56 protein-coding genes (1 of these 56 only partly in view) are annotated in these 57671 nt (G+C 33.8%); 19 read left to right on the top strand and 37 right to left on the bottom strand.

The window, feature by feature from the left end:
• The 8 genes from bioA to B0A68_RS13540 all read right to left on the bottom strand — a co-directional run.
• Positions 1-201 carry the 5' end (the start) of an adenosylmethionine--8-amino-7-oxononanoate transaminase gene (gene bioA, locus B0A68_RS13575; protein ID WP_035687547.1) on the bottom strand. 1071 nt of this gene lie to the left of the window's left edge, so 201 of the gene's 1272 nt are visible here — the first part of the coding sequence; its start codon is at positions 199-201; its stop codon lies off the left edge, out of view.
• 183 nt (positions 202-384) lie between these two features.
• Positions 385-1002 carry a dethiobiotin synthase gene (gene bioD, locus B0A68_RS13570; protein WP_035687545.1) on the bottom strand — a complete coding sequence of 206 codons (618 nt, stop codon included), beginning with the start codon at positions 1000-1002 and terminating at the stop codon, positions 385-387.
• Between the two features lie 175 nt (positions 1003-1177).
• Positions 1178-1795, bottom strand: a complete 618-nt coding sequence (locus tag B0A68_RS13565) for a hypothetical protein (RefSeq protein ID WP_035687543.1) — start codon at positions 1793-1795, stop codon at positions 1178-1180.
• A complete protein-coding gene (locus B0A68_RS13560; RefSeq protein WP_394332269.1) occupies positions 1785-2216 on the bottom strand; it encodes an RNA polymerase sigma factor in 432 nt (143 codons plus the stop codon). Before B0A68_RS13560 ends, B0A68_RS13565 begins: the two co-directional genes overlap by 11 nt.
• 79 nt (positions 2217-2295) lie before the next feature.
• Complete coding sequence (locus B0A68_RS13555) at positions 2296-3153, bottom strand: TraB/GumN family protein (protein WP_035687538.1); 858 nt, start codon at positions 3151-3153, stop codon at positions 2296-2298.
• Between the two features lie 110 nt (positions 3154-3263).
• Positions 3264-3458: a hypothetical protein gene (locus tag B0A68_RS13550; RefSeq protein ID WP_035687535.1), complete on the bottom strand. Its 195-nt coding sequence runs from the start codon at positions 3456-3458 to the stop codon at positions 3264-3266.
• Between the two features lie 44 nt (positions 3459-3502).
• Complete coding sequence (locus B0A68_RS13545) at positions 3503-3685, bottom strand: hypothetical protein (protein WP_035687532.1); 183 nt, start codon at positions 3683-3685, stop codon at positions 3503-3505.
• Positions 3686-3895: 210 nt separating this feature from the next.
• Positions 3896-5032 (bottom strand): aminotransferase class I/II-fold pyridoxal phosphate-dependent enzyme, encoded by a 1137-nt coding sequence (locus B0A68_RS13540; RefSeq protein WP_035687529.1) that lies wholly within the window; start codon positions 5030-5032, stop codon positions 3896-3898.
• A 184-nt stretch (positions 5033-5216) separates the two neighbouring features.
• On the opposite strand from B0A68_RS13540, the gene B0A68_RS13535 reads away from it, so the two are divergent.
• Positions 5217-6053: a DUF2975 domain-containing protein gene (locus B0A68_RS13535; protein ID WP_035687525.1), complete on the top strand. Its 837-nt coding sequence runs from the start codon at positions 5217-5219 to the stop codon at positions 6051-6053.
• 2 nt (positions 6054-6055) lie between these two features.
• Positions 6056-6265, top strand: a complete 210-nt coding sequence (locus tag B0A68_RS13530; RefSeq protein WP_035687524.1) for a helix-turn-helix domain-containing protein — start codon at positions 6056-6058, stop codon at positions 6263-6265.
• 137 nt (positions 6266-6402) lie between these two features.
• Here B0A68_RS13530 and B0A68_RS13525 read toward each other — a convergent pair whose 3' ends face one another.
• From B0A68_RS13525 to B0A68_RS13490, 8 genes are all read right to left on the bottom strand, one after another.
• Positions 6403-7041, bottom strand: coding sequence for an NAD(P)-dependent oxidoreductase (locus B0A68_RS13525; RefSeq protein WP_035687522.1), 639 nt, complete (start codon positions 7039-7041; stop codon positions 6403-6405).
• 193 nt (positions 7042-7234) lie between these two features.
• The gene (locus B0A68_RS13520) at positions 7235-7516 is read right to left on the bottom strand and encodes a F0F1 ATP synthase subunit epsilon (RefSeq protein ID WP_035687521.1); all 282 of its coding nucleotides are present in this window, start codon (positions 7514-7516) and stop codon (positions 7235-7237) included.
• A 51-nt stretch (positions 7517-7567) separates the two neighbouring features.
• Positions 7568-9079: a F0F1 ATP synthase subunit beta gene (atpD, locus tag B0A68_RS13515; protein WP_035687520.1), complete on the bottom strand. Its 1512-nt coding sequence runs from the start codon at positions 9077-9079 to the stop codon at positions 7568-7570.
• A gap of 234 nt (positions 9080-9313) precedes the next feature.
• The gene (locus B0A68_RS13510) at positions 9314-10783 is read right to left on the bottom strand and encodes an SGNH/GDSL hydrolase family protein (protein ID WP_035687517.1); all 1470 of its coding nucleotides are present in this window, start codon (positions 10781-10783) and stop codon (positions 9314-9316) included.
• An 86-nt stretch (positions 10784-10869) separates the two neighbouring features.
• On the bottom strand, positions 10870-13680 hold the full coding sequence (locus B0A68_RS13505) for a TonB-dependent receptor (RefSeq protein WP_035687514.1): 2811 nt from the start codon (positions 13678-13680) through the stop codon (positions 10870-10872).
• A gap of 364 nt (positions 13681-14044) precedes the next feature.
• Complete coding sequence (gene glmS, locus B0A68_RS13500) at positions 14045-15895, bottom strand: glutamine--fructose-6-phosphate transaminase (isomerizing) (RefSeq protein WP_035687512.1); 1851 nt, start codon at positions 15893-15895, stop codon at positions 14045-14047.
• Positions 15896-15904: 9 nt separating this feature from the next.
• A complete protein-coding gene (locus B0A68_RS13495; RefSeq protein WP_035687510.1) occupies positions 15905-17509 on the bottom strand; it encodes a DUF4270 domain-containing protein in 1605 nt (534 codons plus the stop codon).
• A 20-nt stretch (positions 17510-17529) separates the two neighbouring features.
• The gene (locus B0A68_RS13490; protein WP_035687508.1) at positions 17530-18336 is read right to left on the bottom strand and encodes a glycogen/starch synthase; all 807 of its coding nucleotides are present in this window, start codon (positions 18334-18336) and stop codon (positions 17530-17532) included.
• A gap of 78 nt (positions 18337-18414) precedes the next feature.
• On the opposite strand from B0A68_RS13490, the gene panC reads away from it, so the two are divergent.
• The 5 genes from panC (at position 18415) to B0A68_RS13465 (ending at position 24494) form a co-directional block, all read left to right on the top strand.
• On the top strand, positions 18415-19293 hold the full coding sequence (panC, locus tag B0A68_RS13485; protein WP_035687505.1) for a pantoate--beta-alanine ligase: 879 nt from the start codon (positions 18415-18417) through the stop codon (positions 19291-19293).
• 14 nt (positions 19294-19307) lie between these two features.
• The gene (gene panD / locus B0A68_RS13480) at positions 19308-19658 is read left to right on the top strand and encodes an aspartate 1-decarboxylase (RefSeq protein WP_026727479.1); all 351 of its coding nucleotides are present in this window, start codon (positions 19308-19310) and stop codon (positions 19656-19658) included.
• A gap of 201 nt (positions 19659-19859) precedes the next feature.
• Positions 19860-21014 carry an alpha/beta hydrolase gene (locus B0A68_RS13475; protein WP_035687502.1) on the top strand — a complete coding sequence of 385 codons (1155 nt, stop codon included), beginning with the start codon at positions 19860-19862 and terminating at the stop codon, positions 21012-21014.
• Positions 21014-22375: a DNA repair protein RadA gene (gene radA / locus B0A68_RS13470; protein ID WP_035687499.1), complete on the top strand. Its 1362-nt coding sequence runs from the start codon at positions 21014-21016 to the stop codon at positions 22373-22375. The genes B0A68_RS13475 and radA overlap by 1 nt, the downstream gene beginning before the upstream one ends.
• Positions 22376-22529: 154 nt before the next feature.
• Positions 22530-24494, top strand: coding sequence for a transglycosylase domain-containing protein (locus B0A68_RS13465; protein WP_035687495.1), 1965 nt, complete (start codon positions 22530-22532; stop codon positions 24492-24494).
• Positions 24495-24701: 207 nt separating this feature from the next.
• On the opposite strand, the gene B0A68_RS13460 is transcribed toward B0A68_RS13465, so the two are convergent.
• A complete protein-coding gene (locus B0A68_RS13460; RefSeq protein WP_035687493.1) occupies positions 24702-25451 on the bottom strand; it encodes a LytR/AlgR family response regulator transcription factor in 750 nt (249 codons plus the stop codon).
• Positions 25448-27271, bottom strand: coding sequence for a tetratricopeptide repeat-containing sensor histidine kinase (locus B0A68_RS13455; RefSeq protein WP_051892737.1), 1824 nt, complete (start codon positions 27269-27271; stop codon positions 25448-25450). Before B0A68_RS13455 ends, B0A68_RS13460 begins: the two co-directional genes overlap by 4 nt.
• 149 nt (positions 27272-27420) lie before the next feature.
• Here B0A68_RS13455 and B0A68_RS13450 point away from each other — a divergent pair, with 149 nt between their 5' ends.
• The 4 genes from B0A68_RS13450 to B0A68_RS13435 all read left to right on the top strand — a co-directional run bounded on the left by B0A68_RS13450 (position 27421) and on the right by B0A68_RS13435 (position 32000).
• Entirely contained in the window at positions 27421-28383 is a 963-nt protein-coding gene (locus B0A68_RS13450) for an SIMPL domain-containing protein (RefSeq protein ID WP_035687490.1), read from the top strand.
• 110 nt (positions 28384-28493) lie between these two features.
• Positions 28494-29648 (top strand): vWA domain-containing protein, encoded by a 1155-nt coding sequence (locus B0A68_RS13445; RefSeq protein WP_035687488.1) that lies wholly within the window; start codon positions 28494-28496, stop codon positions 29646-29648.
• A 26-nt stretch (positions 29649-29674) separates the two neighbouring features.
• Complete coding sequence (locus B0A68_RS13440; protein ID WP_035687486.1) at positions 29675-30298, top strand: murein L,D-transpeptidase catalytic domain-containing protein; 624 nt, start codon at positions 29675-29677, stop codon at positions 30296-30298.
• A gap of 67 nt (positions 30299-30365) precedes the next feature.
• On the top strand, positions 30366-32000 hold the full coding sequence (locus B0A68_RS13435) for a DUF4139 domain-containing protein (protein ID WP_051892736.1): 1635 nt from the start codon (positions 30366-30368) through the stop codon (positions 31998-32000).
• 120 nt (positions 32001-32120) lie between these two features.
• Here B0A68_RS13435 and B0A68_RS13430 read toward each other — a convergent pair whose 3' ends face one another.
• From B0A68_RS13430 to B0A68_RS13410, 5 genes are all read right to left on the bottom strand, one after another.
• Entirely contained in the window at positions 32121-33158 is a 1038-nt protein-coding gene (locus tag B0A68_RS13430) for an aldo/keto reductase (protein WP_035687482.1), read from the bottom strand.
• Positions 33159-33465: 307 nt separating this feature from the next.
• Positions 33466-33759 (bottom strand): type II toxin-antitoxin system RelE/ParE family toxin, encoded by a 294-nt coding sequence (locus B0A68_RS24855; protein ID WP_035687478.1) that lies wholly within the window; start codon positions 33757-33759, stop codon positions 33466-33468.
• Positions 33752-34003, bottom strand: a complete 252-nt coding sequence (locus B0A68_RS13420) for a hypothetical protein (RefSeq protein WP_035687475.1) — start codon at positions 34001-34003, stop codon at positions 33752-33754. The genes B0A68_RS24855 and B0A68_RS13420 overlap by 8 nt, the downstream gene beginning before the upstream one ends.
• A 150-nt stretch (positions 34004-34153) precedes the next feature.
• Positions 34154-35098: an OmpA/MotB family protein gene (locus tag B0A68_RS13415; protein ID WP_035687473.1), complete on the bottom strand. Its 945-nt coding sequence runs from the start codon at positions 35096-35098 to the stop codon at positions 34154-34156.
• Between the two features lie 95 nt (positions 35099-35193).
• Positions 35194-35955: an exodeoxyribonuclease III gene (locus tag B0A68_RS13410; RefSeq protein WP_035687470.1), complete on the bottom strand. Its 762-nt coding sequence runs from the start codon at positions 35953-35955 to the stop codon at positions 35194-35196.
• A 119-nt stretch (positions 35956-36074) separates the two neighbouring features.
• Here B0A68_RS13410 and B0A68_RS13405 point away from each other — a divergent pair, with 119 nt between their 5' ends.
• Complete coding sequence (locus tag B0A68_RS13405) at positions 36075-37877, top strand: GNAT family N-acyltransferase (protein WP_035687468.1); 1803 nt, start codon at positions 36075-36077, stop codon at positions 37875-37877.
• A gap of 54 nt (positions 37878-37931) precedes the next feature.
• Here B0A68_RS13405 and B0A68_RS13400 read toward each other — a convergent pair whose 3' ends face one another.
• The 4 genes from B0A68_RS13400 to B0A68_RS13385 form a co-directional block, all read right to left on the bottom strand.
• Complete coding sequence (locus tag B0A68_RS13400; RefSeq protein ID WP_035687466.1) at positions 37932-38396, bottom strand: DUF2752 domain-containing protein; 465 nt, start codon at positions 38394-38396, stop codon at positions 37932-37934.
• Positions 38371-38748: a DUF4234 domain-containing protein gene (locus B0A68_RS13395; protein WP_035687464.1), complete on the bottom strand. Its 378-nt coding sequence runs from the start codon at positions 38746-38748 to the stop codon at positions 38371-38373. The genes B0A68_RS13400 and B0A68_RS13395 overlap by 26 nt, the downstream gene beginning before the upstream one ends.
• A 392-nt stretch (positions 38749-39140) precedes the next feature.
• A complete protein-coding gene (locus tag B0A68_RS13390; protein ID WP_035687461.1) occupies positions 39141-40088 on the bottom strand; it encodes a 2-hydroxyacid dehydrogenase in 948 nt (315 codons plus the stop codon).
• A gap of 97 nt (positions 40089-40185) precedes the next feature.
• Complete coding sequence (locus tag B0A68_RS13385; RefSeq protein WP_123947512.1) at positions 40186-41733, bottom strand: hypothetical protein; 1548 nt, start codon at positions 41731-41733, stop codon at positions 40186-40188.
• A gap of 318 nt (positions 41734-42051) precedes the next feature.
• Between B0A68_RS13385 and nhaA the strand changes: the two genes are divergently transcribed.
• Both nhaA and B0A68_RS13375 read left to right on the top strand, forming a co-directional pair.
• Entirely contained in the window at positions 42052-43200 is a 1149-nt protein-coding gene (nhaA, locus tag B0A68_RS13380; RefSeq protein ID WP_035687455.1) for a Na+/H+ antiporter NhaA, read from the top strand.
• Positions 43201-43202: 2 nt separating this feature from the next.
• The gene (locus B0A68_RS13375; RefSeq protein WP_035687454.1) at positions 43203-43712 is read left to right on the top strand and encodes a hypothetical protein; all 510 of its coding nucleotides are present in this window, start codon (positions 43203-43205) and stop codon (positions 43710-43712) included.
• Between the two features lie 60 nt (positions 43713-43772).
• Here the strand turns inward: B0A68_RS13375 and proC are convergent, their stop codons facing one another.
• The 9 genes from proC to B0A68_RS24480 form a co-directional block, all read right to left on the bottom strand.
• Positions 43773-44549: a pyrroline-5-carboxylate reductase gene (gene proC / locus B0A68_RS13370; protein ID WP_035687452.1), complete on the bottom strand. Its 777-nt coding sequence runs from the start codon at positions 44547-44549 to the stop codon at positions 43773-43775.
• A gap of 112 nt (positions 44550-44661) precedes the next feature.
• Entirely contained in the window at positions 44662-46011 is a 1350-nt protein-coding gene (gene mgtE, locus B0A68_RS13365) for a magnesium transporter (protein ID WP_035687449.1), read from the bottom strand.
• Entirely contained in the window at positions 45995-46780 is a 786-nt protein-coding gene (rsmA, locus tag B0A68_RS13360; RefSeq protein ID WP_035687447.1) for a 16S rRNA (adenine(1518)-N(6)/adenine(1519)-N(6))-dimethyltransferase RsmA, read from the bottom strand. The genes mgtE and rsmA overlap by 17 nt, the downstream gene beginning before the upstream one ends.
• 94 nt (positions 46781-46874) lie before the next feature.
• Positions 46875-47186: a DUF4286 family protein gene (locus B0A68_RS13355; protein WP_035687443.1), complete on the bottom strand. Its 312-nt coding sequence runs from the start codon at positions 47184-47186 to the stop codon at positions 46875-46877.
• A gap of 93 nt (positions 47187-47279) precedes the next feature.
• On the bottom strand, positions 47280-49061 hold the full coding sequence (locus tag B0A68_RS13350) for a tetratricopeptide repeat protein (RefSeq protein ID WP_035687441.1): 1782 nt from the start codon (positions 49059-49061) through the stop codon (positions 47280-47282).
• A 31-nt stretch (positions 49062-49092) separates the two neighbouring features.
• Entirely contained in the window at positions 49093-50028 is a 936-nt protein-coding gene (locus B0A68_RS13345) for a TonB family protein (protein ID WP_035687438.1), read from the bottom strand.
• Between the two features lie 71 nt (positions 50029-50099).
• Positions 50100-51371: a serine--tRNA ligase gene (serS, locus tag B0A68_RS13340; protein WP_035687435.1), complete on the bottom strand. Its 1272-nt coding sequence runs from the start codon at positions 51369-51371 to the stop codon at positions 50100-50102.
• A gap of 194 nt (positions 51372-51565) precedes the next feature.
• Positions 51566-52108, bottom strand: coding sequence for a DMP19 family protein (locus B0A68_RS13335; protein WP_035687432.1), 543 nt, complete (start codon positions 52106-52108; stop codon positions 51566-51568).
• A 67-nt stretch (positions 52109-52175) separates the two neighbouring features.
• Positions 52176-52346 carry a hypothetical protein gene (locus B0A68_RS24480; RefSeq protein WP_165571353.1) on the bottom strand — a complete coding sequence of 57 codons (171 nt, stop codon included), beginning with the start codon at positions 52344-52346 and terminating at the stop codon, positions 52176-52178.
• A 316-nt stretch (positions 52347-52662) separates the two neighbouring features.
• Here B0A68_RS24480 and B0A68_RS13330 point away from each other — a divergent pair, with 316 nt between their 5' ends.
• The 4 genes from B0A68_RS13330 to B0A68_RS13310 all read left to right on the top strand — a co-directional run bounded on the left by B0A68_RS13330 (position 52663) and on the right by B0A68_RS13310 (position 54873).
• On the top strand, positions 52663-52944 hold the full coding sequence (locus B0A68_RS13330) for a hypothetical protein (protein WP_035687429.1): 282 nt from the start codon (positions 52663-52665) through the stop codon (positions 52942-52944).
• A gap of 286 nt (positions 52945-53230) precedes the next feature.
• The gene (locus tag B0A68_RS13320) at positions 53231-53422 is read left to right on the top strand and encodes a hypothetical protein (protein ID WP_123947511.1); all 192 of its coding nucleotides are present in this window, start codon (positions 53231-53233) and stop codon (positions 53420-53422) included.
• A gap of 42 nt (positions 53423-53464) precedes the next feature.
• Entirely contained in the window at positions 53465-54370 is a 906-nt protein-coding gene (locus B0A68_RS13315) for a PhzF family phenazine biosynthesis protein (protein ID WP_240475271.1), read from the top strand.
• Positions 54371-54378: 8 nt separating this feature from the next.
• Positions 54379-54873 carry a YrhB domain-containing protein gene (locus tag B0A68_RS13310; protein ID WP_051892734.1) on the top strand — a complete coding sequence of 165 codons (495 nt, stop codon included), beginning with the start codon at positions 54379-54381 and terminating at the stop codon, positions 54871-54873.
• Between the two features lie 71 nt (positions 54874-54944).
• Here B0A68_RS13310 and B0A68_RS13305 read toward each other — a convergent pair whose 3' ends face one another.
• Complete coding sequence (locus B0A68_RS13305; RefSeq protein ID WP_035687419.1) at positions 54945-55172, bottom strand: CDGSH iron-sulfur domain-containing protein; 228 nt, start codon at positions 55170-55172, stop codon at positions 54945-54947.
• 355 nt (positions 55173-55527) lie between these two features.
• Here B0A68_RS13305 and metG point away from each other — a divergent pair, with 355 nt between their 5' ends.
• On the top strand, positions 55528-57591 hold the full coding sequence (gene metG, locus B0A68_RS13300; protein WP_035687416.1) for a methionine--tRNA ligase: 2064 nt from the start codon (positions 55528-55530) through the stop codon (positions 57589-57591).
• Positions 57592-57671 lie beyond the last annotated feature (80 nt).

Raw genomic sequence — 57671 nt, 5'->3', positions numbered from 1 at the left:
GTAAATCGCATCGGCAATAAATTTATTGCTATGCCCAAACGGATTTACCCACCAAGAGGCAATTGCATCTATATATTCTTTATTGTTTTCATCCCAAAGTAATGCGCCTTCTCCTCTGGAAATTGCAATTGGGGTCTGAGAAGTTTTATGCTGGGTATAAGGATGCCAAAGATATTGGCTGTCTTTTTCTGTTAATGTCATTTTTTAGAGAATAGATTATAGAGTCAAGATGTAAGAAGAAAGACGCTATAGTTTCCGCAAAGATAAGAAAGTCTATTTGCTTACCCTCAATTCCCACCTCTATTCTATCGTTTCTTTACTCTATTTTTTACCAACAATTAGTGAGTTCAATCCTCTTTCTTCTTGACTCTTGCCTCTACATTTTCATAACCCAAGAAGGTTTTCTCGAAACAAATCGGCGTATTCTTTAATTACATTCTGATCAAAATACGGTTCTTCATCAATTCTTCCTATGCATTTTATTCCGGTTTTATTCAGAATCAAGCTTTCAGTCGATTTGTTTTCGCTTCCGCTAAAGATAATTCCCGCTACTTGAAAACCTCTATGCTGAATCGCTTCAATGGTCAGCAACGTATGATTAATACTTCCTAAATAATGTCTTGAAACCACAATTATTTTATAATCAGGCTGAATCAAATCTACAATTGTATCTTTCTCGTTTAACGGAACAAAAATGCCTCCAGCGCCTTCAATAACCAAATGATTTTCTGTTTTGGGTTCCTGAATTTCTTTTAAATCAATTGAAATTCCGTCAATTTCTGCAGCCAAATGCGGACTTGCAGGCGTATTTAATTCATACGCGTTTGGGAAAAATTGAGATTTTGAATTGGAAATTTTAGACTTTACTTTGTGAGTATCGCTAAGATCTAAATCTCCCGCTTGTATTGGTTTCCAATAGTCAGCTTCTAAAGCTTCAACCACAATTGTCGAAGCTACCGTTTTACCAACATCAGTAGAAATTCCTGTAATAAATATTTTCATAGTTTCTGTTTCTCAAGAATATTATTTCGCAGAGGATTCACGGAGAAAACGCAGAGATTCGCAAAATTATTTATTCTTTGTGTTGCTTTGTATCTTTGCGAACCTCTGCGAAATAATATTCGTTGCAAAAATACCAATAAAAACAACAAACCCATCAATTACGATGGGTTCTGTTTTATTCTTCTTTTAGTTCGTCGATTACTTTTCTGATTTCTTTGGCATATTTTCCGTAAAATAATTTTGTATGTCCTTCAGTCATAAACCACATCAAAATGACAAATACAAATACAATCAAAATAACTATTACTAACACATATTCTTGATTTGTATTTGAAATAAGATTTAATAGTTTTCCTGATTTTTTACCTAAAGGCAATAAAAACATATAAAACAATCCAAAAGGAAAAAAGGTATAACTAGCAGATTTATAGGTCTCAATAAACAATCTTATATTATAGTATATTTCGTATAAATTATCTTTAGTTGATGTCGCAACATTTGCAAAATTTTTATAATAGATATATAATCTTATTGCAAATGCAATTGAGATTATTATTGAAACTGCATACAGCAAATAGTAGGCAAGAAAAAAACTATATTTCAAATCGATAAATAACGGAATTATCGGGACTAAAATCAACGAAATTACCTGAACGATCAATTCTTTTTTCAAATTTTTTCTAATTTTATCCAAAGGCATATTCACCGATTGTATTTTTTCTAAATTATTTGGAAGAACGATATTTTCAGTCTTTTCGTTATTCCATGCGTTTTGTATATCGTTAAAATCCATATCCTTGATTTTTAATTATTTCTTTTAATTTTTCTTTTGCTCTGTTTAATTTTACTCGGGCATTTCCTTCAGAGATCCCGAGATTTTCTCCTATTTCTTTATGAGAGAAACCTTCCAATTGATAAAAAATAATGGCTTTATCAATCTTCTCGAGTTTTTGCACTGCTTTATAAAAATGATCCAGCTGGTTTTCTTTTATATGCGAATCGCCTTCATCGTCTTTAATATTTTCCGAAGCAATTTCATATTTGTCAACCTTTCGCTTTTCTTTCCTGAGGAAAACGATAGCGGTATTTACCGCTACCCGATACATCCAGGTAGAAAACTGGCTTTCATTTCTAAAAGTGTCATACGATTTCCAAAGCTGGCAGACAATTTCCTGAAACAAATCCTGCTGATCGTCATAGTTGTCCATGTACATCTTAGAGACTTTGTACAGAATCCCTTTGTGACTTTCTATCCGATTTAAAAACTCTTGTTCTTTCTCTTTCAAAATAGTTCTAATTCGTTACTGGTTTTACACTATATCCTGCTTTTCTTAACAAATTAATCACTCCTTCATCACCAGCCAAATGTCCTGAACCCACTGCTACAAATAAACTTTCTTTTTTCATCATTCCAGGCATTTTTTGAATCCAATTTTTATTTCTATCGTCAAGTATCCATTTTTTGGCGTTTTTGCTCATTATATTCTCATTAGCATTATAAAGATTCATTACATTTTCAGATTTATAATCCTCAACCATCTTCTTCGTTTCTGCTTTGCTAAAACTTTCAACAGTTTCAATCAATTCAGAATCTGTATAAGCATTTGCCAGCATGCTTGACTGCACTTTTACTGTTTCTAAACCTTCAATAGTTTTATTTTCTTTTTTAGCTAAATCTATAAAATCAGATTCATATGATTTTAAAGTTTCACAATCAAAAGTTTTTATAGAAATAAAACCCATAATTGCCGCCAATGTAAAGCTATCCAATTGTTTAACTTTAATACCTGTATTCTTTTGTAAAATAGCATCTACTTTTGACAATTGCTCGGGTGTTAATTTCTTGCTTAACGGTTCTGAACCCATACCGGCTTTTTGAGCTTCTGCAAGTTCATTAGGATCTGATATATTAACCTCCAGTATTAACTTGTCTGACTTCTGGAATGCGCTCTTCGTTTTCTCTGCCATAAAATAATCTGATGGACAAATTCCATGAATTGTTCCATAAACATAAGAAGGTTTTGTTAATCCGTTTCCAGAAACTTCCCACAAAAGAGAATTTTCAAGTTTTGGCGATTTTGTTTGTGCTTGAGCCGTTCCGTTAAAAACTAATACAATTACTGCGATTGCTGATGTAAATAAATTTTTCATTTGTTGATTGATTTTGATTGATGATTTTGATTGATTTGATTTGATTGATTTGATTTGATTGATTTGATTTGATTTGATTGATTTGATTGATGATTTAAAAAAGCCTCTTATTATTTGCTGTATTTTTTTCGCTGCGAAAAAGCCAAAGAAGCAAAAAACAAACAAAGCATAATCAGAAGTAGATCTTTATTTGGTTTGTCTAAAATAAATTGGTTTACAAGAGAATATGCTAGTCCTGCAGAAGCTAATTGAACAAACAAGAAATTGAATATTTTTTCGCCTATTGATGTTGATGTAGTTTTCATAATTATTTTGGTTTATTTAATTTGATTGATGATTGAAACGTATTTTAGTATTTAGTGTGTTTATTTCTCTGCAAAGAAGCTGCTACTCCTATTACTAAACAGACAGCGATAATAATACCGATAATTTTTATTAAAAAGTAACTTACTAAACCTACTAAAAATCCTATTGAAGCATATAGAATACTTTTTGAAAAATTTTCTTTTGACGAAGTTGATTTTGATTTCATAACATTTCATTTTTTGATTACGACTCGTAAGTGACCAAACAATCAAAACGTTACAAAAAAATTTAAACTTTTTTTTAAAACCCAGTAAATACAGGAGATTACAACAGTTATTTTTTTCATTCCGCAGAAATACACAAAGAAAAAACACAAAGATTCACAAAATTTTCTTTGTGTGTCTTTGTGTTACTTTGTGTATCTCTGTGAAATAACTTAAAACAAAAAATCTCGTAATAATTCTAAAACCTGAATAATTTCTTCTTCAGAATTATAGCTGTGAATGCAAAAACGAAGTCGTTCCTGTCCTTCTGGAACAGTCGGTGACAATATAGCTTTTATATCAAAACCTTTATCCTGAAGTTCCTGAGCTAAATTTTTAGCATTTTGATTTCCGGGAATAATAGCAGACTGAATCGAAGATTTACTTCTAACAAACATTGGCTTTAAGCCTAATAAGTTTTTCTGCTGATTAAAGAAAACGATATTCTGACGGAGTTTGTCAATCGATTCTTTTTCAATTTCTAATTGCTGGTAAGCTGTCAAAATTGTAGACACAGAATGTGGAGAAAGTCCGGTAGTATAAATAAAACTTCGGGCAAAGTTTACTAAATATTCTTTGAGTTCAAGACTTCCTAAAACAGCTGCGCCATGACATCCTAAACCTTTTCCAAAAGTCATAATTCGAGCAAAAATGCGGTTGTGCAATTGCAGATACTGCATTAGTCCTTCGCCCATTTCGCCAAAAACACCCAAAGTATGCGCTTCATCAACAACCAGATAACAATTGTACTTTTCAGAAAGTACCACAAGTTCTTCTAAATTTGGACTATCTCCATCCATAGAAAAAACAGTTTCAGTAACAATGTAAATATTTGTATCAGGGAATTTTAAAATCAGGCGCTCTAAATCTTCAAAATCATTATGGCTGAATTTATAAGATTTAGCATTTGACATTGAAATGCCGTCACGAATTGAGGCATGACTTAACTCATCATATAAAATAACATCATTTCTTTGCGGTACAGCGCTAAAAAAACCAACATTGGCATCGTAACCCGAATTAAAAATTAAAGCAGATTCTGCCTCATGAAATACCGCGATAAACGATTCTGCAATTTGATAAAGAGAATGATTTCCAGAAATTAATCTCGAGCCTGTTGCCCCGTTCTGGATAATATCATTTTCGATCAAATAATGATGCGACTGTTTAAAGATAGTTTCCGATTTTGAAAAGCCAATATAATCATTCGAAGAAAAATCAACCAGATTATTAAAACTTGGCAATTGTCTTAATGAATTATTATGTCTTCGAGCTTCAAGTTTCTGATTTAGATTTTCTGGTAATTTCATAAAAACAAAGTTAAAAAAAAATAAAGGGATGTAATACTATTTTACTAAACAGAACTACGCCTACTACATTCTAAAGAATAGAACTACGAATTCTACTAACCAAATAAATTATTGTTTATTGATTTTTTATTATTGTTTATCGATAATTTTAATATATTTACGCCGAATAAAAATCTAAAGAGTTATGAAAAACAACAACAGATTAGTTACCGTACTTTATATTATCTCGCGATTAAGTTTTCGCGCTTTTCAACTTTTCTTATTATTTGCCCTAATTTTTGAATGCATTCCAGATGGCAGTTTAGGAAGCTACAATTCTAATAGTCATCATTCTAAGGGATATCAAATAAATACTCACATTCAATTGAATATTCCGGACACACTAATTTTTTACAACAATAAAGAAGCAAGAACAGCTGGATCCATATTAAAAACCGGGGATAAAGAATTCGATAAAGATTTTAGTGAAATAAAAAACGATAAAAAAATAAACAAAACTTATCAAATCAATAATTTTGACGTTTATAGTATTAGTGATCACGATTTTAATACCAAAAAGGAATTTAACAATGTAGAACCACAGAATAACTTTTCGGATTTAAGTGTTATAGTTAATCCCAAAAATTACTTTTTAAAAGGTGCTTTATTAGTAAAAAACTATCTATCATTGGTTTTAGGATTATTTGTCAGCTATCAGCTTATGAGATTGTTTAAACAGTTAAGAACTGACTTTGCATTTGATCAATTACTGAATAAAAGAATTAGAAATATAGGATATTCGTTGGTATCATTTCAAATTATAAACATGACAATTAGCATTATAACAACGCAATATTTATCAACTATAAATTATTATCATTATATTCCAACAGTTGAAAACTCAAAATTTCAGTTTATGAATCTCAGTACTTATGTTGAATATAACTGGCAAACGCTTTTTATGGGATTGTGTTTGGTAGTTTTAGCAAAATTATTAAGCTATGGATATGACCTTCAAAACGAAAATGAATTAACAATATAATTATGCCAATCATCGTAAATCTTGATGTAATGCTTGCGAAAAGAAAAATGCGTTCGAACGAATTAGCAGAACGAATTGGCATTACTACAGCAAATCTTTCTATTTTGAAAACAGGAAAAGCAAAGGCAATCCGGTTTTCAACTTTAGAACTTATCTGCGAAATTCTTGAATGTCAGCCAGGAGATATTATGGAATTTGTAAAGGAAGAATAATTCTCATCTACACTACAGCTCTATTTTATATAAGAAGTATTTTTAAACTAAAAGCAACGAAATCATAAAAGCCGAACATTACTGTTCGGCTTTTTAATTTATTTAAAAATTGTCTCAGTGAACTAATACAATAATTTTTAAACTGCACTTATAAAAGGTGATTGTCTGCTAAATTTTGATTCAGCCATTTCCCTAATCATAAAACTTGCAATATCATATGCACTGATTTTATCGCCCAAACAGTCCTCAAGACTTACTCCTAATTCAGAACTAACATCTGTAAACTCAATAAACGGAACCCGAACTTGTGTCCAATTTATGTTACTTGCTTCCAATAAATCATACGCTTTTTGTCGGTCTTCCTGAATAACCGGAAAATTAGATTTCATCCATTCCGTAGCCATTTGGGTTTTGGTACTTTTTTTATCAAATGGAGTATCGATATTCAATCCTGCTAATAAAACATAACGTTTAATTCCGTAATCATTCATGATCTGCAAAATGTTATTTGTTGCCAAACTCGCCACAAGAGGTTCGTCTTTTCGCTGTCCGATTGTTGTAATTACAGCATCACAATCCTGAAGTAATAATTTTATAGCTTCGAGATCAAGCGCATCGCCTTTGATAATTTTGATTTGTGAACTTTGAATGGAGAAATTCTGCAGATTTCTAAGTAAAAGTTTAATAGTAAATCCTTCTTTTAATAACTGGTTTACAAGATAATTTCCAGTTCTTCCGCCACCGCCTAAAACGGCAACCTTATTTATATTTTTCATATATTCTTTATAAAATTTGACATAAATATTTTACACTTTATCAAGCCGATAAAGCGAGATAATAAAAGCTTACTGAGCTTTTATCGAATCAATATTTTATAAAGAGATTTTAATACTTCAAATATAGAAGAATTATATCAAACAAAAAAGCCGAACATTACTGTTCGGCTTTTTAATTTATTTAAAAATTGTCTTAGTCAACTAAAACAATAATTTTATTGTCTTTCATTTCGATAGTACCTGACGTAATTTCTAATGTATAAGTCTGGTCATTTACTCTCGTGAATTTACTCGCTGCCTCTTTAGAAAAATTGAAGTTTGAAGCTGCAATTTTAATAGTTCCTTTTTCTAGAATAGAAACAATAGGAGCGTGATGATTCAATATTTGAAAGCTTCCATCAACTCCAGGTAATGTAACTGATGTTACTTCTCCTGAAAATAATTTTGCTTCTGGTGATACTATTTCTAAAATCATAATTTTAATAATTGATAATTGATAATTGTCAATTGATAATTATCAATTGAATTATGCTTCAGCCAACATTTTTTCTCCAGCTTCGATTGCATCCTGAATAGAACCTTTCAAGTTGAAAGCTGCTTCTGGAAGATGATCTAACTCACCATCGATAATCATGTTGAATCCTTTGATAGTATCTTTAATATCTACTAATACTCCAGGAATACCAGTAAATTGCTCTGCTACGTGGAATGGCTGAGACAAGAAACGTTGTACACGACGCGCTCTAGATACAGAAAGTTTATCTTCTTCTGATAATTCTTCCATACCAAGAATTGCGATAATATCTTGTAATTGTTTGTATTTTTGAAGAATCTCTTTTACTCTTTGTGCACAGTCGTAGTGCTCATTTCCTAAAATTTGAGGAGTTAAAATTCTTGAAGTAGAATCTAACGGGTCAACCGCTGGATAAATACCAAGCTCAGCAATTTTACGAGACAATACAGTTGTTGCATCTAAGTGGGCGAAAGTTGTAGCCGGCGCCGGGTCAGTTAAGTCATCCGCAGGAACGTAAACCGCTTGTACAGATGTAATAGATCCTTTGTTTGTAGATGTAATACGCTCTTGCATAGCTCCCATCTCTGTTGCTAGAGTTGGTTGGTATCCTACTGCAGAAGGCATACGACCTAAAAGTGCCGATACTTCAGAACCTGCTTGAGTAAAACGGAAGATATTGTCAACGAAGAACAATACATCTTTACCTTGATCAGTTCCAGCTCCATCACGGAAATATTCAGCGATAGATAATCCTGAAAGTGCTACACGAGCACGAGCTCCAGGAGGCTCATTCATTTGTCCGAAAACGAAAGTAGCTTTAGACTCTCTCATTCCTGGCATATCTACTTTAGATAAATCCCATCCTCCATTTTCCATAGAGTGCATGAAATCATCACCGTATTTAATAATTCCTGACTCTAACATCTCACGAAGCAAGTCATTTCCTTCACGTGTTCTTTCTCCTACTCCTGCGAATACTGAAAGTCCACCGTGACCTTTTGCGATATTGTTGATCAACTCCTGAATCAATACTGTTTTACCAACACCTGCACCACCAAACAATCCAATTTTACCTCCTTTTGCGTAAGGCTCGATCAAATCGATTACTTTAATACCTGTGAATAAAACTTCTGATGAAGTTGATAAATCTTCAAATTTAGGAGCTGGTCTGTGAATAGGTAAACCATTTTCTCCAGTTTTTGGCAATTCACCTAAACCGTCAATGGCATCTCCAACAACATTAAATAATCTTCCATATACATCTGGACCGATTGGCATTTGGATTGGATTACCAGTTCCAACTACTTCATATCCTCTTGACAAACCATCTGTTGAGTCCATAGAAATGGTACGCACAGTGTTTTCACCAATGTGAGATTGTACTTCTAGAACTAATAAAGTTCCATCTTTTTTTGTGATTTCTAATGAATCATAAATTTTTGGAAGTTCAACATCTTTACCGTTGAAAACTACGTCTACTACTGGTCCAATGATTTGAGCAACTTTTCCTATTACTTTTGACATTACTTATGTGTTTATTAAATAGCTATTTAGGTTTATCGAAAATACCTCTTTTTTCAGAGCGCAAAGATAATTTTTTAAAATATAAAATCAATTTTTTTTTCATAAAAAATAGCATGATTTTGTTTGATTCCTAAAAGTAGAGCCTCAAATAACAAAAACAGCATTTTTTCGTTAAAATAAAAAAAAGTCACAACGCTCTAAAAACGTGTGACTTTATTATTAAAAATTGCGATTTTATTGTAATGTAGCCGGATATTGAATTGGGTACGTTGACAAATCAACATGACGCAGTGTAGCTCCAAACTTAACATTGATTGCATCTACAAATATATTTGCGATTAAACCATATCCTCTTGCACTCGGGTGAATTCCATCTAAAGAGAAAGCTCCTCCGGTAACATACGAAGATGTCAAACTAAAGTTTCCAAATTTAATTCCGCCACTTGACAATTGGGTTAATACGGTTCTTGTATCTACAAAAGCAAGCCCTTTTTCGTCTGCAATTGCTTTAATAGCTACATTGTAAGCATCTGTAGCTTTCTTTACTTCTGCTACTTCATCTTTAGTAAGCACCCAGCTATCTGCCAACGGAACTGAAAGTCCGTTTACTTTTGTAGCATCTCCTCCAACAGTTGTCCCAATAAATGTTCTTGCAGAAAGCACAATTAAATCTTCTTTTGTCGCTTGTCTGTAAGACGGAAGTCCATAAGCAGAAAGATCTGTTAGATAGCTGTCTACTACTACGACTGCATTATTACCTGCTGCAAAAGTAATTTTTCTCCTTGCGGCTTCATCAGCAGAAAGTAATTTGTTAGTTACCATTTGCTGCAAACCTCCATTATAAGTTGCGTAACCTGCATTTAACTGTCCTGCCAAAGTCGCAGTAAGCGGCGCCGGATTGTAAGGAACCGTGATAAAATAAGGCAAACTCGTAATATATGGAAGATTAGCTACTACTCCTTTTGCACCTTTGGCAGTTAAAGCGGTAACCAAGCTGGTATATACATTTTTAAATACTGTAGGGTCTGTAATATCATTGCCGCCGTAAGTTTGCGGATTAAAATTACCCGTTTGATCTTTTCCAACTCCTCCGGAAATTGCATAACTCAAAACATCATTACCCCCAATAAACAGAGAGAAAAAAGTGGGATTCTGAGCCACGGCATCAGCCAAAACAGTTGTAGAAGATGAACTTGCAAATCTCGCAAAATAAGGATTTGCCGCACCAGAAGCCACACCAGCCACATTACCGTAACCGGCAGCAACTAAATGAAAACTTTTTGCACCCGGAACGCCTAAGTTATTAAACGTACCTGTTAGATGACTTGTAACTTCTGTGGTTGGTTTTCCAGTCACATTTACTGGAGCAGAACCATTAAAATACAAGCGGGTTCCAGCTATTACATTTCCTCCCAACAACAAACCACCGATATTATCATTCATAAGCGGCGTAGTAAAAGTACCTCCTCCAGCAGCAACAAACTGCTGTGCCAAAATATTTACATAAGCCCCTTCCTGTCCTCTTTTAAAAAGAGCATTGTCACTATATCCAGCTGCAAAAGAATCTCCCAGGGATACATATTTTGTAAACACCGCAGACCCAGGAGTCACAGGAACTTCTGCCGGGGTATTATCACTATCATCATTGTTGCACGCTATCATGGTTAAAGAAACCAATAACAGCCATTTTATATTTTTTTTCATGTTATAGACTTTTTAAATTATTAGCTCTTTCATTATTCTTAAAAAAAACAACTAAGAGAAAGACAAATTTTATTAATTATTACTAATTAAGGATTAATTGTCCAGGAAGCAAAAACCATTTTCCCCACTGCTCCAGCCCCAATTACCTGAAGATAATCTGAACCAAAAAGATTTGTTGCTCCAACTTTAATAACTGATTTCAGTTTTGGTATTCCATAATTAATCTGAGCATCAAGAACTGTATTTTCCGGAATCATTCCATCTCCAAAAGAAGACTGCCATAAATATTCTGTATTCCATCTTACATTAACATTAAATCCTAAATTTTTAGTAACTTTTGAATTACCAAGCGAAGCTTTAATTCTATGTTTTGGTGTATTAAATCCAGCTACGAAACTTGGATCATCAGACTGATCAAAATCAAACTGAGAATAGTTATAGTTTGCACCTAATTCAAAGTCTTTATATACTTTTTTAGACAAACCTACTCCAAAGCCTAAAGAAGAAATTTTTGCTGTAGTATTTGTATAAACCTGATAAACTCTTCTGTCTCCAAATGCTAATGCCTGATAACTTCTCTGCACTTCTACATTAGTAGGATCTGTTCCAGCTGTACCATAATATGGAGAAATAACTCTGGAAGTATTCATGAAGTCATTATAAAGATTATAATACCCATTAATATCTATTGACAAATCATTCTGAACAACTGTACGATATCCTGCTTCAAAAGCCTGTACTTGCTCTGGTTTTACTAATCTTACATTTGCAAGCTTAAGATCATTAGGGTTTGCAGACAATGCAAATGCCTGAACAGAAGCTACAGTGTAAGCATTCTCATAAGCATCACGACCAGACATTCCTATGGTGGCCGGCTGTCCCGCAATTGCTTGTCCGGAAGCACTCACTACTACAGTTTCCTGAAAACGATCTAAATTTTCTGCAGCAGATCCAATTAATGCAAATGGTCCTAAATCTAAACCAATGTATTGATCTTGCGTAGTTGGATTACGAAATCCTGTTTGGTAGGAAACTCTAAAATTATGTCTTTTAGATTCCCCTGCAGAATATACAAATGAAACTCTTGGAGAAAGATTACCGTCAAAGTTTTGACTTTTGTCATAACGTAAAGATCCTGTAAATTTTAATCTGTCATCCAGGAATTTTTTTTGCAATTGTGCATAAGCACCATATTCTTTATATTCAATTGGACCATCATAATCTGTAAAGATCGTTCCTTCAGAATCCATTACATATTTTCTCCAGGAACCACCAACCTGAATTTCTGCAAATTTAATCAGATCTCTAAAATTATAGTTTACATCTGAATGATACAATTTTGAATGATCAATAAATTTAGCTCCCTGAGTTAAATCAGGATTACTTGTAACTGCTTTAAGAGCACTGTTGAATTGTGCAGAACCTGGCTCAAATCTTGCAGATCTTGGAGCACTTGGATTTAAAGGATCAGTATTTGGAACCAAAGGTAAATTTGGCGAAATGTTATAATCTGCAAAGTTTCTGGCATAAACCGCAGCGTCGTTTGCATTCAAACCAAGAACTGCAGAAGACAACTGAAAAGCTGTTCCATAATCTGTAAACCAATTTTTATCTGATTTAGCCATTCTATTAACATTCCAGCCTGCAAATCTCATATCATAAGAATTCCCGGCATCCTCGCTTGTAAAATAAACTCTTGCAAAAAAGTTTTTCCCTTTTACTTCAAATTTACCTTGCTGCATAAGAAAATCTTTTAGAGCATATCTATTGGCACCTTGATAAATAGTACTTCCTGTACCTATTTTATACTGCAATATAATCTCAGTATCATCTGCCCAAGGTTTAAAATGCATACCAAAATCAGCTTTCATGCTTTTAACCTTATTATCAGTCAGATCTTGTTCGCGATATCCAGTTCTGCTCACTTGCCCGACATTCGGAATAGAAGTTGTAACCTCGTCACCATAAATATTCAATCCATCGTAATTTTGATTCATTGCATGTCCGATAGAGCCGCCAGTCATACTTCTAGTATCTGCAGCAATCCATTCAGATGCTTCCATGTAAGTAAAATTGGCTTTCATTGCAAAATGCTTGGTAAATGCTTTTGCTGCTCTAATTCCGAAATCATTATAATCATTTGTTCCGGACGCTTTTTGAGTTGTTTGTCCGTATTTATAATAAACACTGATTCCTTCATTCGTAAACGGACTTTTACTATTCATAAACATAATTCCGTTGAAAGCATTCGCACCATAAAGAGCAGAAGACGCTCCCGGCAAAAGTTCAACACTTGCCACATCGATGTCAGAAATTCCAATTAAATTTCCCAGCACAAAGTTTAAAGCCGGTGATGAGTTGTCCATTCCATCTACTAATTGCATAAAACGGGTATTTGCAACTGTAGCAAAACCTCTTGTGTTTACAGACTTAAAAGAAATACTGCTTGTATTAAAATTTACTTCTTTTAAGTTTTCTAAACCATCATAGAAAGTTGCTGCTGTTGTGTTTTTAATTTCTTGGATACCCATTCTTTCAATTGTAACAGGAGATTCAATTACTCTTTCGGGAGTTCTTGAAGCCGAAACAACTATTTCATCCAATTTGGTTTCTTCATCTTTTAAAACCACATCTACTTTTTGGCTGAACGATGTAACACTGACCGTTTTGGATTCAAAACCGACAGCCGATATTTTAATCGTAATTGGCAGCTTAGCCGAAGTACTTAATTTAAATGTACCATCAAAATCGGTAGAAGTGCCAGTGGTACTTCCAACAACATTAATATTGGCACCAGGAATTGATTGCTTGTTACCATCTGTAACTGAACCAGTAATTGTATTCTGCGCAAAGGACATTCCGCTGAAAAACAACATAATTAGCACATAGATTCTCATTTGGATTTGTTTTTTAGTTAGTTTATATAGCCAAAATACAAATATTTTTGATATTAATAAAAAAACGTTAAAATAATTTAATATTTACTATTAATAATAATAAAAAATTAACTATTCTACAACTACTTTTATTTGAATAAAATCAAATTTAAAGCTACTAACGAATAAAATACTATGCATACATATAATTTTTAAGAATATTTTTAAACATTTAATAAAAATTACCAGTTTGTAAAAATAATTTGATAATAAAAAAAATCCAGCTAAAAATCTTTGTTTTTAACATGTAACAAAAAATCAGGCAATAAAAAAAGCGAGATATAAAATATCTCGCTTTTTAAAAATTCTAATATATTTTAAAACTTTACTCCACAGTAACAGACTTCGCCAAATTACGCGGCTGGTCAACATTACAACCTCTCATAACTGCAATATAGTAAGAAAGCAGTTGCAACGGAATTGTCGTAATAAGCGGTGATAAAGCATCTGAAGTTTCAGGAATTTCGATTACATAATCTGCCAATTCACGAACTTGTGTATCTCCTTTTGTAACAACTGCGATAATTTTACCGCTTCTAGATTTTATTTCTTGAATGTTACTTACAATTTTATCATAATGACCTTGTTTAGGCGCAATTACTATAACAGGCATATGCTCGTCGATTAAAGCAATTGGACCATGTTTCATTTCGGCTGCAGGATAACCTTCAGCATGAATATATGAAATTTCTTTAAGCTTTAAAGCTCCTTCAAGTGCAACCGGGAAATTGTATCCACGGCCTAAATAAAGACAGTTTGGCGCATCTTTAAAAGCTGCAGCAATTTCTTTTGCACGATCATTTGTTTCTAATGCTTCAGCAACTTTTTCAGGAATCAATTCTAATTCTTGCAAATAAGCATGAAAATCAGAATTTGATAAGGTTCCTTTTGCTTTTCCTAATCGCAATGCGATCATGGTTAAAACTGTAATTTGAGTTGTAAAAGCTTTTGTAGAAGCTACTCCAATTTCCGGCCCAGCGTGTGTGTATGCACCTGCATGGCTTTCTCTTGAAATAGACGAACCTACAACATTACAAACTCCAAATACGAAAGCACCATTTTCTTTTGCTAATTTAATAGCTGCCATAGTATCTGCTGTTTCTCCAGATTGAGAAATTGCAATTACAATGTCATCTTTATTTATGATTGGGTTTCTGTATCTAAATTCAGAAGCATATTCTACTTCAACCGGAATACGGGTAAATTCTTCAAAAATATACTCCGCAACTAAGCCGGCATGCCATGAAGTACCGCAGGCAACAACTAAAATTCGCTTAGCGTTTAAGAATTTTTCAAGATTATCTTCAACACCCGCCATCTGAACGATACCTTCATTTGCATGAAGTCTTCCTCTGTAAGTATCTTTGATTACACTTGGCTGTTCGTAGATTTCTTTTAGCATGAAATGGTCGTAACCGCCTTTTTCAATCTGCTCCAAATTCATCTGAAGTTCTTGAATATAAGGATCAACTAATGAGTCATCTTTTATTTTTCTAACTTTAAGAGGCTTATGCAGTCTGATATTTGCCATTTCGCCATCTTCAAGATAAATCGCATTTGAAGTATATTCTATAAAAGGCGAAGCATCAGAAGCGATAAAAAACTCTCCTTCTCCAACTCCAATCGCCAACGGACTTCCTAATCTCGCAGCCACAATTTCGTTTGGATTCTTTTTATCAAAAACCGCAATCGCATACGCTCCTACTACTTGATTTAAAGCAACTTGAACTGCTTTTCCAAGTTTTATACCTTCTTTTTTCTGAACTTCTTCAATTAAGTTTACTAAAACTTCGGTATCAGTATCAGATTTAAAAGTATATCCTCTTTTTATTAATTCTTCTTTAAGCGGAGCGTAATTCTCAATAATTCCGTTATGAATAATTACTAATTCTCCAGAATTAGAAACATGAGGATGAGAGTTTACATCATTAGGAACACCATGCGTTGCCCAGCGTGTATGCCCAATTCCAATCGTTCCGTTTATTGTAAAATCCTCTTTTGCTTTCGCTTCAAGATCGGAAACTTTACCTTTTGTTTTACAAAGTTTAATACCATCCTGGTCATCATACAACATTACACCAGCACTATCATACCCTCTGTATTCGAGTCGCTTTAATCCTTTGATAACAATAGGATACGCCTCTCTATGACCGATATATCCAACAATTCCACACATATATATTAATTAATTTGGTTTCGTGTAGTAAACCTCAAGTCGCAGCCTTTTATCTTCCGGAACATTAGCCGAAGCTTTTGATCCATATAATATTGTACCCAGTGGATTCATAACTGAAGCTCTCGGTGCTTCTGAAATATTAGTATTTTTTAGCTTTAATGCATTTGAAGCTACAATACTTACGCTTTCTGAAACAACTAACCCTAATTTTACATTTTGGGCTGTTTTATCTTTTATAAGATTACGAATATGATTCGTTATCCTAATTTTATAAGTAGTACCTCTTTTATTGTTGTCAAGAGCAATAATTCCCCCAAAAATGTATTTTACATCTTTTGGATCATTTGAAATACTGCTGGTCGTTCCATCATTATAATCCGTAAGAGGAACATTGTTTGTCAAATCGTACAGATAAACTCTTTTGGGTTCTTTTGCACCAGCCATCGACGCGGCATCAATATGAAAAGTCAAATTAGCTTCATTTACAAGCCATTTATTAGCTCTAATTTCATCTAGTTTAGAAACAAAATTATCAAGGCTTATAATAGCCAATGAACCTTGCCCTCCTTTTAGATAAAGTTTTTCATCTCCTTCGGTTGCATTTGGCGATTTAATTGCAGCATCATAAGTAGCTTGCTTTACATCTTCAAGAAAATTTGCTGTGCTTACAGCACCTGTACCACCTGTAAAATTAAGAACCAATGTCTTTCTTTCTTTTGTTTCTCCATCTGTGGTTACGGCTGTTTTGGCTTTGTATTTAATAGTGATTTTACCTGCAGCAAAATTCATTATTGCCATATTAGCAGGATGTCCATCTGCCCTTTCTACTTTAAAATACAAACCTCTAAAATATTCCTGAAAAACATCTGCAGAGGAAAGTTTTGAAGTAGGAGCTTTTAAAATTTTATCTTCAAAAAGTTGCCTATTTAAATTTAAATGCATTTCTGGAGCCGTTCTTGTAGTCGTCTCAACACCATTAGCATCTTTTGTTTTAGTAACGATTTCGCTGTTATCAAAAAGGAACAATTTATTCTGTTTATCAACTAGTGTGTCATTTAAAGGCGCTCCTACTTTAACAGCATCAAAAGCAGCGTTTTCATCTGTGTAATACAATTGAGCCTGCTGCGAATTATTATTAAAATAAGAACTGCGCATCTGCATGCCAGATTCATAAACACTCAATTTAAGTTTACCAACTTTACCAACAGAGGGGTCAAAAATAGAATCTAATGCATAGGTTGTACTTCCTGTTAAAGCATCTACACTAACTGAATGATAGAAATAAGGTATACTTAAAACAACACTCTCTACTTCTGGAGATTCTCCAATTGTAGGCGAATATTCTGCAAGAGTTAACTGTGTAGCAAAATTTGCCGTAGTTGTACCAAAAACCGGATTATCATAAATACCCAGCGCATTATTTGTCAATGCATTGGACTGAATTGGAGTTACTTCTTGGTTATAAGCTAAAACATCATATTTTTCAGATTGAAGTCCAAAGTGATCGTCACCGATCAAATCATCACCAATTGCATTAAAATCTTTATCACAAGAATATAAAAGGACAACAGTTAAAGCTAAAAGAATTTTCTTAATAAAAGAAGTATTGTACATGTTTAATAATAATGTTAAATTTAAAGACCCATCGTTTTATAGAAATTTGTATACGCCTCAGCGAATGCATCTTTCGTGGCGAAAGGTAAAAAAGGTTTTCCTGAAGATTCTATAAATTTTGTTAAACTTGGAGAAACGTTTTCTGAAGCGATAATGACAGCATCTGAATGTAAAATGCTGGCTTTTAATATATTCTCGTAATTTGGTATTTCTAAATCAGCAACTGATTCGTGCGGAACACCATCAAATTTTACTTTATTGATCATTTCCAAATCTAAATTTTCATCAAAAGACTGACCGTAAACAGAGGTTACAATTTTAGTTTCAGAAAATAAAGCTTCGTTTTTATAGTAATGTTTCATGTAAATTGGAAGCATTGCAGCCAGCCATCCGTGAACGTGAATGATATCCGGAACCCAATTTAATTTTTTTACCGTTTCAACAACTCCTTTTGCAAAAAATATGGCGCGCTCATCGTTATCAGGATACAAAACTCCTTCTTCGTCAGCAAAAGTTGCTTTACGTTTAAAATACTCATCATTATCAATAAAATAAACTTGAATTCTTTCTTTCGGAATTGAAGCTACCTTGATAATCAACGGCATATCTAAATCATTCACTACCAAATTCATTCCAGAAAGTCTAATCACTTCATGCAATTGGTGTCTTCTTTCGTTTATATTTCCATATCTTGGCATGAAAATTCTTATCTGACCTCCTTGATCGTTAATCATTTTTGGAACGTCATAAGACATTAAAGAAACCTCATTTTCAGCCAAATAAGGCACGACTTCAGATGATACGTATAATATCCTCTTATCTTTCATAATAGTATTTTACTTAATTTTTGGTAATAAAAACGTCGCAAAATTACAAAATTTTATGCAGTTTATAACTAATATATTATGTTTGCACTAAATTTTAATAATACTCCCATGCATATTTTCTACGGTAAAGTGGCTTTGATAGCATATTTGAAAACTATCAAAACTGCAAATTCCACTATCGGATTTGTACCAACTATGGGCGCTTTACACCAAGGCCATCTTGCTTTAATGCAACGATCGCTAAAAGAAAACGACGACACTGTTGTGAGTATTTTCGTAAATCCTACACAATTTAACAACTCAGAAGATTTAGCAAAATACCCGAGAACACTCGAAGAAGATGTTAAGAAAATGCGTACATTAAGTGATAAAATCATTTTATATGCACCTTCTGTCGAAGATATTTACGAAGGAAATACTGTTTCGCAAAATTTTGACTTTGATGGATTGGAAAATCAAATGGAAGGAAAATTCAGACCAGGTCATTTTAATGGTGTTGGAACTATAGTAAAACGCTTGTTTGAAATTGTAACTCCCACAAATGCTTATTTTGGAGAAAAAGATTTTCAGCAGTTGCAAATTGTAAAAAAACTTGTAGAAAAAAATAACATTCCGGTAAACGTTATGGGTTGTCCAATTTTTAGAGAAGAAAATCTTTTGGCAATGAGTTCCCGCAACGAAAGACTAACTGCAGAAGAACGAAAAGAAGCCGCAATAATCTATAAAGTTTTGACCGAAGCAAAAGAAATATTTCAAAACAGCAGTCCGCAAGAAACTATAGATTTTGTAGAAAATGCGTTTAAGGATAACGAACGATTTGAACTTGAATATTTTGTTATTGCTGACGAATCCACATTATTATCTATCGATCATAAAAGTAAAGACAAAAAATACCGTGCGTTTATAGCAGTATTTGTTAATTCTATAAGACTGATTGACACCATTTCATTAAATTAATTTACCTTTGCAGCATGCAAATTCAAGTTATAAAATCTAAAATTCATCGTGTTAAAGTAACAGGTGCCGATTTAAATTACATTGGCAGTATTACTATTGATGAAACTTTACTGGAAGCTTCAAATATTATTGAAGGTGAAAAAGTATCTATTGTAAACATTAATAATGGCGAACGTTTTGAAACTTACGCTATTAAAGGTGAAAAAAATTCAGGCGAAATTACACTGAACGGACCTGCAGCAAGGAAAGTTCAAAAGGATGATATTATTATTATCATTTCTTATGCAACACTGGAATTTGAAGAAGCCAAAACCTTCAAACCCTGGATTATTTTCCCTAATGAAAATGATAACTCGCTAACCTAAGTTTTCCTTTTATTTCTCTTTTTCCTACTTATTTGTCAAATTATTTTTGAACAAAGAATCCCTCTTTTGCCTAAATACAACTGATTTAGGCAAATAACGTCATTGCTTTTTTAAAATCCCAGTCTAACAAAAAAGCAAATAAAATACTATATTGCTCCCTATTTTAAAATACTTTTTTAATTCACTGAAATGCCACAAATCATGAAAAAAGTTTACCTACTGTTTCTCTTAATTTCTATTTCTTCATTTGCACAGAAAACTTTCGACAATATTAAATCTGTAAAACTCGGTGTAGAGCGCAGAATAACAATCGGACTTCCTGCATCTTATGAAGCAAACAAAGACAAAAAATACCCTGTACTTTATTTATTAGACGGTGATTACCTTTTTGACGCCTTCTCTGGAGCAGTTTCATACGGAACCTATTGGGATGATCTTCCTGAAATGATTATTATTGGAATTCATCAAAATAAAGACGGAGAACGTTATGACGATACCACAATTGACCAAAACACCGGACTGCCTTTTGAAAAAGGTGCTGAGTTTTTTGAATTTATCGGTGCAGAACTTGTTCCTTATATCGAAAAAAAATACCGAACTTCTCCTTTCAGACTTATTGCAGGTCATGATATAACAGCAAGTTTTATCAATTTTTACCTTTACAAAGAAGAACCGCTTTTCAACGCGTATATTTGCCTTAGCCCGGAACTTGCTCCAAAAATGGAAGTTCGTATTCCCGAAAAATTTGCAAAAACCAAAAAACCATTATCTTTCTATCTTTCAGTTGCAGATGGTGACATCAAAAAGATTAAAGAACCGATTGAAAAATTAGACAGCAATATTAAAATCGCAAATAATCCGTTAGTAAGTTATAAATATGATGTATTTAAAGGTACGACTCACTATACAGAAGTTTTACATTCAATTCCGAGTGCATTATATTCTATATTTGAAGTTTACAGACCTATAAATTCTACAGAATACAACGATAAAATTGCCGTTCTTCAAACTGGATATGCAGATTATTTGGAGAAAAAATACCTAGCAATGTCAGAAATTCTGGGAGTTCAGATTCCTGTTAGAATGAGTGATTTTAAAGTAATTGAAAATGTTATTTTAAAAAGAAATGCTTACGATGAACTAGGAAGAATGGCCGAAATAGGAAATACATATTATCCAAAAGCAATGTTGGGCGAATACGAATTAGGTTTGATGTACGAAAAAATGGGTGATCCAAAACATGCTTCAAAAAAATATCAAAATGCATCGCAAATGGAACCAATTGGCGATTTGAATAAAGATATGATGTATGAGAAGATTGACGAAATGAATACACTTGCCAAAAAAACTAAATAATGTCAAAAGTTAAAACTTCCTTTTTTTGCCAAAGCTGCGGTACCCAATATGCCAAATGGCAGGGACAATGCAATGCCTGCAAAGAATGGAATACTATTGCCGAAGAGATCATTCAGAAGCAGGAAAAAACAGCTTGGAAAAGTGAGCCCACTTCTACAAGCAAAGCGCCGAGACCGTTAAAAATTAACGAAATCGATTCTGCTCTGGAAATACGCATGGACACGACCGACGGCGAACTAAATCGCGTTTTGGGCGGGGGCATCGTGCCTGGATCTCTAACTCTTTTGGGAGGAGAACCGGGAATCGGAAAAAGTACACTTTTACTTCAGATATCTTTAAAATTACCTTATAAAACTTTATACGTTTCTGGCGAAGAAAGTCAGAAACAGATTAAAATGCGTGCCGAAAGAATCACGCCAAACAGCGACAATTGTTATATTCTGACTGAAACCAAAACGCAGAATATTTTCAAGCAGATTGAAGCCATTCAGCCAGAAATTGTAATTATAGATTCCATCCAGACTTTGCACACAGATTATATCGAATCTACAGCCGGAAGTATTTCTCAAATTAGAGAAACCACTGCCGAACTGATAAAATTTGCAAAAGAAACCAATATTCCGGTTATTTTGATTGGGCATATTACCAAAGATGGAAATATAGCGGGACCAAAAATTCTGGAACACATGGTCGATACCGTTCTTCAGTTTGAAGGCGACCGAAACCACGTTTACCGAATTTTGAGATCTTTAAAAAACCGTTTTGGCTCTACCGCCGAACTCGGAATTTATGAAATGTTGGGAAGCGGTTTACGCGAAGTCAGCAATCCATCAGAAATATTGATTTCGCACAAAGACGAAGAAATGTCGGGAACTGCAATTGCAACAACCATGGAAGGCATGCGCCCGTTGATGATCGAAATTCAATCGCTTGTAAGTACCGCAGTTTACGGAACTCCGCAAAGAAGTACAACTGGTTATAATGCAAAAAGACTAAACATGATTTTGGCTGTTTTAGAGAAAAGAGCCGGATTTCGTTTAGGTGCCAAAGACGTATTCTTAAACGTTACGGGAGGTATTTCTGTTGATGATCCTGCAATTGATTTGGCTGTTGTGGCCGCCATTTTATCATCAAATGAAGATATTCCAGTTACAAAAGGATTTTGTTTTGCAGGAGAAGTGGGGCTTTCCGGCGAAATTCGTCCGGTAAATCGTGTGGATCAGCGTATTCAGGAAGCCGAAAAATTAGGTTTCACCAGTATATTTGTATCGAAGTACAACAAAATTGCCTTAAAAAATACCGGAATCAAGATTGAGCTTGTTGCTAAAATTGAAGATGTAGCCAGTATTCTTTTTGGTTGATTATTCACTGCAGCTTTCACAAATCAGCACGAATTATTTTAGTGCGGCTTTATTTCAATTTGCCTTAAATAAATTGAATTTATGCTGATTTGTAAAATTTGTGGTAAAAAAGCTGTCCCCAAGACAGTCCTAATTTTTTTATGAAATTAAGTTTATGAAATTTCCAAAACAAAAAATATATAAAGCGCTAAAAATCCTTGCCGTGATCTTGGTTTTGCTTTTTATTGCACTTTACTATTTTCGAGATTCACTTTTAAAACAAGCTATTGCAAAAGTAACCCACAAAATGGCCGTTGATTATAACAGTGATTTTTCTGTAAAATCAGCTGCTTTTGAAGGTTTGTCCGGAATTAAACTAACAGATGTTATTCTGGTTCCAAAAAATGCAGACACACTTTGTCACATTCAAAAAATAGAAACCAGCATCAGTTTAAGTAATTTATTAATTGGCGATGTTCAGGTCGGAACACTAAAAGTCAATAATGGTTATATACAATTTGTAAAAAAAGGAAAAGTCCGCAATTTTGACGCTTTTTTAAAAAAAGACAGCATCAATACAGATAAAAACGAAAAAAGAAAATATGCTTCTTTTGCTTATAATATCATTTCAAAACTGCTGAATTTAGTTCCGACAGACATGAAGTTGGAAAATTTAAAATTCAAAATAGATGATAACGGCAAAAAAGCCTCTGTTGCGGTCAGCAAGCTTACTTTAAGCAACAAACAGCTCGAAACAAGCCTTCATGTACAAAGCAAGAATTTTGACCAGCGATGGAATCTTAAAGGCTTTGCAGATCCCAGAAATAAAAAAGCAGACATTCGATTCTTTAATCTCGATACCGGAGCAATTCGTGTTCCTTATCTTGATGAGCGCTACAACTTAAAAGCCAGTTTCGATTCCATTCGATTAAATGTCGAAAACATAGAAAAAGACGGAAGCGAACTCCATATTAACGGCTACACTTCGATTTCTAATCTAAAAATCAATCATTCCAGAATTGCCAGTAAAGACGTAGTCATCAAAAATGCACGTTTTGATTATCGTTTTTTATTAGGAGACGATTTTATTTCTATTGACAGCACATCTTCCATGCAATTGAATAAAATAAAAGTACGTCCGTATGTTTCTTATAATACAGAAAAAGATACCGTTTATACTTTAAAAGTTGATATTCCGAAAATGAAAGCGCAGGATTTTATTGTTTCGCTTCCAGACGGTTTATTTACACATTTTCAGGGAATGGAAGCCACCGGAAATTTTGATTATAAACTCGATTTCAAGTTCAATAAAAATAAACCAAATACGATAGTTTTTGACAGTAAACTAAATAAAGAAAATTTAAGAATTACGAAATACGGCGAAGCAGATCTAAACAAATTGAATGGCGAATTTGTATATCGTGCTATTATACAAAATGTGTTGCAGCGCCCAGTTTTGGTTGGAAATTCAAATCCAAATTATACGCCTTTAGATCAAATTTCTCCTTATTTAAGAAAATGCGTATTGACAACCGAAGATCCTTCTTTCTTTTCGCACCGCGGTTTTATCAACGAAGCTTTCAAGCAATCCATTTTAAAGAACATTAGAACCAAAAAATTCTCACGCGGCGCCAGCACAATCAGCATGCAGCTAATTAAAAATGTATTCCTGACTCGCGAAAAGACGCTTTCGCGAAAGCTCGAAGAAATCCTTTTAGTTTATATTCTGGAAAACAACCGCATTGTAAGCAAAGAAAGAATGCTTGAAGTGTATTTTAACATTATTGAATGGGGTCCAAATGTATACGGAATTGGCGAAGCAAGTCATTTTTACTTCCAAAAAAGTCCGTCTGCGCTAAATGTCGACGAATGTTTGTATTTGGCAACTATTATTCCGAAACCTCGAAAATTCATGTACCAGTTTAACGACGAAGGGAATCTGAAAGATTATGCAGTGAAAAATCAAAAATTTCTAAAGAATTTAATGTTCCGCCGAGGTTTATTAATTCCGGAAGATACTCTAGGACAATTACCCGTATATATTTCTGGAAATGCCCGTTCTTTAATCCGAATTAAAGCTCCAGATTCTACAGCTGTAAAAAATGATTCTTTGTCTATAGAAGAGGAATTTGATTTGTAGGTTAACCGCAAAGTTTGCAAAGTTTTACGCAAGGCACGCAGAGTTTTGTAAATTTTGAGGAACGAGAAATTACACTAGATGATCGACAAAGATTGTCAATTTTCTTTGAGAAATTTCTTGTGTGATTTCTCCTTGCGTCGAAATGAAATATTGCGATAAAACTTTGCGTACCTTGCGTAAAACTTTGCGAACTTTGCGGTTAGAAAACTATTTAAAATTCCTCAAAAATTCTTCTTTGTAAGTCGGAGAAACTTCAATTTCTGCGCCGTCATTTAATGTTATAATGCCGCCTTTATTATACGCTTTCACACAATTTATATTGATAATATGCGATTTGTGAACTCTTATAAAAGGCAAAGGTAAAATCTCTGAAAAGTGTTTTAAAAACCTGCAGACCATTTTTTTTGTTCCGTTATTCAAGTACAAATCCGTAAAATTTCCGTTGCCGCGCAGGCGGACGATCTCTTCCATTTTCACCACTTCAAAACCTTCAAGCGTAGGCAGAATTACTTGCTGTTTCTCTGGTTTTGATTCATGAAAATTCTCAACAATAATTTTATTTCGGTTAAAGAGTTCATGATTCATAATCTGATGCTGCACTTTATTAACCGCAACGATCAATTCTTCAATACTAATCGGTTTCAGCAGATAATATGCCGCACTTTGATTTAAAGCTTTCAGCGAATATTCAGAAAAAGCGGTGACAAATATGGTTTCAAAATGAAGGTCTTTGCAGGCTTCAAGAACATCAAAAGCGTTTCCGAAAGGCATTTCAACATCCAAAAAAACCAATTGCGGTTGTAATTCATGCAGTAACGGAACAGCTTCTTTTATATTCTGTGCTTCGCCGATAACCTCAACCTGCGGACAATATTTACTCAAATAATTCTTGAGCACTTCGCGCGCTGCCAATTCATCTTCTACAATTACACTTTTTATCTTCTGAAAAGTCATCATATTTTGTCAATTAATGGAAAAACAATTTCAACAATTGTTCCTTGCTCCTCACCTGTTTTTTCTAAAATCTGAAATGAAATATTCTTTTTATATAATTCGTTCAAAAGATCAATACGTTCTTTTGTATTGTTTAAACCACGTGATTCGTAAATTTTCTGATTCGTTGTTTTGAGTTCACGGCTTTTGGTCAACCCAATTCCGTTATCTTCAATAGTCACAATAATTTTTCCGTTTTTCAAATCAAATCTTAAGGACAGAAACCCTTTTTGATCTAAATACCTTAATCCGTGCCAAATGGCATTTTCTAAATGCGGCTGCATGATCATATTCGGAACAAAAACTCTTTCAGCATCCAGAGTTTCATCGACAAAAATTTCAAAATCAAATTTATCCTGAAAACGCAGATGTTCGAGATCCAGATATTTCTTCAATTGTTCGACTTCCTTATCCAAAGAAATAAAATCTTTATTCGAATTTTCCATCATATTTCGCATCAGATTCGAATACGAAGTCAGGTATTTATTGGCTTCCAGTTCTTTATTTTCAGAAATAAACTGGTTGACACTATTCAAGCTGTTAAAAATAAAATGCGGATTCATTTCGCGCCGCAGTGATTGAAGCGCAATTTCTTTATTTTTGATTTTAATGGAATATAAGGCCTTCACAATAAATAAAAACAAAAGCAGTAATAAAACTACTGAACCGATTAGAAAATAATTGAAGGTATTTTTCTTTGAAATCAATTCGTCTTTTAAGTCTTTTTCCTTTTCCAGCTGCCGAATTTTATCTTCGGTAATTTGAAACGTTTTGGCATCGATCAAAGTAGTATCCGAATGAATCAGCTTTTCGAAGTTTTCAAAAAACTGCTCATACAGCGCCATACTTTCCTTATTCTGGCCTTTGGTTTTATAATACTGAATCAGAGAGGACAGGCTTTTTTTGGCTTCTGCCGAATTTCCTTTTTGAAACGATATATCATAAGCTTCTTTTAGTGATGAAATGGCTTTTTCGGGTTCTTTTTTCTCAAAATAAAGCGACGAAAGAGATTGCAGTTGTTTTATCTCGGCAGTGTAATCTTTGTTTTGTCTGGCATCACTCAGTAATTTTTCGTTAATAGCAAGAGCTTTATCAAACTGATTGTCTTCTACATAAACCTTGGCGATTTCATTTTTAATTTTTATGACATCTTCTGGTTTGTCTTTGGCATAGACCAATGCTTTTTTATAACTTTCGATTGCAACCTTTTTGTCTTTCAGATCTAATGAATTTTGCGCTTTCTGCACATAAGCCTCAGAAACTTCTTGAGATTTCTTTTCTTTTTTGAGCAATTCGATATTAGAATCTACATAATCCTTTTGACTTGCAGGATTTGCTGCGTTTTTAAGTCGGTTTGCATCGTTTAGATTTATCTTTTCTTCAGAAACATCTTTTGCTAAAGATCCTGCAACTTCATAATTTTTAATCGCCGAATCAAAGTTTTTCTGGTTTTCCTGCGCTTTGGCGAGACTTCTTGTAACGCGGGTTTTGTCGTCTGTGAGTTTTAATTTGGTATAACTGTTTAATGCTCTTTTAAAATATTCTTCGGCTTTGGAATTATCGCCGTTGTTTAAAAATTCATTGGCTAACTTTTCATAATTCTGAGCAATTTTTGCTTCGTCATTTTCATCAAGAGAATTAGATAACTCTTCGGCTGCTTTGGTGATTTTTACCTTCTTGCTTTTTTCATTTTTAAACACAGGAGATGCCTGCGCTATTACTCTGTGAGGAAATAACAGCACTAAACAAAGCAGACTAAAACTAATTATAAATTGACGTTTCACAAATAAGTTATTTTGATGGTGTAAAGTAACCTAATTTCAAATTCCTATCCTATATTTTTCACCAAGTCAAAAGACCTGTTGACCCATTCTTCCAAAAATACGTTTTTTCGATCAATACATTTGATGACTAATTCTAAAAAACCATTATCATGAAAAAACTATTCTTTACCTTTTTGACCTTATTGTTTTCTTCATTTATAATAGGACAAGCCTCGGGAAATGTCAATTATAACAATCAGCAGCATTATTCGAATAAAAGTATAAACATCGATTTTCCACAAAATACTGATATCGTTGTAAGTGTAAAAGCCCTGGCAAATGTAAAAGCCGATGTTTACACCGCCATTTTCAGTATTACTCAAACTGGTAAAACAGCCAAGGAAGTAAATGAATTAATTGACCAGAGAATTACGCAGTCGCTCAACGAAATTAAGCTTAAAAAAGAGGTTGAGACTTTTGTCGACATGATTTCATTTGTTCCGGTTTACGAATATGAAACAGAGAAAAAAGTCTTTAATCGCAAAACGTATAATGAAGTGCCTGCCGGATTTGAGGTAAAGAAAAACATACATATAAAATACTCAGATCCAAATCAGCTGAATGAGTTTATTTCGATTTTATCCAATAATGAAATCTTTGATTTGATACGAGTTGATTATTTCTCAAATACAATCGAATCGATTAAGAAAGAAATGATGAACAAAGCCAAACTTTTAATTCAGGAAAAAATAAAAAACTACGAAACACTGCTTGGAGAAACATTTACAAATGCTGAAAAAAGAATTGTCGATGATTACATTGTAAACTTTCCTATAGAAATGTATAAATCGTATGAGGCTTACAATAGTTCTTCTTTAAACTTAAAAAAAGCTGCAAACATTAATCAGGTTAACAAATCTGTAACACTTTATTATGAGCCGATCTTAAATAAAGAGTTTGATTTTGTTATTAATCCCACTGTTTTAGAGCCCGTTATTCAAATACAATACGAAGTTAAGATAGCGATTAACAGAGAAAAGAAACCATTTTCTAAAACTGATAAAGAATTTATTCTGGTTACTCCAAATGGTAATTTAAAAACGTTGAATCTGAATACAGCCAGACAAAATTAATCCGGCAGCACTATTTCACCAAGTCAAAATACCGTTTCACCATTTCTTCAAAAATCGCGGATCTTAAGTTTTTAAGTTTGATCTGTAATCACCAATTAAAACTTAAAAATATGAAATCAAACCTTTTTATCACGGCACTTTTTTCTGCTGCAATTGCTTTAGCAGGCTGTAATTCATCTAATGCAAAGCCGAAAGCTAAAATTCAAACAGAAAAACCAGCAGAAAATACTAAAATACAAGTGGCACTTTTGCTGGACACTTCGAGCAGTATGGATGGATTGATCGATCAGGCAAAATCGAGATTATGGAATATCGTAAACACTTTGACCACTTTAAAATACGATGGAAAAACACCGGATATCGAAATTGCTTTGTATGAATATGGCAATGACGGCTTATCGCAGAAATCAAATTACATCAGACAAATAACACCGCTTTCGACTGATTTAGATTTGATTTCGGAAAAACTCTTTGCGCTAAAAACAAACGGCGGCAACGAATATTGCGGCGCGGTAATTCAGGATGCGACAAAACAGTTAAAATGGGCAACAGAAAACAATAACATGAAACTGATTTACATTGCCGGAAACGAAGAATTCAATCAAGGCGGCATTAGCTACAAAGAAGCGATCAGTAATGCTCTGAAAAATGATATTTATGTGAATACTATTTTTTGCGGCAACAAAAAGGAAGGCATCAGCACTTTATGGAAAGATGGTGCAGATTATGGCAAAGGTAAATATTTTAATATTGATGCAAATCAAGCTGTAGAATATATTGCAACGCCTTACGATGAGGAAATCTCTAAATGCGATGAAAAAATAAACAAAACGTATATTAATTACGGCGCAAAAGGAGCGACAAAAAAAATGAATCAGGTTACACAGGATCAAAATGCCAAAAAGGTTTCGGCAGCCAATTATACGGATCGCGCGGTGAGCAAATCGAAAGCGGTTTATAAAAACGAAAGCTGGGATTTGGTTGATAAGGTAAAAGAGGATGCGGGAGCGATTTCTAAACTAAAAAAAGAAGAACTGCCGGTAGAACTTCAGAATAAATCTACTGCAGAACTTGAACAAATAGTGACTGAAAAAAAGAAAGAACGAGAAACGATTCAGAAAGAAATTGGCGTGCTGGCAAAAAAACGTCAGGATTATATTAATACTGAATCTAAAAAAATCAAAAAACAGGATGATTTAGGCAACACCATCAATACCTCTATTGTGGCTTTTGCAAAAGTAAAAGGTTATACGGTTGAAAAATAACAGTCTGCTAAATCAATCTCTAAAACATGAAAAAAAGCATTTTCATCTTGCTGTTGACTGGCTTTTCCAGCGTGATTCTGGCGTGCAGAAATAACAACGAAAAGCCATCAAAAATTATAAATTCAAAACCGGTTTACTCTTATGAAGAGAAATTAAAAAGTGAAGTAACTGAAATCAGGAGTTTTTTGGGGAAAACTTCTAAATACAATTCAAATGTTGCTTTCTTTTTAGATATGAAAATGGAATCAGGAAGAAATCGGTTTTTTATTTACGATTTAAAGCACAACAAATTGCTGGGCAAAGGTTTGGTGGGTCATGGTTCGGGATCAGAAACAGGAATTGCAGGAAAACTGCAGTTCAGCAATACCAAGAATTCCAATTGCAGTTCGCTGGGAAAATATGCGATTGGCGGTTCTTATTCCGGAAGTTTTGGAAAAGCTTACAAACTTTACGGTCTTGATAAAACCAACAGCAATGCTTTTGACCGAAATGTTGTGCTTCATAAATATAAAGACGTTCCGTTTGAGGAACAATTCTACCCGATCTGCAACAGTCTGGGATGTCCGATGGTGAATGAAAAATTTTTTAGCGTATTGGAAAAAACGATCGATACTTCTAAAAAGAAAATCATTTTAGTAATTTATTATTAAGTTAAACCAACCTTTATGCAATTTTTGTTATCTATACTTTTATAATAACACTTTAAATTATACTCTGATGATTAAAAAACAAGCCACAGCACTTTTACTATTAATGGCCGCTTTTGCCTTTGCGCAAAAACCCATTTTTACAACAGCCAAAGTAAAAGCCGCAACCGTATATTTTAATGCTGCCGAATTGTCTCAAACTGCAAGTGCTTCACTTCCGGCTGGCGCGAGCGAGATTGTGATTAAAAATGTGGCGGTAAATTTAAACGAAAGTTCCATTCAGATTGGTGCACCTGCCAGCGTAACGGTTCTCTCAGTTCAGTTTACGAATAATTATATTTCTGAATATGAAGTTGATACTAAATCTCCTGCGCTGAAAATAGTGCGAGACAGTATTATTTTGGTTCAGAAGGAGATTCAGAAAGTGAATAATACGATTAATTCGGAAAATAAAACGATGCAGCTTTTAGATAAAAACCAACAGATTTCTGGCGTAAATTCTGGTTTGAATGTTGCCGAATTAATGAAAATGGTGGATTATTATAAAAACAAGCAGATTGAAATTGCCAATAACATCAATACGCTTGCAGAGAAACAGCAAAAGCTTAATGCAACGCTTCAAAAACTCAACAACAAACTAGAAGTAAATACCAATAAAGAAGAAAAAATGTCATCAGGAAAACTTGTACTTCAAGTGATGAATCAAACAGCAGGAATAATTCCGTTTGACATTTCTTATTTGACCGATAGTGCTACTTGGACCCCTTTTTACGATTTAAGAGCCGAAAGTGTTACATCACCAATTAATATGATGTACAAAGCACAAGTGGTTCAAAACACTGGAATCGACTGGAAAAAAGTAAAACTGACTTTATCAAGCGGGATTCCGAATCAAAACAATCAGGCACCAATTTTGAGCTCTTGGTTTCTGGCGAATCAGGTATATAATAATGACGCTGTAATTGTTACAGGATATGGGACAAGAAAAAAAATGAATCAATTGCAGGGAAGTGTATTTAAAGAAAAAGCAGATATGGAAATGGCGGCTCCGATAATGGCAGAATCATCCGTTTCTGATTACACTACAGTAGCAGAAAATCAGCTTAATATTTCTTTTGATATTGATATTCCGTATGATATTTTATCGAATGGAAAAGTGCACAGTGTTTCTTTAAAAGAAATTAAACTGCCTGCTTCGTATAAATTTTATGCTGCCCCGAAAGTTGAAAATGATGCTTTTCTTCTAGCAGAAATTGCAGATTACAGCAAATACAATTTACTGCGAGGCGAAGCCAATATTATTTTTGAAGGCATGTATGTTGGTAAAACGTTTATCGAACCCAACCAAACCGGAGATACTTTAAACCTGAGTATGGGACGAGACAAAAAAGTATCGATAAAACGCGAAAAAGTAGCTGATAAATCAGGAACTAAATTTTTATCTGCCAAAAAAGAACAGACCTTTACTTTTGATATTACGGTAAGAAACAACAAAAAAGAAACGATTGAATTATTGCTGAAAGACCAATATCCGCTCAGCACCAATAAAGAAATTGAAGTAGAATTACTGCAAAGTGACGGTGCAAAAGTAAATACCGAAACAGGAATTCTGACTTGGCAATTGCAGTTGAAACCAAATGAAAATAAGAAATTCAGAATCAGTTACAGAGTCAAATACCCAAAAGACCAGATTTTGAATTTGTAAATACTGTAAACAAAAAATCCCGATAACCTTTGAAGTTGTCGGGATTTTTTGTTTTATTAATGAATTATGCGAAACCTAACAGGGTTTTAAAACCTGTTAGGTTTGACTTCGCTCAACATTTTAAGGCGCCGGATCTGGAATAATTGCCTGAACTGCATTAATTTCAGTTATAATTTCTTTAGAAAGTTCAACATCAATAGTTGCAATGTTTTCTTTTAATTGCTCCATTGTAGTGGCTCCGATAATGGCGCTTGTTAAAAACGGCTGCTGTAACACAAATCCCATTGCTAATTCTGTCAAAGTTAAACCATGCTTTAGAGCAACTTCCTGATACAATCGGGATGCTTCTCTACTTTGCTGGCTGTTGTAACGTGTATATTGCGGAAAAAGATTAATTCTGGCATTTGGATACTTTTCTCCGGTCAAAAATTTACCTGTCAAAACTCCAAAAGCTAGTGGAGAATACGCTAATAAACCGATATTTTCATAGTTTGCAACTTCGGCAGCATTCACTTCAAAAAGTCGATTCAATAAATTATAAGGATTTTGAACGGTTTTGATTCTCGGCAGGTTGTGATATTTGCTCTCTTCCAAAAGGCGCATCATTCCCCATGAATTTTCATTTGAAACACCAACATGTTTTATTTTTCCTTCTTTGATTAATTCATCAAAAGTTTCAAGAATTTCTCTAAAATTATCTTCCCAAGCATCTTGAAAACCTGTAAAGGCACGCTGTCCAAAATTATTTGTTTTTCTTTCCGGCCAATGCATTTGATACAAATCGATATAATCGGTCTGAAGACGTTTTAAACTGTTTTCTACAGCATATTTAATACTTGCCGGAGAGAAATCAGGGTTTTCACGCATGTAAGTAAAATTCGGGTTTGGACCGGCAATTTTAGATGCTAAAACGACTTTGTCACGGTTTCCTGATTTCTTAAACCAAGTTCCTATAATTTTTTCTGTGCTTCCGTACGTCTCCTCACGCGCCGGAACAGAATACATTTCGGCAGTATCAAAAAAGTTTACACCTTGTTCCAGTGCGTAATCCATTTGGGCGTGTCCCTCGGCTTCTGTATTTTGCTGACCAAAAGTCATCGTTCCGAGATTGATTTTACTAACTTTTATATCGGTATTGGGTAAAGTTGTGTATTTCATTTTTTTTTAAGGTTCTGAGTCGCTGAGATGCTAAGGTTCTAAGTTTATTTTTTTGGACTATTAACCCCAAAGGTACAAAGGTAATTTCCATTTGGAAATTTGACAAAAGTTAAAAAGAAGATAATTATTCCAAATTTACATCATGACTAAATTTCTATAATTTGCCTCTCCTGCAAGGATTCCGAAACCTTGTAGGTATTCATTCAGTTTATTTATACCTACAAGGTCAAAAAGACCTTGCAGGAGCGCAATATCAATGAGAACTAAAATAGAAAAAAGGCTCAAAGTAAAACTTTGAGCCTTTTTTCTATTTTAAACTCTTAGGCGGATTCTGAAATGAACTAAAAATTCTAACTAATAATATTGAATTTTGCTGAATTTGATATAAAACCTTATAATTTCGAACTATAATTCTACGACAATCGAATCTATACTCATCAAACTGAAATTGCTCGGGAAAAACAATATTATCCAGACATTGATATAGTTCTTCTCTAATTTTTAGAGCTGTTTTTTTAGAGTATGTTTGTTTTAAATAAAAATATATTTCTTTTAGATCTAATTTTGCGCTCTCAGTCCAGAAAATTTCCAGTTTATTCATTATCCCATTCTTGCATTTCTTTCAACAAATCTTCTTTTGAGATTATTCGATTATACTTTATATCATCTAAACCCTCTTCAACTTTATTATGATATTCAAGTACTGTCAACGGATTCCCTAACGCATCATAGGAAACTACTTCATTTAGATAATTATCAAAAACTGAAGAAACAATTCTTAAAACTCTTTCATCTGCTAAATCCAATTGATTCCTTATTTTATCTTTTAATTCTGGAAGTCCCATAATTATAATTTTAGAATTCAAAGTTACAAAATAAAAAAGAATGAGACTTTCAAATTCAAATAATCAAAAAAGGCTCAAAGTAAAACTTTGAACCTTTTGATAAAAAACTTAGAACCTTAGCACCTCAGTCCCGAAGCTTCGGGATAGAACCTAGTTTATACTATTAAGCATTTCAGCGATTTCATCTAATCTTGGCGTTAAGATGATTTCGATTCTACGGTTTTTTGCTTTTCCTTCAGGAGTTGCGTTGCTTGCCAAAGGAGAAAATTCACTACGTCCTGCAGCTGTTAATTTCTGCTTATTGATTTTTGTGTTTTCACTCAAGATAGCTACAATTGCAGTTGCTCTCTTAGTAGATAAATCCCAGTTGTTTGCTATTGGACCTGTTCCTGCATATGGATCATCATCTGTATGCCCTTCAATAAGAACAGAAAGATCTGGATTATCTCCTAATACTTTTCCTAATTCAACTACTGCTCTTCTACCTTCTGTACCAACAGCCCAGCTTCCTGAGTTAAAAAGTAATTTATTCTCCATAGAAACATATACTTTACCGTTTTTCTGTTCAACAGTAAGACCTTTTCCTTCAAAACCATTTAAGGCTTTAGAAAGTGTTTCTTTCAGTTTTTTCATTGCTGCTTCTTTTGCCGCAATCATTGCTTCAAGTTCGTTAAGACGACTTGCCGTTTTATCTAAACGCGCTTGCTCTTCTGCCAATTTCTTAGACTTTGCTTCTAACTGCGCCAGCAATTCACGGTTTTTAGCCATATTACTTTCTAGTGCATCGTTGCTGTTCTTTTCCAGAGCATTGTACGAATCTTGTAATACTTTATATTTTCTTTGTTCTGCAGCTAAATCTGCTTTTTGTTTTGCCAGATCAGCTTTAGTATTATTTAAATCTTTTGTCAAAGCATCGCGGTCTAATTCAAGCTCGTTTTTAGATTTTTTCAAATCGGAGTTTTCATCAGCGATTGAGCGATTTTCTTTTTTTAGATCTGAATATTTTGTTTCCAGATCATTATAAATTTTCTTAGAAACACATGATGTTGCGGACAGGGCTAATACCAGCAATCCGATGGAGGCTTTTTTAATCATTTTACTTTGGTTTTTATTTTTGGGGCATATTAATAAATGGCAAAATCAAATTCGATTTTAGGAATGCTAATTTCTTAACAAGAACAATACCAAAATTATTCGATTTCGACTAAAACCGGACAATGATCAGAATGCACAGCATCCGGAAGGATCACAGCACGCTTTAATTTATGCTGCAAAGAATCGCTGACCAGATTGTAATCGATACGCCATCCTTTATTATTTCCTCGGGCTCCGGCACGGTAACTCCACCAGGAATAATGATGAGGATCTTTGTTAAAATGACGAAAACTATCAATAAATCCGGATTTCATAAAAGCATCCAGCCAGGCACGTTCTTGAGGTAAAAATCCAGAAACGGTTTTATTGCGCACAGGATCATGAATATCTATAGCTTCGTGGCAGATATTATAATCGCCGCAGATTATTAAGTTCGGAATAGTGATTTTTAGCTCATTGATATACGTTTGAAAATCATCCATAAACATAAATTTATGATCCAATCGCTGTATGTTTGTTCCAGAAGGCAGGTATAAACTCATTACAGAACAATCATCAAAATCAACGCGAAGATTACGGCCTTCAAAATCCATATGCTGAATTCCAGTTCCATAAACCACATTATTGGGTTTTGTTTTAGATAAAACAGCCACACCGCTATATCCTTTTTTTGTTGCCGGATAATAATATTGATACGGATAGCCTGCCGCCGTAATAGCCTCTACAGGAATTTGTTCTTCTGTCGCTTTTATTTCCTGAAGGCAGATAACATCAGGATTCGCATGTTGCAGCCACTCGATAAAACCTTTAGTTATTGCAGCACGAATCCCGTTTACGTTATAAGAAATAATTTTCATTAGAGTTTTTTTTTAGGATTTCAAAAGTAATAAAAAAGTGGAAAGTTTGTGATTGAATCAACGAAAAGTAGAGTTTTTTGTTATCTTTGTTCGCTGTTCGAATAAATTAAAAGTACTACATGGGTTTAGTTACCGCGAAAGAAGTTGCAAAGGCAATAAATGTTGAAAAGTACGGAGTTCTCGGTACCTTTTCTGGCTGGATTCTTATGAAAGTTCTTAAGATCTCTACCCTTAATAAAATCTACGATCATAATAAACACTTAGAAGATGTTGCGTTCTTGAACGGAATTCTGGATGAGATGGAAATTAAATTCGAGATTCCCGAAGAAGACTTGAAGCGTCTGCCTAAAGACGGTGCTTATATTACTATTTCTAACCATCCGCTGGGTGGAATTGACGGTATTTTATTATTGAAATTGATGCTCGAAAGAGAGCCTAATTTTAAAATCATTGCTAATTTCTTACTGCACCGAATTGTACCTCTTAAAAAATACATCATGCCGGTTAATCCTTTTGAAAATCATAAGGACGCCAAATCAAGCGTGGTGGGAATTAAAGAAACTTTACGACACTTAAGCGACGGAAAACCTTTAGGAATTTTTCCTGCCGGGGAAGTTTCGACTTATAAAGACGGTAAATTAATGGTAGACAAACCATGGGAAGAAGGCGCTCTAAAATTGATTAGAAAAGCCAAAGTTCCTGTTGTTCCGATTTATTTTCATGCCAAAAACAGCAGATTATTTTACTGGCTTTCTAAAATAGATGACACTTTAAGAACAGCAAAACTTCCTTCTGAACTTTTAACGCAAAAAGATCGTGTAATCAAAGTGCGTATCGGAAAACCAATTTCTGTTAATGAACAAAATGAGATTGAATCTTTTGAAGAATACTCTGAATTCTTAAGAAAGAAAACTTATATGCTCGCAAATCCTTTTGAAAAGGACAGCAAACTATTAGATACAGCAAGTTTAAAAATACCTAAAGCACCTAAAAAAATCGTTACTCCTGCAAATGAGTCAGAAATGATCGACGAGGTGAATATGCTCAGAAATAGCGATTGCCGTTTATTGCAGAGTAAAAATTACGAAGTGTTTTTTGCAAGAGCGAAATCTATTCCGAATATCCTGCACGAAATTGGCCGTTTGCGCGAAATCACTTTCCGTGAAGTTGGTGAAGGAACCAACGAATCTATTGACTTAGATAAATTTGACCAATATTATCACCACATGTTTTTATGGGATGATGAAACCAAAAGAATTGCCGGTGCATACCGAATGGGATTAGGTTCTGAGATTTATCCTAAATACGGAATTGAGGGTTTTTACCTGAATGACTTATTTAGATTCGAACCTGAATTGCACGATATGATGCATAAATCGATCGAAATGGGTCGTGCTTTTATCATTCGTGAATATCAGCAAAAACCAATGCCTTTATTTTTATTGTGGAAAGGTATTATTCATACAACATTGCGTTATCCGGAACACAAGTATTTATTGGGCGGCGTAAGTATCAGTAATCAATTCTCTGACTTTTCGAAATCATTAATGATTGAGTTTATGAAGTCGAATTATTACGATCCCTATATTGCACAATATATTCACCCGAAAAAAGCGTATAAAGTAAAACTGAAAGATGCAGATAAAGACTTTATCTTCGACGAAGCCGAATCTGACTTAAATAAATTTGATAAAATTATTGATGAATTAGAGCCAGGAAACTTACGTCTGCCTGTTTTAATTAAAAAATACATCAAACAAAATGCACGTGTAGTAGCTTTTAACGTTGATCCATTGTTTAACAATGCTATAGACGGTTTAATGTACATCAGAATCGCTGATATTCCTGAGAGCACTATGAAACCTGTTATTGAAGAGTTTCAAATTGAATTGGAAAAGAAATTATCTGAGAAAGAAGATTAAGTTCTTATTATATAAAAACAAAAATGCCGTATCAATGATACGGCATTTTTGTTTTTAGAACCAAATTGACTGGTGAAGTATATCATCAAAAGAACTATTCCTTACAAATATTATCAGCCTTATAAAATGATAAACTCCCAAAAAAGCAGCTAAACCATAAGCAAGTTTTCTGTTGTATAGCAGTTTTGTAAAGTATTCTTTTTTAGTTATTAATTCTGTGATCAATACAACAATTGTTACCCAGCAGAATGCAATAACAAAAGGACCTAAAATATGATAACTTATAGATTTATAAAGATCTCCCTGATAAAAATAAACCAGAGACTTGGTAATCCCGCATCCCGGACACGGAAAACCTGTAACCATCTTGAAAGGACAAAAGGACTGGTCTGATTCTAAATGATCATTATGATTATCGAGCATTAAAAAAAACGGAATTATCAGCGTTATCAACGCACCGATAATTCCGTAAATTTTACGTTTTGTTCTGGTATTAATTATATAATCTGTTGATATCACCTTGTACAATCATTGCTGCGGCAATAGGAAAAAAGAATCCTAATACAATTAATAAAGTAGATTGGTCTTTTTGAAGTTCACCAGTTCTTTTATAAACTTCTGGCAACGCTTCTTTTCCTGCTAAATAGTAGAAATAAATATTAACCGGCATACAACAACCTGCAAAAATTGCGATAGGCTGCGAAATAACTTCTCTTTTAGTTACCGCGTTAAAAACCTCAGCTACTTTAATATTCCAATAAATTAAATACAATCCACAAGTTAAAAATCCGAAAAGTAAAACCATAATTGGATCTACCTTAAATACCGGGATTGGCTCATTAAAATTATTCGACGTTTGTTCTAATTCCATTTTTCTTATTGAATTTGTTAATTCCTACTCTTAGGATTTTCGGTTCCTCCAATTTTTAAAAGATGTTATTTAAAAATACTCTTAATAATCAAAGACAATATTATTAAAAATTAACAAATAATGCTAATAATATTTAAGAGTTTTTCATAAGCAAAAACCTACTTTTTTTGTAAGTTGCTAAATACTGCTAACATAGTCCTTTTAAAAAATGTAAGATTACGACAAATAGAATCTGTAGAAGTGCACTATAAGTCATTATTTTATTATAAAAAGGTTTTAAAAAGAAAAAAAAACCATCCGTCAGAGCGAATGGATTTTTATATTCTAACTTTTTTAAATAAACTAATATGAATTCTTCAAAGATCCTGAAGTCCTTCGGCTTTAAAGAAAACTTATTTAGAATAAACTGCCTTAATTTTGTCTACAATTACCTGTGCGAGGCGTTCATGACTTTCAAATGTCCAGCCGGCAATATGAGGAGTTAATAAAACGTTTTTGGCCTCAAGAAGGTATTGAAAGGCTTCTGGAGTATTTTTATCTTGAAATAATGTTTCAAAAGATAACTTCTCATATTCCAAAACATCCAAACCTGCTCCTAAAACCTTTTTATTCTTCATTGCATCAACTAAATCTGCCGTGACGATATTTTTACCGCGAGAAGTATTTATGATCCAAAATGGCTTTTTAAATGCGTTTATAAATTCAGCATTTACCATTTTATCTGTTTCGGGCGTCCATGGAAGATGCAAACTCAAAACATCTACTTTTTCTTGTAATTCCTGAAGCGAAACTTGCTGTGCGTTTTCATCACCCACATTTTCTAGAATATCATAACATAAAACTGTAGTGTCAAAACCACGAAGTTTTTTGGCAAAAGCTTTTCCCATATTTCCATAACCAATAATTCCAACTGTTTTCAAATCCAGTTCATGACCGCGATTGCTTTCACGATTCCATTGTCCGGATTTAATTTCAACATCAGCCTGATTCAGATTATTAAAAAGGGACAAAATCATACCCAAAGAGTGTTCTGCAACAGCGTTGCGATTACCTTCTGGAGCAGCAATAAGATGAATGTTTTTTGTCTCGGCATAGTCGCAGTCTATACTTTCTAAACCCGCGCCAACTCTGGCAATAAACTGTAAATTGACTGCTTTATCTAAAAATGTTTTATCAATTTTAAATCGGCTTCGAATTACAATTCCGTTGTATTCTTGAATCTTATTTTCTATTTCTTCTTTAGAAGATTTAAAATCTGCGTGATTTTCAAAACCTGCTTCTTCTAATTGTTTCCACAGTATTGGATTATTGCTGTCGATATGTAAAATTTTTATGCTCATTGTATTTGTATATTATAATTTTCAATCAAAATTAATAATTTTAGAAACCGCTGCTTTATAGATTTTTAAAATTATCATTTTTTATATTGTTCCCTTTTTACTCTAAAGAGTACATAATTGAACGGAATTCATATAGATATTCCCATTCATTATTTACAAAATTGGCGTTATAAGGCACAAAAGCTGTAAGTAATTTTCCGTTTGTTTCTTTCATTTCAAAACCATTTAATTCATCATATTCAGGCGTTTGAAATTGACGTGTTAAACGACCTTCTTTATTAATGACAAAAATGGCCATACTGCTCTTTTCTTTTTGGCCGGATTTGCTGGTTAGATACAAAGAAAACACAAAATCTCCATTAGTAAGTTTTAATGCTTGAGAGCTGTAAATAGACACTTCGCAATTATCAGGAAATACAAAACTTATTTGCCATAAAGCGGTACTGTCTGACTTTGTTTTTTCAAAAACTACTTTATTAGAAAACATTCCTTTTTGTTTTAAATTATATAAGGTTTTTTCCTTTTCGTCTGAATAAAAAGTCTTTTTTGCCCAAGTTTCTTCTTTCTTTACTTCTTTTACAGGTTCTTGAGCTTCAATTTCAGCATTATTCGAATCATCTTCTTCATCTTCATCGCTTGTATCTGGTGCAGACGGACCGCGATAAACGGATTCGTAAGGCTCTTTGTCTGATTTATCATTAAGCAGCTTTAAATTTTCATTAATTGCAAATCTTTTATGGGTCGAATAATACGTACCATCTGCATCAGAATCTTCTCTTCCCTCTATATAAAAATTCGCATCTGCGTTTAAAGCTATAGTTTCAATTTTAGTCGCTGGATAATCTTTAAAAGAATTGATATGGAGTAAATTCATATTGAGGTCAGAAATTGCAATAAAAGGAACATCGTTCAAGCCCGGCTCACCCGTCATACCATATAAAAGAATTTTATTTTTTAAATATTTTATAGAAAAATCGGCAGATACAATATACGACAATCCTTTTTCCTGAAAAGATTTGAATAATAATGTTTCCATCGATTTACTTTCAGTTTTATAACCTTTATAAGTATTATTGAACTTTATTTTATCAATATAATATTCTTTAAGCCTGCTGCGCAATTTTCCTTCGTCGGTATCCTCATTAGATTCTTTTAAGGATCTTACTTGTCTTTTTATATAAATAGTAAATCCTCCATCTCTCTCAACTGTTACCAAGGTGTTGTACAAATTATATTTTGATTTTGAATCAATTGCTAATTTCTGTTTTGCAGCTTCTTTTCCATTTTTGTCTACTACTAAAACGAAAACGGTCGAATTATGATTTTTATCTTCGTCTTCAATCAAGTACATAAAATTTCCATTTGCCAGTTCCTGAACATTATATAGAGCAGCTTTATTCAAATTCCATTTATAATCCCAAATTTGCGACGAATTATATTTTGAAGAAAATTTGATAACTGATTTTACTTCAAGGTTCTCACTTCCGTTTTGCTTTTCGTCTGTTTGATATGTTTTATCGATAGAAGTTAAAGCCTGCTCACTTGAGTTGACCTCTCCGGTATTTTGAGCATTTTCTTTTTTGCAGGATAACATAATTAAAATAACAGATAGAAATAAGATTCTAAACAGGATAACTTTCTTCATTTTTAGTTTTTTATCTAATGGCGGTTTGTAACAAACATTTTAGCAATGTCGTCGAACAAAAATAAAGTTAATTTTAAGTTTTTTCCTAATACTGATAGTCAAATATTATGAAGTTATAAAATGATATTAAACTGGCTTTGGAGCTATTCAGAATCAAAAATATAACAACAAAAACTTAACTCTTTCTAATTTTTACCCAAATTGACACTCACAAACTGGTCAAAATTTTTTATTGCTAAGATTTTATTTAACTTTGAGTAATCAGGAATTATCAGAATTTAATGACTTTTCTTGCTTATAAATCAGAATAAATTCAAAATGAAGTTAACCAAAACATTTACAGCCTTTTTTGAAAACGAAAAATCAGGAGGACTCCTATTGCTTTTTGTTACTCTTATATCACTTTATCTTGCAAACTCTTCTTTTCAAAGCGATTATACTGCTTTTTGGGAAAAAGATTTGGGCGGACATTCTATTACACATTGGATTAATGATGGGTTGATGACCATTTTCTTTTTGCTGATTGGTTTAGAATTGGAGCGCGAAATTTATCATGGCGAACTTTCGAATATTAAAAATGCCTCTCTACCAATCATGGCGGCATTTGGCGGAATGCTGGTTCCTGCTGCAATGTTTCTGGCTTTAAATTTTGGAACATCCACTCAAAATGGAGCCGGAATACCAATGGCTACAGACATTGCTTTTGCAATCGGAATTTTATCTCTTTTGGGAAACAAAGTTCCTGCGTCTCTAAAAGTCTTCTTAACTGCTTTGGCCGTTATAGACGACTTAGGAGCAATTATTGTAATTGCAATTTTTTACACGAGCACAATTGCCTTTATAAATCTTGCAATTGCAATCGCAATTTGGGCATTTTTGTTTGTTTTAAATCGAATGAAAGTACACAACATATTTCCGTACTTAATTGGAGGTATTGTAATGTGGTATTTTATGCTTAACTCTGGAATTCACGCCACTATAACCGGAGTTATCCTGGCCTTTGTAATTCCGTTTGGAAATGGTGATGAAAACTCAATTTCGCATAAGATTGAGCATTTTTTACATAAACCTGTAGCTTTTGTAATTCTGCCTTTGTTTGCTATGGCAAATACATGCGTTGCAATAGATTCCGATTGGTATGTAGGCTTAAATCATCCTAATGCTTACGGCATTATCTTGGGGTTAGTAATCGGGAAACCTTTAGGAATCGTCTTGTTTTCTTCGATCGGAATAACGGCTGGATTATGTTCCCTGCCAAAAGACCTAAGATGGGCTCATATTCTAGGCGCAGGCATGCTGGGCGGAATCGGTTTTACAATGTCTATATTTATAACATTATTGGCTTTCAAAGATCCTTCGACTATTGTCTATTCTAAGATAGCAATTCTCGTTGCTTCTCTTCTTTCAGGAATCTTTGGTTTTTTCTATCTGAAATATACTTTAAGTCAAAAGAAAAAAACAATATAATTATGATTTTGTATAAACTAACGACTGCTTTTACAGCCATTCTGTTAATTACCGCCTGCAGTAATAAACCTAAAGAACAAAGGATAAAAAAAGAAGAAACAAAAAATACGGCAGGACTTTCTCAAGTCAAAGACGAAGAATCTATTGAGGGACTATATTCCTCTAAAGAATGTGACATTACGTTAGAGATTAGAAAAGAGAAAAACGGTTTTACTTATTTCCTGAAGACAACTGCAAGAAAAGTAAACGGCAAAGCAGTATTTACAAAAGAATCATCTGGAGAACGTAATTTGCTTTTAGATGGAATTCAATGGGACGAATACGAAGGAGACATCAGCAATCAGGAAGATTCGGATTCAATTGCTTCAAAAGAAATAGAGATACCAACTGGTATTAGTGCTGGATATGTGAAAGATACGCTTACAATTCAGAATTATGGAAACGCAATGAATTATTACACTAAACTTTCTGAATGTGGTTTGAAGTATATACAACTCATCAAAAATGATTAAAAAAAAATTCCAAATCTAACTAAAGAATTGGAATTCGGAATTTTAAATATTTTTTAAATCTTAGCCTTTAATTTGTTTCAGAGAAGTTTTAATTCCTTTGATTAACGATGAGCTGAAACCATTGTGTTCCATTTCATTTAAACCAACAATTGTACAGCCTTGTGGCGTTGTTACACGATCAATTAATTGTTCCGGATGTACTTTTTCTTCCAATAGCATTTTTGCTGCTCCTTTTACGGTTTGAGCTGCAATTGCCAAAGCAGTATTAGAATCAAATCCTATTTCGATTCCTGCCTGCATAGAAGCGCGAATGTAACGCAAAGCATATGCTGTTCCGCACGCGCCTAAAACTGTCGCTGCATCCATCAATTTTTCATCGATTACAGGAGCTGTTCCCAAATCCTGAAACAAATCTACAATTGGCAGTGCTTTTTCTCTGTCTTTTTCAGGAAAAGAAATGCACGTGGCCGATTCTCCAAACTGTGCTGCAATATTGGGCATAATTCGAACAACAGAATATTCGCTATTTGTTTTGGACTGAAGCGCATCTAGAGACAAACCGCTTACTGCAGAAGCAATAGTTTTATTTTGAATTACTGGTAAAATCTCAGATAAAACGATATCAACCTGATAGGGTTTTATAGTTAGAATTATTACATCAGCTTCTTGGATGTTATGCTTATTATCTGAAGAAACCGTGATTCCGTATTCTGTCAAATATTGAATTGAGGCGATATTTCTTCTTGTCACTGTAACCTGGTTGTTTTTGGAGAACTTTGCAATTCCCAAGGCAATAGAAACCCCAAGATTTCCTCCTCCAATGATGTGTACTTTCATTTTGGCTGGTTTAAATTTATTTTGAGCTGATTTACAGCATATTTTTCCGTCACAAATTACGCAGATTTTACAGATTTTAAATCACTGCAATCTATTAATTTGTGGCAAAAATCTAAAACCCAAGAATCAATTTGGCCACGCCAAAATAGAGCATGATTCCAAAAACGTCATTAGTAGTTGTGATAAACGGACCAGTCGCAATGGCCGGATCAATTTTGTTTTTATGAAGGAAAAGCGGCACCAAAGTTCCTAAAGTAGCAGCAAATAATATTACGACAATCATCGAAATTGAAATTGCTACTCCCACTAAATACTGCCCATACATAAGAGAATGGTATCCTAAAAGAAGCAATGAAATAATACTTCCGGAAATCATCGAAACGGTAATTTCCTTGCTAAAATAACTGCGGCTGAATTCTTTTAAAGTTCCGTTTGCCAAACCCTGAACTACGATTGCCGAAGCCTGAACACCAATATTTCCGGCTGTAGCCGAAAGCAAAGGCACAAAAATAATTAAGGTTGAATATTTCTGAAAAGCAGTTTCGTTATCCTTCAAAACAAAAGATGCTACAATTTCAATCACCATTCCTATTAAAAGCCAAGGCAAACGCGCTTTTGTCAATTCGAGAACACTGTCATTGGTTTCGATATCCTGTGTAATACCTGCCGCTAATTGGTAATCTTTATCGGCTTCATCCTTGATTACGTCTAAGATATCATCAATGGTAATTCTACCAACCAAACGACCCAGTTCATCAACCACCGGAATCGCCTCTAAATCGTATTTCTGCATGATACGTGCTACCTCAACATCTTCGGTATCTACGTTTACGAAATTTAATTTTCTGATGTAAATATCACTAATTTGAGTTTTGGTCGAAGTCGTCAATAAATCCTTAAGAGATAATCTTCCTTTAAGACGGTTTTCATCATCAACTACATAAATTGAATGTACTCTCGAAACATTTTCTGCCTGAATTCGCATTTCTTTAACGCAGGTTAAAACATTCCAGTTTTCATTTACCTTCACCAGCTCCTTTCCCATCAAACCACCGGCCGAATTTTCATCATATCGCAATAACTCAACGATATCTTTTGCGTGCTCAACATCGTTTAACTCCGAAATAACTTCGGCCTTGATTTCCTGCGAAAGTTCGGCGATGATATCTGCGGCATCATTAGTTTCAAGCTCATCAAGTTCTTCGGCAATTTCTTTTGGCGAAAGTCGGCTTAAGATATTTTCACGCAGATCATCTTCTAGTTCCAGAAGAATTTCGGCGGTTTTATCACTATCTAAAACTTTAAAAATGTAGGTTGCTTCGTCAAAATCCAGTTCATCAAGGATTTCGGCAATATCGGCGTGGTGCAGATCGTTAAGTAAAACTTCAAGTTCTTTGTCGTTTTTATTAACAATATGCTCTTCTAACTGCTGGATTAATTCTTTGCTAACTTTGAACTCCATCGGCTTCTATTTTTTGAGTCAAAACAATAAATTCCTCAACGCTAAGCTGCTCGGGACGTTTATCAAAGATAATGTCTTCTCGCAATTTGTCTGATAAATTTAATGTTTTCAAACTGTTACGTAATGTTTTTCGTCTTTGCTGAAAAGCCGTTTTTACAACCGTAAAAAATAACTTTTCACCACATGGAAGACTGTAATCTTCCTTTCGGGTCATTTTCATCACACCCGACTTGACCTTGGGCGGAGGAATAAAAACATTTTCGTTTACAGTAAACAAATACTCAGTATCATAGAAAGCCTGAGCTAAAACGGATAAGATTCCGTAAGCTTTTGAGCCTTTTTTCTCGCAGATTCTTTCTGCAACTTCCTTTTGAAACATTCCCGAAAATTCAGGAATCTGATCTCTAAACTCTAATGTTCTAAAAACAATTTGAGTCGAGATATTATAAGGAAAATTACCGATTATGGCGAATTGCTTGTTCTCGTAAACCTGATTTATATTGTATTTCAGGAAATCTTCTGAAATAATTTTATCTTTTAATTTCGGATAGTTCGCATCCAAATACGCAACAGATTCAGTATCAATTTCGATTACTCGAGTAGTAACTGATTTGTCCAGTAAATATTTAGTGAGCACACCCATCCCTGGTCCTATTTCTAAAACCTCATCATATCCGTTTAAGCTCAAAGTATCGGCAATTGCTTTTGCAATGCTTTCGTCTTTAAGGAAATGCTGTCCTAAATGTTTTTTGGCTTTTACTTTTTCCATTTTCTTTTTTTAGAATTTAGATTGTTAGACTTCTTAGATTGTCAGATTTCTAGTTTGTCTAAAAATCTAAGAAGTCCAATGATCTAAATCTCTTTTAATGTTCTGAAATAACTTCTAATTCTGTTCTGAAAGAAAGCATTTTGTCTGCAAATAACTCCAAAGCCTCTCTGTCAAACTTTGGCTGATCTTCCAGATAATATTTCTCCAAAGTATCTTTGCTGTCTGTTGCATATTGAACAGAATAGGTTATGCCGCCCATTTCTTCTTCAACTAAAACTTTTACTATTCGTGCTGATGAAAATTTTTGGGTTGCTAAAATTTCCGGTATATGTTTTTCCTGCATCCATTTTAACCATTGGTCGTGAACGCTTTCGTGTATGTTTGTGGTAATGTTGTAGATTATCATTTTCTTTTTAGATTGTTAGACTTCTTAGATTGTTGGATTATTAGATTTTAGAAAGTCTAAAGATCTAAGTAGTCTAAAATCTAAGAATCTATTTTATAAATTCTTATCTCCTCTTAATTCGCGGTATTTTTTTCTGGCATCAACAAAGTAAATACTATCCTGATGATTAAAAATTACCTTTTCATATAAAGGCTTTGCCTTTTCTGTATCTTTTAATTCGTCGTTGTAAATTTCTGCCGAAAAAAACAGCGCTTCGTCTACATAAATTCCATCGCTGTGATTGTCGATGATTTGCTGGTATTGGCTTAAAGCCGAAGTAAAATCCTTCTGACTTTCGTATATTTTTCCTAAACGCAACATTGTTACAGCTTCGATTTCCTGACCTTTAAAATTCTTCAAAATACTCTGAAACTGAGCAATAGCTTCGGATTTCTTGTTTTGATAAATCAAAAAGTCTCCTTTTGCAAATTGTTTTAAAGCGGTCTGCGTTGAGTCTGCTGCTGTATTATCATTTATTAATAAAAAATATTCCAGAGCATCATTGGCAATTAATTGTGTATTTGCCGATTTTAATTCTTTAAACTGCTTTAAAGCCCATTCAAAATCAGCTTTATAGTAACTTGTTTTAGCCGCTTTTAAACTTGCTTCATGCGACATTACATCATTCTTTAAGTCCAATTGAATCTGCGAATAATAAATCAGCGCCTGATTGAATTTTTCTTCCAAAAGCAAAATGTCTCCCAATTCCATTTTGGCATCAGCCCTCTGGTAATCGTTTAAATTAAGCTCTAATGCTTTCTTTATAATTTCCTTACCTTCATTTGTCTTTTTCAAATTAAATGAAAGAAAATGAGCCTGAATTATTTGCAAAGATAATGTAAAAGGATTTATCTCATAAGTGGCAAGTAATTGCTGTAATTCTGTCTGGATTGCCGGATAATCTTTTTCCTGTGCTTTGGCAATTTTAATTTCCATTAAACGCGCATTGGTCTGAATCAGTAAATCTAAATCTTTGGTGTTTAAAAGAATAAAATTCAAGATTTCTGCTGCTGTATCGGTATCGTCTTCATTTAATGCAAACTGACTCAAATTGACAATACTCATTAAGGATTCTGGTTCTCTTTTGTAAATTGCCTTTTCCTGAATAAATGCTTTTCCGAATTCTTTTTGCTGCACATAAAACCAGCTCAGATAATGATTCCAAAATACATCCTGATCTTTTTGAGTTCTTAAGATTAATGCTTTTCGCATCGCATCCTTAAAAGCCGTATTATCTGTTTCACCATTCATGAAACGCGACAATTGTGTCTGAATTAAATTGGAATTCTGCTGGTTATTATACGATTCTGTCAATAAAAGATCAATCATTTGGTCGGTTTTTCCTAACTGACCGTATAACATTCCGATTTGAAAGTTAAAATTATAATTGGGCTGAATCTGCATTGCGGTTTGGTAGGCTTTTAAAGCATATTCCAGCAATACCTTCTTTTCAAATGAATTCCCGACTCCGTAAACATCATTCGGATTTGTTTTTATTTTTTCTATTGCCTGTTCGTAGTAATTCTTTGCTTTGGCTTCGTTTTTTTGCAATTGAAAGTTATACCCTAATTCAACCAAAAACACACCTTGTTTGTATCGGTTATATCTTTCCTGAATAACTTTTTGAGCGGTATCAAACTGCTGTAACTGCTGATAACAATCTACAGTTCTTAAAAAGTACTGTGTATTTGAAGGTGCTGAATTTAAAAGCTGTTCGTAACTGATTTTTGCTTTTTCAAAATCTCCTTTATCGTAATAATATTGAGCCAGCTGCTCATTTTGTGCAAACGCAAATAGCGAGAACGATAAGGTGATATATAGAAATAGCTTTTTCATTTTTAATCTGTTTTTCAAACTTTATAAAGCATCATGTTTTTATGGTAATAGGGATAGCATATAATACTTTTATTTTTATGCCTCTAATTTCGCCAGAACCCCAATCCGGATATTCTCTTATTAATCGAATAGCCTCTTCATCTAAGCCGTATCCTGCGCTTTTTAATACTCTGATTTTTTCTATACTGCCGTCTTGTTTAATAATAAACTCCAAATATATTTTTCCGCTTATGCCTTGTGCACTTTTGGGAATCCTGAATTTATCGCCAATAAATTTATAAAAATGCTCCAGCCCTTTTTTTGGTTTGGCCATAACAAAAGCCTGAGTATATGTATGTTCTTTTGACAAAGAATCTATACTTGTTCCCTTTGTTAATTTTCCATTTTCATAAAGTTCGGTATACGTATACTTAAAACGTCCGTCTTTTCCTTTCCAGACTCCATCTTTCAAGCCGTTTTTTACTTTCCCGGATCCCGTTAATTTTTCATCTGTCTCTTCATAGTCTCCATTGCCGTCTATGACAGTCTGAATATTTTTAGAATTCCAATACTGATTAACTTTAAAATCGGTTAAGTAACCATCAATAGGTACATTTTCACCTTCCAGTTTCTTATTTCCATCTTCATACCATTCGGTTTTACTGCCTATCAATCTGCCTTTTTCATAAGAACATGTCGATTTTTTATTTCCATTTTCATAGTAATAAATAAAATCACCTCTTCTTAATAAATTATCTTTTGTACCGGAGTTACCTTCCATCTGAATTTTACCCGCACTGTAATAATCTTCAAATCGGTATTCGTCCTTATCTAAATAATAATCTCTGACAATTCTAAAATATTTATGTTTCTCCCTGGATGTTTCTTTCCATAAAGAATCCAAATAAACCATCTTATCATTTGATGATTGAGAAAAGAAAAAATTTGGAAATAAGAAGAGAAAAACCAGCAAATATTTTCTGTTCATGTCTTGAGTGATTATGGTGTAAATAGAAAGCCTAACAGATTTTAAAAATGTGTTAGGCCAACTATAAAAATTTAGTTTATAATATCAAATCCGCAGTATGGGCGTAAAACTTCTGGAATTACAATCCCTTCCGGCGTTTGGTAATTTTCTAGAATTCCTGCCAAAACTCGTGGTAATGCCAATGAACTTCCGTTTAATGTATGTGCCAATTGATTTTTTCCGTCTTTGTCTTTAAAACGTAATTTCAAACGGTTGGCCTGAAAAGTTTCGAAGTTAGAAACAGAACTAATTTCTAACCAGCGATCTTGTGCCGTAGAAAACACTTCAAAATCATAAGTCAAAGCTGATGTGAAACCCATGTCACCGCCGCAAAGACGTAAAACTCTGTATGGTAATTTCAGTTCCTGCAAAATATTTTTTACATGCTCCACCATTCCGTCAAGCGCTTGGTATGAATTGTCTGGGTGTTCAACACGAACTATCTCTACTTTATCAAATTGGTGCAGACGGTTTAAGCCGCGCACGTGTGCTCCGTAAGATCCTGCTTCACGACGGAAACAAGGCGTATATGCAGTATGTAAAACAGGAAGATCACTTTCGTTTAAAATTACATCACGGAACAAATTTGTAACCGGAACCTCAGCAGTCGGAATCAAATATAAATCGTCAATTGTAGAATGATACATCTGCCCTTCTTTGTCTGGTAATTGTCCTGTTCCGTAACCAGAAGCTTCATTTACCAAATGCGGCACCTGAACTTCGTTGTAACCTGCTGCTGTATTCTTGTCTAAGAAATAATTGATCAATGCACGCTGTAAACGAGCACCTTTTCCTTTATAAACCGGAAAACCTGCACCTGTAATTTTTACACCCAGTTCAAAATCAATAATATCGTATTTCTTAACCAATTCCCAGTGTGGCTGTGCGCCTTCGTGCAGAACCGGAATATCTCCTTCCTGAAAAACATTCAAATTATCATCTGGAGTTTTTCCTTCTGGAACAATATCTGCCGGAAGATTTGGTAAAGTATATAGTTTATTGGTTAATTCGACAGCCAAAGCTTCTGCTTTTTCGCCCAATTCTTTGCTTTTTTCTTTTAGTGAAACCGTTTTTTCTTTTAAGATTGCAGCTTTAGACTTCTCTCCGGCTTTCATCAGTTCCCCTATATCTTTGGATAATTTATTAGATTCAGATAAAGTATTGTCTAATTCTACCTGCGCAGCACGACGGTTTTCATCTAATTGCACCACTTCTTCAACAACGCTTTTAGCATCGATATTTCGTTTTGCTAAAGCCTTGATTACTTTCTCCTGATTCTCTCTAATAAATGCGATTTGTAACATAGCTTGATTTTTGTAACTATTGTATTATTTTTATAATGGAAGCAAATTTAAGGAAATGTTTGTTAACATTACGGACAAACTTACCGTATAACCAGAATTTCACAATGCTGCGCAAAACAATCACAGAGATTCTCCAAAATTTAGAGTAATTTCTATGCTGTTTGCATCGTTCTGAATGAATTTATCCGAAAAAACTAAGCTCTTTTGATTTCGTGACCTACAAATTCTTCTAAAGCATCAAACATTTCATCTACCGAAAGCACTTCGGTATCGGGATGTGATTTTAGAAAAGCAGCATTGAGTACCGCAAGATTTTCTTCTAATTCAAAAAAAGTATCATTGTTCAGCAAATCTCTTGTTGGATTTACTCCTTCAAATTTTCCTTTTTTGAATTTGTCAATTTTAACACTGCTCAACAATCGAACTCTTTTAGACTGTGCCTGAAATAATTCTAAATGTTTTTCGGCACCAATTAAAGCCAGACCTTCTTCAATTAATTCGTTCAACTCTTTATTCCATCCAGAATCGTATACAAATTTTGAGAAGTTGCCTTCGGTGTATTTTGAAGTATAATAATCTAAATAATAACTCATTAAAGCATCTTCGTGAATCAAATCGTCGTCGATTTTCTCTTCGCGCATAAGGTTAATTACCGAGATATTAGAATTTACAACGTCTTGAGGATTTTCGCTGTTTGCTGCGGTTTCTGATATGATGATTCTACCGAATTCTTCCATTGTATTTTGTTTTGAATTGTGGTGCAAATTTCAATTAAATTAAAACAGAAAAAAAATACAATCTGATTTATATAGAATCTGCACTGTCATTATTCTTTTTTTCGTTAATTTTTGCCACTAAAGCTTTCAACCGTAATGCCTGTGCGTTTTTTTCTTCGCGAAGTTTAGCTTTTTTACGATTCAGCAGTTTGGTATGCAATGCCTTATTTTTGGTGTTTTTTTCGGGTCCTTTTCCCATGATTTATTCTGTGTTTGTTTTGCAAATTTCGGCGAAATAATGATAGGTTTAGTAATATTTTTTTGGCGTTACCCTCTGGGTCGGGCTATCCGCTGCAAGTCCTCGCACTTCCTTCGTCAGGCTGTGGGCTTTTCGCTGCTATCCCTAACGCAGTCTCGTTTTTGGAGAAAGTTAGATTTTGAGATCATTTTTAAAAATAAAAAAAGAGTATTTTAGCATGACACTTTTATTATAATTAAATAAAATCGATAACAAAACTTGTGTGCATAGATTCTAACCTGATTTATCGACAAGGATAAAACAAAATCAACAGATAATGAATGATTTAAAATTACAAAAAAATCAATTTATTGTTAGTAAAGCTGAATTCAAAACAGGAATTGTTCTTAATAATGAGGGGCAGTATTTTAAAAGCAACGGCAATCGAAATGAAATATATACTATATTCGAGAAATTTGAACTTGCTAAAGATTTTGCAATAAAAGAAGTTCAAAAAAATCCTGATATTGAATGCTGGATCCAAAACTTTAAATCAGAAACTGTGTTTTGTATTGATAAAAATGGAGAGAGAATAATAAAAAACAAAGACTTTTTTTAATAGTCTAAAACTCTAACCTTATTCTTCGTTTTCGGGATAATTCCATTTTCACAGGAATAATTTATGCTGTAATTCTTGTAAATGGCAATTCTGCTGCAGATGGATTATTTGGGATTACATTTTGTTTGGTTTGATTCCGGTTTTAGCAATTATTTTACTAGATTGGTTTTTGGTCGGAAGTTTGGAAATCAGAAAGTCAACAAAGTTCAATTTTATTTTCTAGGATTTATTATACTTTTATGGATTATTAGAGCGATTGCAAATCTCTAAAACTATTTTAAAAACTATGGAAACGGAAGGAATTGGTGAATTAAGTTATTTTGTTATTTATTGCGTATTTTTGTTTGGTGGAATAACTTTTTTTGTTTCGGCATGGATGTCTGAAAACAAACGTTTTAAAATTAGCCGTATCATTTTGGGCACAATTTTAGTAACTTTCTTCGTTATTCTATTACTAACTTCAAAAGAAAACAGCTAAAATACAAGTTGGCATTCTGCATAATTCATTTAAAAAAGATCAATGATGAAGGAAAGAACAGCATTAGAATATTACGTTTTAGATGTATTTTCGAACAAAAGTTACAAAGGAAATCCGTTGTCTGTGGTTTTTACCAATGGCAATTTAGATTTAGAAACCTATAAAAATATCTCTAAAGAGTTTGGCTATTCTGAAACTTCATTTGTTTATTATTCTCACTCCCAAAAAGCTTTAAATGTTCGTTCGTTTACACCAATCGGAATTGAGATCGATGGTGCCGGACACAACTTGCTGGGTGCAGTCTGCGGTGCTTTGCTCAAAAAAATGCCAATATTTGAGCAGCAATCTGAAAACAACAGGTTTGTAATCATGAAACATTCGGCCATACCCCTAACAGTAAGTTTTGATCCTGTTACGCAATATCCTGTTGTACAAATGCATCAAAAATCTGCAATTATCAAACAGGAAGTTCCAACATACAAATTGGCTGTGGCACTTGGTTTAAAAATCGAAGATTTAGACAGTAATGATTTTGTTCCTACAGTTGTTAAGACCGAAGTCGCACATATGATGGTTCCCATAAAAAACAGCAAAATTCTAAACGATTTTGTTCCAGACAACAAACTTTTAATTGAACTTTCAAGAGAATATCAATCAGAAGGATTTTATTGTTTTACCATTTCAGATCAAAATAACGGTAATATTGCCGAAGCCAGATTCTTCAATCCGATAATTGGGATCAACGAAGATCCTGCAACCGGAACTGCTGCTGGACCGCTGATTGGTTTGTTAACTTCAAAAAAACAAGCAAAACTGAATACAGAGTATAAAATTCTGCAAGGCGTTAAGTTAAATCAGCCTTCGATTATTGAAGTTATGAATCGGGAAAATGATATTTTGGTTGGCGGCTCTTCGATTATAACAATGCGCGGGGAACTTTATATATAAATTGAGAAATGCTCACATTTGAACAAGCGAGAAAAACAGTTTCTGATCGATTAGCAGATTCTGATTTTTCTGTAGATAATCCACTTATTATTCTCGATCACCATACAATTGAAAAACCATATGCGTGGATTTTCTCTTACACCTCTAAACTATATTATGAAACAAAAGAAACGCGATATGCAATTGCGGGAAATTGTCCGATTATGGTTGACAAACAAACAGGAAAACATACCGAGTACGGTTCTGCATACAGTCTCGAAAAAATGATTGAATTATATGAAGAAGAAGAAAGTATTTGGACTTTGTTTTTAACAGAAAGTAATGTTTTAGACAGTAAAAAACTGCTTTTATTAAAATCCAAAATAGATTTAAGTAATGATAAATTAATGCAGTTAAAAAAAAACATTACAGTACCATTTGCCAAAGGTTCTGAGTTACGACTCCGTTTATTAAAAAAAGAATTATTGGAAATAGGACTTGAATCTGAAATAAAATTATCCTAAAAATAATTCCTCATAAATAAAAAAGCTGCACAAATGCAGCTTTTTTATATCTAAACCGGAAATTAAATTTCTTAGTTTGTTTTCATTGGCGGTAAATCAAATGCGATAGAATCGTGTTCGAAATTGTTTCTGTGTCCGCCATCACAAAAAGGTTTGTTTGCAGATAATCCGCAACGGCAAAGACCAAGTGCAGCTCTTCCCTGCAAACCATAAAGTACGCCTTCCGGATCCATGATTTCAAATTCGCCTTCTATTTTTATTGATCCGTTTTTATTGATAATTAGTTTTGTCTTGCTCATAAAATTGTCTTTGTTTTTTGAAGTGCAAAGGTTGCAAAATATATTTTGAAGATTTTAATTGATGTGCTAGTTTAAATTGGTTCTATTTAGTTTTACCGCAGAGATGCACAAAGGTTTCACAGAGATTCACAAAGTTTTTTTTATCTCGCAAAGTCGCAAAGTTTTTGTGCTTTATCAGACTGAGCGAATTTCTTTGCACCTCTGCGCCTTTGCGAGATTAATTCGCATTTTAAAAAAAACTTAGCGAATCTCTGTGTTTTATCTTTGTGAATCTCTGTGAAATTACGTGCGAATCTCCACTGAATAACAAAATCTCAATTCTATTGCTTATTTTTGCACTCAATAAAATTGAGTTATGATACAGAATCCAAAGAGATATACTATTACAGCAGCATTGCCATATACTAATGGACCAATCCACATTGGGCATTTGGCGGGGGTTTACGTGCCTGCAGATATATATTCGAGATATTTGCGTTTGCAAAATAAAGACGTTGCGTTTATCTGCGGAAGCGATGAACATGGTGTTGCAATTTCGATGAAAGCCAAAAAAGAAGGAATTACACCACAAGAAGTTATTGATAAATATGACGGAATTATTAGAAAATCATTTGCTGATTTCGGAATTTCGTTCGACAATTATTCTCGTACTTCTGCTAAAATTCATCATGATACGGCTCAGGAATTTTTTAGAAAGCTGTATGATAATGGCGATTTTATTGAAGAAGTAACCGAGCAATTGTACGATGCAAAAGCAGATCAGTTTTTAGCAGATCGTTTTGTGGTAGGAACTTGCCCAAGATGCGGTAATGACGGAGCTTACGGAGATCAGTGTGAAAATTGCGGATCGACTCTGAATGCTACGGATTTGATTAACCCAAAATCGACAATTACTGGGGAAACTCCAATTTTGAAATCGACAAAACACTGGTTTTTACCTTTAGATCGTTATACTGATTTCCTGAAAGAATGGATTTTAGTTGGACATAAAAACGACTGGAAACCCAATGTTTACGGACAAGTTAAATCGTGGGTTGACGGCGGATTAGAACCTCGTGCGGTAACGCGTGACCTTGATTGGGGAATTGATGTTCCGGTTGAAGGTGCCGAAGGAAAAAAATTATACGTTTGGTTTGATGCGCCAATTGGCTACATTTCATCAACAAAAGAATGGGCAGCGCGCGAAGGAAAAGACTGGGAACCGTATTGGAAAGATGGAGACACCAAACTGGTTCACTTTATCGGGAAAGACAATATTGTTTTTCACTGTATTATTTTCCCGGCAATGCTAAAAGCCGAAGGAAGCTACATTTTACCAGACAACGTTCCGGCAAATGAGTTTTTGAATTTAGAAGGAAACAAACTTTCGACTTCAAAAAACTGGGCGGTTTGGTTACACGAATATTTAGAAGATTTTCCGGAGAAACAAGATGTTTTGCGTTATGCATTAACTTCAAACGCTCCAGAAACACAAGATAACGACTTTACTTGGAAAAGTTTTCAATCTAGAAACAATAACGAATTAGCAGATAATTTAGGAAACTTTGTTAATCGTGTGGTTGTTCTTACTCAAAAATATTATGATGGAGTTGTTCCAAATCCAAATGATTTTAACGAAGTGGATGAAGCAGCTTTGGCAGAATTAAAAGCCTATCCAGCCGTAATTGCAAGTTCGGTTGAACGTTACAGATTTAGAGAAGCACTAAATGAATTGATGAATTTAGCACGTCTTGGAAATAAATATCTTGCCGATGGAGAGCCTTGGAAATTAATTAAAACTGATCCTGAAAGAGTTAAAACACAAATGTTTGTTGCGTTGCAAATTACAACTGCTTTAAGCATTTTATCTGAACCGTTTTTACCTTTTACGGCTAAAAAATTAAGTTCAATTTTAAAATTAGATGGTAATTTAAAATGGAATGATATTGCAGATGCATCTGAATTAATTTCTCCAAATCACACCATTCAAACTGAAAAGGCTGATGTTCTTTTCTCAAAAATAGAAGACGAAGAAATACAAAAACAAATAGACAAATTGGAAGCGACAAAAACTGCAAATCTTGCCGAAAGCAAACAACCAGAACCACAAAAAGAATTAATTCAGTTTGAGGATTTTGCCAAAATGGACATTCGTGTCGGAACTATTCTTGAAGCTGAGAAAATGCCTAAGGCAAACAAGCTTTTAGTTCTTAAAGTTGACACTGGAATCGATGTTCGTACAATTGTTTCGGGAATTGCAGAGAGTTTTTCGCCAGAAGAAATTATCGGGAAACGTGTTTCTGTTCTAGCCAATTTAGCGCCAAGAGCTTTACGTGGTGTCGAAAGCCAGGGAATGATCTTGATGACCACAAATGCAGAAGGAAAATTAGTATTTATAAATCCAGATGCTGATGCTCCAAATGGAGAAACGGTAAACTAAAGATTAAAAAGATGTGTTATTACACATCTTTTTTTTGTCTTACTTAAATTATATTCCTTGTCCTGCAAGGTTTTTTCAAC

The organism is Flavobacterium reichenbachii, from assembly GCF_002217435.1.
Classification (GTDB): domain Bacteria; phylum Bacteroidota; class Bacteroidia; order Flavobacteriales; family Flavobacteriaceae; genus Flavobacterium; species Flavobacterium reichenbachii.
Note: the sequence above shows the minus strand (reverse complement) of the source record. Positions and strands in the feature narration are given on the sequence as shown.

What these genes read in the sequence shown, in the direction of transcription:
- bioD (WP_035687545.1), bottom strand. Translation starts at nt 1,002, where the DNA reads ATGAAAATATTTATTACAGGAATTTCTACTGATGTTGGTAAAACGGTA.
- B0A68_RS13565 (WP_035687543.1), bottom strand. Translation starts at nt 1,795, where the DNA reads ATGGATTTTAACGATATACAAAACGCATGGAATAACGAAAAGACTGAA.
- B0A68_RS13560 (WP_394332269.1), bottom strand. Translation starts at nt 2,216, where the DNA reads ATGTACATGGACAACTATGACGATCAGCAGGATTTGTTTCAGGAAATT.
- B0A68_RS13555 (WP_035687538.1), bottom strand. Translation starts at nt 3,153, where the DNA reads ATGAAAAATTTATTTACATCAGCAATCGCAGTAATTGTATTAGTTTTT.
- B0A68_RS13550 (WP_035687535.1), bottom strand. Translation starts at nt 3,458, where the DNA reads ATGAAAACTACATCAACATCAATAGGCGAAAAAATATTCAATTTCTTG.
- B0A68_RS13545 (WP_035687532.1), bottom strand. Translation starts at nt 3,685, where the DNA reads ATGAAATCAAAATCAACTTCGTCAAAAGAAAATTTTTCAAAAAGTATT.
- B0A68_RS13540 (WP_035687529.1), bottom strand. Translation starts at nt 5,032, where the DNA reads ATGAAATTACCAGAAAATCTAAATCAGAAACTTGAAGCTCGAAGACAT.
- B0A68_RS13535 (WP_035687525.1), top strand. Translation starts at nt 5,217, where the DNA reads ATGAAAAACAACAACAGATTAGTTACCGTACTTTATATTATCTCGCGA.
- B0A68_RS13530 (WP_035687524.1), top strand. Translation starts at nt 6,056, where the DNA reads ATGCCAATCATCGTAAATCTTGATGTAATGCTTGCGAAAAGAAAAATG.
- B0A68_RS13525 (WP_035687522.1), bottom strand. Translation starts at nt 7,041, where the DNA reads ATGAAAAATATAAATAAGGTTGCCGTTTTAGGCGGTGGCGGAAGAACT.
- B0A68_RS13520 (WP_035687521.1), bottom strand. Translation starts at nt 7,516, where the DNA reads ATGATTTTAGAAATAGTATCACCAGAAGCAAAATTATTTTCAGGAGAA.
- atpD (WP_035687520.1), bottom strand. Translation starts at nt 9,079, where the DNA reads ATGTCAAAAGTAATAGGAAAAGTTGCTCAAATCATTGGACCAGTAGTA.
- B0A68_RS13510 (WP_035687517.1), bottom strand. Translation starts at nt 10,783, where the DNA reads ATGAAAAAAAATATAAAATGGCTGTTATTGGTTTCTTTAACCATGATA.
- B0A68_RS13505 (WP_035687514.1), bottom strand. Translation starts at nt 13,680, where the DNA reads ATGAGAATCTATGTGCTAATTATGTTGTTTTTCAGCGGAATGTCCTTT.
- glmS (WP_035687512.1), bottom strand. Translation starts at nt 15,895, where the DNA reads ATGTGTGGAATTGTTGGATATATCGGTCATAGAGAGGCGTATCCTATT.
- B0A68_RS13495 (WP_035687510.1), bottom strand. Translation starts at nt 17,509, where the DNA reads ATGTACAATACTTCTTTTATTAAGAAAATTCTTTTAGCTTTAACTGTT.
- B0A68_RS13490 (WP_035687508.1), bottom strand. Translation starts at nt 18,336, where the DNA reads ATGAAAGATAAGAGGATATTATACGTATCATCTGAAGTCGTGCCTTAT.
- panC (WP_035687505.1), top strand. Translation starts at nt 18,415, where the DNA reads ATGTTTGCACTAAATTTTAATAATACTCCCATGCATATTTTCTACGGT.
- panD (WP_026727479.1), top strand. Translation starts at nt 19,308, where the DNA reads ATGCAAATTCAAGTTATAAAATCTAAAATTCATCGTGTTAAAGTAACA.
- B0A68_RS13475 (WP_035687502.1), top strand. Translation starts at nt 19,860, where the DNA reads ATGAAAAAAGTTTACCTACTGTTTCTCTTAATTTCTATTTCTTCATTT.
- radA (WP_035687499.1), top strand. Translation starts at nt 21,014, where the DNA reads ATGTCAAAAGTTAAAACTTCCTTTTTTTGCCAAAGCTGCGGTACCCAA.
- B0A68_RS13465 (WP_035687495.1), top strand. Translation starts at nt 22,530, where the DNA reads ATGAAATTTCCAAAACAAAAAATATATAAAGCGCTAAAAATCCTTGCC.
- B0A68_RS13460 (WP_035687493.1), bottom strand. Translation starts at nt 25,451, where the DNA reads ATGATGACTTTTCAGAAGATAAAAAGTGTAATTGTAGAAGATGAATTG.
- B0A68_RS13450 (WP_035687490.1), top strand. Translation starts at nt 27,421, where the DNA reads ATGAAAAAACTATTCTTTACCTTTTTGACCTTATTGTTTTCTTCATTT.
- B0A68_RS13445 (WP_035687488.1), top strand. Translation starts at nt 28,494, where the DNA reads ATGAAATCAAACCTTTTTATCACGGCACTTTTTTCTGCTGCAATTGCT.
- B0A68_RS13440 (WP_035687486.1), top strand. Translation starts at nt 29,675, where the DNA reads ATGAAAAAAAGCATTTTCATCTTGCTGTTGACTGGCTTTTCCAGCGTG.
- B0A68_RS13435 (WP_051892736.1), top strand. Translation starts at nt 30,366, where the DNA reads ATGATTAAAAAACAAGCCACAGCACTTTTACTATTAATGGCCGCTTTT.
- B0A68_RS13430 (WP_035687482.1), bottom strand. Translation starts at nt 33,158, where the DNA reads ATGAAATACACAACTTTACCCAATACCGATATAAAAGTTAGTAAAATC.
- B0A68_RS24855 (WP_035687478.1), bottom strand. Translation starts at nt 33,759, where the DNA reads ATGAATAAACTGGAAATTTTCTGGACTGAGAGCGCAAAATTAGATCTA.
- B0A68_RS13420 (WP_035687475.1), bottom strand. Translation starts at nt 34,003, where the DNA reads ATGGGACTTCCAGAATTAAAAGATAAAATAAGGAATCAATTGGATTTA.
- B0A68_RS13415 (WP_035687473.1), bottom strand. Translation starts at nt 35,098, where the DNA reads ATGATTAAAAAAGCCTCCATCGGATTGCTGGTATTAGCCCTGTCCGCA.
- B0A68_RS13410 (WP_035687470.1), bottom strand. Translation starts at nt 35,955, where the DNA reads ATGAAAATTATTTCTTATAACGTAAACGGGATTCGTGCTGCAATAACT.
- B0A68_RS13405 (WP_035687468.1), top strand. Translation starts at nt 36,075, where the DNA reads ATGGGTTTAGTTACCGCGAAAGAAGTTGCAAAGGCAATAAATGTTGAA.
- B0A68_RS13395 (WP_035687464.1), bottom strand. Translation starts at nt 38,748, where the DNA reads ATGGAATTAGAACAAACGTCGAATAATTTTAATGAGCCAATCCCGGTA.
- B0A68_RS13390 (WP_035687461.1), bottom strand. Translation starts at nt 40,088, where the DNA reads ATGAGCATAAAAATTTTACATATCGACAGCAATAATCCAATACTGTGG.
- B0A68_RS13385 (WP_123947512.1), bottom strand. Translation starts at nt 41,733, where the DNA reads ATGAAGAAAGTTATCCTGTTTAGAATCTTATTTCTATCTGTTATTTTA.
- nhaA (WP_035687455.1), top strand. Translation starts at nt 42,052, where the DNA reads ATGAAGTTAACCAAAACATTTACAGCCTTTTTTGAAAACGAAAAATCA.
- B0A68_RS13375 (WP_035687454.1), top strand. Translation starts at nt 43,203, where the DNA reads ATGATTTTGTATAAACTAACGACTGCTTTTACAGCCATTCTGTTAATT.
- proC (WP_035687452.1), bottom strand. Translation starts at nt 44,549, where the DNA reads ATGAAAGTACACATCATTGGAGGAGGAAATCTTGGGGTTTCTATTGCC.
- mgtE (WP_035687449.1), bottom strand. Translation starts at nt 46,011, where the DNA reads ATGGAGTTCAAAGTTAGCAAAGAATTAATCCAGCAGTTAGAAGAGCAT.
- rsmA (WP_035687447.1), bottom strand. Translation starts at nt 46,780, where the DNA reads ATGGAAAAAGTAAAAGCCAAAAAACATTTAGGACAGCATTTCCTTAAA.
- B0A68_RS13355 (WP_035687443.1), bottom strand. Translation starts at nt 47,186, where the DNA reads ATGATAATCTACAACATTACCACAAACATACACGAAAGCGTTCACGAC.
- B0A68_RS13350 (WP_035687441.1), bottom strand. Translation starts at nt 49,061, where the DNA reads ATGAAAAAGCTATTTCTATATATCACCTTATCGTTCTCGCTATTTGCG.
- B0A68_RS13345 (WP_035687438.1), bottom strand. Translation starts at nt 50,028, where the DNA reads ATGAACAGAAAATATTTGCTGGTTTTTCTCTTCTTATTTCCAAATTTT.
- serS (WP_035687435.1), bottom strand. Translation starts at nt 51,371, where the DNA reads ATGTTACAAATCGCATTTATTAGAGAGAATCAGGAGAAAGTAATCAAG.
- B0A68_RS13335 (WP_035687432.1), bottom strand. Translation starts at nt 52,108, where the DNA reads ATGGAAGAATTCGGTAGAATCATCATATCAGAAACCGCAGCAAACAGC.
- B0A68_RS24480 (WP_165571353.1), bottom strand. Translation starts at nt 52,346, where the DNA reads ATGGGAAAAGGACCCGAAAAAAACACCAAAAATAAGGCATTGCATACC.
- B0A68_RS13330 (WP_035687429.1), top strand. Translation starts at nt 52,663, where the DNA reads ATGAATGATTTAAAATTACAAAAAAATCAATTTATTGTTAGTAAAGCT.
- B0A68_RS13320 (WP_123947511.1), top strand. Translation starts at nt 53,231, where the DNA reads ATGGAAACGGAAGGAATTGGTGAATTAAGTTATTTTGTTATTTATTGC.
- B0A68_RS13315 (WP_240475271.1), top strand. Translation starts at nt 53,465, where the DNA reads ATGATGAAGGAAAGAACAGCATTAGAATATTACGTTTTAGATGTATTT.
- B0A68_RS13310 (WP_051892734.1), top strand. Translation starts at nt 54,379, where the DNA reads ATGCTCACATTTGAACAAGCGAGAAAAACAGTTTCTGATCGATTAGCA.
- B0A68_RS13305 (WP_035687419.1), bottom strand. Translation starts at nt 55,172, where the DNA reads ATGAGCAAGACAAAACTAATTATCAATAAAAACGGATCAATAAAAATA.
- metG (WP_035687416.1), top strand. Translation starts at nt 55,528, where the DNA reads ATGATACAGAATCCAAAGAGATATACTATTACAGCAGCATTGCCATAT.